Annotated in this window: 43 protein-coding genes and 1 CRISPR repeat array (1 of these 44 running past the window's edge); of the genes, 12 read left to right on the forward strand and 31 right to left on the reverse strand. The window is 55.5% G+C overall.

Annotation, left to right across the window (positions count from 1 at the left end; translation table 11 throughout):
* Window positions 1-162: 162 nt before the first annotated feature.
* Window positions 163-1,107: an ABC transporter permease gene (locus Q3Y58_RS17930; RefSeq protein ID WP_319623198.1), complete on the reverse strand. Its 945-nt coding sequence runs from the start codon at window positions 1,105-1,107 to the stop codon at window positions 163-165.
* Window positions 1,108-1,204: 97 nt separating this feature from the next.
* Window positions 1,205-2,764, reverse strand: a complete 1,560-nt coding sequence (locus Q3Y58_RS17935; protein WP_319623199.1) for an ABC transporter substrate-binding protein — start codon at window positions 2,762-2,764, stop codon at window positions 1,205-1,207.
* Between the two features lie 142 nt (window positions 2,765-2,906).
* Here Q3Y58_RS17935 and Q3Y58_RS17940 point away from each other — a divergent pair, with 142 nt between their 5' ends.
* Window positions 2,907-4,148 carry a Zn-dependent hydrolase gene (locus Q3Y58_RS17940; RefSeq protein WP_319623200.1) on the forward strand — a complete coding sequence of 414 codons (1,242 nt, stop codon included), beginning with the start codon at window positions 2,907-2,909 and terminating at the stop codon, window positions 4,146-4,148.
* A gap of 145 nt (window positions 4,149-4,293) precedes the next feature.
* Here the strand turns inward: Q3Y58_RS17940 and Q3Y58_RS17945 are convergent, their stop codons facing one another.
* From Q3Y58_RS17945 to Q3Y58_RS19530, 12 genes are all read right to left on the reverse strand, one after another.
* Entirely contained in the window at window positions 4,294-5,310 is a 1,017-nt protein-coding gene (locus Q3Y58_RS17945) for a LacI family DNA-binding transcriptional regulator (protein WP_319623201.1), read from the reverse strand.
* 3 nt (window positions 5,311-5,313) lie between these two features.
* The gene (locus Q3Y58_RS17950) at window positions 5,314-6,801 is read right to left on the reverse strand and encodes a glycerophosphodiester phosphodiesterase (protein ID WP_319623202.1); all 1,488 of its coding nucleotides are present in this window, start codon (window positions 6,799-6,801) and stop codon (window positions 5,314-5,316) included.
* Window positions 6,798-7,874: an ABC transporter ATP-binding protein gene (locus tag Q3Y58_RS17955; RefSeq protein WP_319623203.1), complete on the reverse strand. Its 1,077-nt coding sequence runs from the start codon at window positions 7,872-7,874 to the stop codon at window positions 6,798-6,800. The genes Q3Y58_RS17950 and Q3Y58_RS17955 overlap by 4 nt, the downstream gene beginning before the upstream one ends.
* Complete coding sequence (locus Q3Y58_RS17960; RefSeq protein WP_319623204.1) at window positions 7,874-8,701, reverse strand: carbohydrate ABC transporter permease; 828 nt, start codon at window positions 8,699-8,701, stop codon at window positions 7,874-7,876. Before Q3Y58_RS17960 ends, Q3Y58_RS17955 begins: the two co-directional genes overlap by 1 nt.
* Window positions 8,702-8,710: 9 nt before the next feature.
* Window positions 8,711-10,018 (reverse strand): carbohydrate ABC transporter permease, encoded by a 1,308-nt coding sequence (locus Q3Y58_RS17965; RefSeq protein WP_319623205.1) that lies wholly within the window; start codon window positions 10,016-10,018, stop codon window positions 8,711-8,713.
* A 63-nt stretch (window positions 10,019-10,081) separates the two neighbouring features.
* Entirely contained in the window at window positions 10,082-11,452 is a 1,371-nt protein-coding gene (locus Q3Y58_RS17970; protein ID WP_319623206.1) for an ABC transporter substrate-binding protein, read from the reverse strand.
* Window positions 11,453-11,831: 379 nt separating this feature from the next.
* Window positions 11,832-15,302: a VCBS domain-containing protein gene (locus tag Q3Y58_RS17975; RefSeq protein ID WP_319623207.1), complete on the reverse strand. Its 3,471-nt coding sequence runs from the start codon at window positions 15,300-15,302 to the stop codon at window positions 11,832-11,834.
* Between the two features lie 11 nt (window positions 15,303-15,313).
* Window positions 15,314-16,687, reverse strand: a complete 1,374-nt coding sequence (locus Q3Y58_RS17980) for an HlyD family type I secretion periplasmic adaptor subunit (protein ID WP_319623208.1) — start codon at window positions 16,685-16,687, stop codon at window positions 15,314-15,316.
* Complete coding sequence (locus tag Q3Y58_RS17985) at window positions 16,687-18,690, reverse strand: ATP-binding cassette domain-containing protein (RefSeq protein ID WP_319623209.1); 2,004 nt, start codon at window positions 18,688-18,690, stop codon at window positions 16,687-16,689. Before Q3Y58_RS17985 ends, Q3Y58_RS17980 begins: the two co-directional genes overlap by 1 nt.
* A complete protein-coding gene (locus tag Q3Y58_RS17990; protein ID WP_319623210.1) occupies window positions 18,687-20,048 on the reverse strand; it encodes an ATP-binding cassette domain-containing protein in 1,362 nt (453 codons plus the stop codon). The genes Q3Y58_RS17985 and Q3Y58_RS17990 overlap by 4 nt, the downstream gene beginning before the upstream one ends.
* A 54-nt stretch (window positions 20,049-20,102) precedes the next feature.
* On the reverse strand, window positions 20,103-20,282 hold the full coding sequence (locus tag Q3Y58_RS17995; protein ID WP_319623211.1) for a hypothetical protein: 180 nt from the start codon (window positions 20,280-20,282) through the stop codon (window positions 20,103-20,105).
* 344 nt (window positions 20,283-20,626) lie between these two features.
* A complete protein-coding gene (locus tag Q3Y58_RS19530; protein WP_413697842.1) occupies window positions 20,627-20,851 on the reverse strand; it encodes an integrase core domain-containing protein in 225 nt (74 codons plus the stop codon).
* Here Q3Y58_RS19530 and Q3Y58_RS18005 point away from each other — a divergent pair.
* The gene (locus Q3Y58_RS18005) at window positions 20,792-21,244 is read left to right on the forward strand and encodes a hypothetical protein (protein ID WP_319623245.1); all 453 of its coding nucleotides are present in this window, start codon (window positions 20,792-20,794) and stop codon (window positions 21,242-21,244) included. The genes Q3Y58_RS19530 and Q3Y58_RS18005 overlap by 60 nt on opposite strands.
* Before the next feature lie 441 nt (window positions 21,245-21,685).
* On the opposite strand, the gene Q3Y58_RS18010 is transcribed toward Q3Y58_RS18005, so the two are convergent.
* The gene (locus tag Q3Y58_RS18010; protein ID WP_319623212.1) at window positions 21,686-22,063 is read right to left on the reverse strand and encodes a hypothetical protein; all 378 of its coding nucleotides are present in this window, start codon (window positions 22,061-22,063) and stop codon (window positions 21,686-21,688) included.
* Between the two features lie 544 nt (window positions 22,064-22,607).
* Here Q3Y58_RS18010 and Q3Y58_RS18015 point away from each other — a divergent pair.
* The 3 genes from Q3Y58_RS18015 (at window position 22,608) to Q3Y58_RS18025 (ending at window position 26,012) form a co-directional block, all read left to right on the forward strand.
* Window positions 22,608-23,360: a tetratricopeptide repeat protein gene (locus tag Q3Y58_RS18015; RefSeq protein ID WP_319623213.1), complete on the forward strand. Its 753-nt coding sequence runs from the start codon at window positions 22,608-22,610 to the stop codon at window positions 23,358-23,360.
* A gap of 464 nt (window positions 23,361-23,824) precedes the next feature.
* Window positions 23,825-24,901 carry an SEL1-like repeat protein gene (locus Q3Y58_RS18020; protein WP_319623214.1) on the forward strand — a complete coding sequence of 359 codons (1,077 nt, stop codon included), beginning with the start codon at window positions 23,825-23,827 and terminating at the stop codon, window positions 24,899-24,901.
* Window positions 24,902-25,124: 223 nt separating this feature from the next.
* A complete protein-coding gene (locus tag Q3Y58_RS18025; protein ID WP_319623215.1) occupies window positions 25,125-26,012 on the forward strand; it encodes a homocysteine S-methyltransferase family protein in 888 nt (295 codons plus the stop codon).
* A 208-nt stretch (window positions 26,013-26,220) separates the two neighbouring features.
* On the opposite strand, the gene Q3Y58_RS18030 is transcribed toward Q3Y58_RS18025, so the two are convergent.
* Both Q3Y58_RS18030 and Q3Y58_RS18035 read right to left on the reverse strand, forming a co-directional pair.
* Complete coding sequence (locus Q3Y58_RS18030; RefSeq protein WP_319623216.1) at window positions 26,221-28,419, reverse strand: inverse autotransporter beta domain-containing protein; 2,199 nt, start codon at window positions 28,417-28,419, stop codon at window positions 26,221-26,223.
* Window positions 28,420-28,740: 321 nt separating this feature from the next.
* Window positions 28,741-30,873, reverse strand: coding sequence for a hypothetical protein (locus tag Q3Y58_RS18035; RefSeq protein WP_319623217.1), 2,133 nt, complete (start codon window positions 30,871-30,873; stop codon window positions 28,741-28,743).
* An 845-nt stretch (window positions 30,874-31,718) separates the two neighbouring features.
* Here Q3Y58_RS18035 and Q3Y58_RS18040 point away from each other — a divergent pair.
* The 4 genes from Q3Y58_RS18040 (at window position 31,719) to Q3Y58_RS18055 (ending at window position 37,143) form a co-directional block, all read left to right on the forward strand.
* A complete protein-coding gene (locus Q3Y58_RS18040) occupies window positions 31,719-33,101 on the forward strand; it encodes a basic amino acid/polyamine antiporter (RefSeq protein ID WP_413697843.1) in 1,383 nt (460 codons plus the stop codon).
* Between the two features lie 22 nt (window positions 33,102-33,123).
* On the forward strand, window positions 33,124-34,368 hold the full coding sequence (locus tag Q3Y58_RS18045) for an arginine deiminase (RefSeq protein WP_274220154.1): 1,245 nt from the start codon (window positions 33,124-33,126) through the stop codon (window positions 34,366-34,368).
* Between the two features lie 122 nt (window positions 34,369-34,490).
* A complete protein-coding gene (locus Q3Y58_RS18050) occupies window positions 34,491-35,003 on the forward strand; it encodes a DUF1269 domain-containing protein (RefSeq protein WP_274220153.1) in 513 nt (170 codons plus the stop codon).
* A gap of 391 nt (window positions 35,004-35,394) precedes the next feature.
* Window positions 35,395-37,143 carry a mechanosensitive ion channel family protein gene (locus Q3Y58_RS18055; protein WP_319623218.1) on the forward strand — a complete coding sequence of 583 codons (1,749 nt, stop codon included), beginning with the start codon at window positions 35,395-35,397 and terminating at the stop codon, window positions 37,141-37,143.
* Between the two features lie 6 nt (window positions 37,144-37,149).
* On the opposite strand, the gene Q3Y58_RS18060 is transcribed toward Q3Y58_RS18055, so the two are convergent.
* From Q3Y58_RS18060 to Q3Y58_RS18090, 7 genes are all read right to left on the reverse strand, one after another.
* Window positions 37,150-40,233, reverse strand: a complete 3,084-nt coding sequence (locus Q3Y58_RS18060; RefSeq protein WP_319623219.1) for an efflux RND transporter permease subunit — start codon at window positions 40,231-40,233, stop codon at window positions 37,150-37,152.
* Between the two features lies 1 nt (window position 40,234).
* On the reverse strand, window positions 40,235-41,323 hold the full coding sequence (locus tag Q3Y58_RS18065) for an efflux RND transporter periplasmic adaptor subunit (protein ID WP_319623220.1): 1,089 nt from the start codon (window positions 41,321-41,323) through the stop codon (window positions 40,235-40,237).
* A 146-nt stretch (window positions 41,324-41,469) separates the two neighbouring features.
* Complete coding sequence (locus tag Q3Y58_RS18070; protein WP_274220149.1) at window positions 41,470-42,936, reverse strand: GntP family permease; 1,467 nt, start codon at window positions 42,934-42,936, stop codon at window positions 41,470-41,472.
* A 1-nt stretch (window position 42,937) separates the two neighbouring features.
* On the reverse strand, window positions 42,938-43,990 hold the full coding sequence (locus tag Q3Y58_RS18075) for a patatin-like phospholipase family protein (protein ID WP_274220148.1): 1,053 nt from the start codon (window positions 43,988-43,990) through the stop codon (window positions 42,938-42,940).
* 65 nt (window positions 43,991-44,055) lie between these two features.
* Window positions 44,056-45,255, reverse strand: a complete 1,200-nt coding sequence (locus Q3Y58_RS18080) for an MFS transporter (RefSeq protein ID WP_319623221.1) — start codon at window positions 45,253-45,255, stop codon at window positions 44,056-44,058.
* Between the two features lie 177 nt (window positions 45,256-45,432).
* Window positions 45,433-46,554: a baeRF11 domain-containing protein gene (locus tag Q3Y58_RS18085; protein ID WP_274220146.1), complete on the reverse strand. Its 1,122-nt coding sequence runs from the start codon at window positions 46,552-46,554 to the stop codon at window positions 45,433-45,435.
* Window positions 46,555-46,740: 186 nt separating this feature from the next.
* Complete coding sequence (locus tag Q3Y58_RS18090; protein WP_319623222.1) at window positions 46,741-48,297, reverse strand: YfcC family protein; 1,557 nt, start codon at window positions 48,295-48,297, stop codon at window positions 46,741-46,743.
* Between the two features lie 907 nt (window positions 48,298-49,204).
* Here Q3Y58_RS18090 and Q3Y58_RS18095 point away from each other — a divergent pair.
* Window positions 49,205-49,756, forward strand: a complete 552-nt coding sequence (locus Q3Y58_RS18095; protein WP_319623223.1) for an endonuclease NucS domain-containing protein — start codon at window positions 49,205-49,207, stop codon at window positions 49,754-49,756.
* Between the two features lie 111 nt (window positions 49,757-49,867).
* Here Q3Y58_RS18095 and Q3Y58_RS18100 read toward each other — a convergent pair whose 3' ends face one another.
* The 4 genes from Q3Y58_RS18100 to Q3Y58_RS18115 all read right to left on the reverse strand — a co-directional run bounded on the left by Q3Y58_RS18100 (window position 49,868) and on the right by Q3Y58_RS18115 (window position 53,333).
* Window positions 49,868-50,077, reverse strand: a complete 210-nt coding sequence (locus Q3Y58_RS18100; RefSeq protein WP_319623224.1) for a hypothetical protein — start codon at window positions 50,075-50,077, stop codon at window positions 49,868-49,870.
* A 189-nt stretch (window positions 50,078-50,266) separates the two neighbouring features.
* Window positions 50,267-51,014: a CRISPR direct-repeat array (repeat unit 28 nt; unit sequence TCTCTCAGCCGCCTACCCGGCGGCGAAC).
* Window positions 51,015-51,399: 385 nt separating this feature from the next.
* Complete coding sequence (locus Q3Y58_RS18105; RefSeq protein ID WP_319623225.1) at window positions 51,400-52,620, reverse strand: type II toxin-antitoxin system HipA family toxin; 1,221 nt, start codon at window positions 52,618-52,620, stop codon at window positions 51,400-51,402.
* The gene (locus tag Q3Y58_RS18110) at window positions 52,613-52,915 is read right to left on the reverse strand and encodes a helix-turn-helix transcriptional regulator (protein WP_319623226.1); all 303 of its coding nucleotides are present in this window, start codon (window positions 52,913-52,915) and stop codon (window positions 52,613-52,615) included. Before Q3Y58_RS18110 ends, Q3Y58_RS18105 begins: the two co-directional genes overlap by 8 nt.
* Before the next feature lie 199 nt (window positions 52,916-53,114).
* Window positions 53,115-53,333, reverse strand: coding sequence for a DUF6500 family protein (locus tag Q3Y58_RS18115; protein ID WP_319623227.1), 219 nt, complete (start codon window positions 53,331-53,333; stop codon window positions 53,115-53,117).
* A 736-nt stretch (window positions 53,334-54,069) separates the two neighbouring features.
* Here Q3Y58_RS18115 and Q3Y58_RS18120 point away from each other — a divergent pair.
* Window positions 54,070-54,216: an LA2681 family HEPN domain-containing protein gene (locus Q3Y58_RS18120; RefSeq protein ID WP_319623228.1), complete on the forward strand. Its 147-nt coding sequence runs from the start codon at window positions 54,070-54,072 to the stop codon at window positions 54,214-54,216.
* Window positions 54,217-54,236: 20 nt separating this feature from the next.
* The gene (locus Q3Y58_RS19535; RefSeq protein ID WP_413697844.1) at window positions 54,237-54,377 is read left to right on the forward strand and encodes an LA2681 family HEPN domain-containing protein; all 141 of its coding nucleotides are present in this window, start codon (window positions 54,237-54,239) and stop codon (window positions 54,375-54,377) included.
* 37 nt (window positions 54,378-54,414) lie between these two features.
* On the opposite strand, the gene Q3Y58_RS18125 is transcribed toward Q3Y58_RS19535, so the two are convergent.
* The 3 genes in view from Q3Y58_RS18125 to Q3Y58_RS18135 are tightly spaced (at most 36 nt apart) and all read right to left on the reverse strand, a layout consistent with a single transcriptional unit that may run on beyond the window.
* The gene (locus tag Q3Y58_RS18125) at window positions 54,415-55,503 is read right to left on the reverse strand and encodes an ABC transporter ATP-binding protein (RefSeq protein WP_319623229.1); all 1,089 of its coding nucleotides are present in this window, start codon (window positions 55,501-55,503) and stop codon (window positions 54,415-54,417) included.
* Window positions 55,504-55,515: 12 nt separating this feature from the next.
* Window positions 55,516-56,802, reverse strand: a complete 1,287-nt coding sequence (locus Q3Y58_RS18130; RefSeq protein ID WP_319623230.1) for an MGH1-like glycoside hydrolase domain-containing protein — start codon at window positions 56,800-56,802, stop codon at window positions 55,516-55,518.
* 36 nt (window positions 56,803-56,838) lie between these two features.
* Window positions 56,839-57,671: the 3' portion of a carbohydrate ABC transporter permease gene (locus Q3Y58_RS18135; RefSeq protein ID WP_319623231.1), read on the reverse strand. 397 nt of this gene lie beyond the right edge of the window; the window shows 833 of its 1,230 coding nt (coding positions 398-1,230); its start codon lies off the right edge, out of view; its stop codon occupies window positions 56,839-56,841.

Below are 57,671 nucleotides of genomic sequence, written 5' to 3' on the forward strand. Positions count from 1 at the left end.
CGGGCAGGGGCAGGATCGGTGCGGCAAGGGCAATCAGGCAGATCGCCAAGAGAACGGCGAGACCACATGTCGCCAGCGTATTGTTAAGCAATAGTGCCGCCGTGCCGGGACGATTGGGTTTTGACGCCGGTTTCGCCGGCGCGGCAAGCGTTGTCTCAGACATCAGCGCAACCTCGGGTCCAAAAGCGTCTGCACAACATCGGCGAGCAGATTGAACAGGACATAGGCCGCCGCGACCACAAGAACGCCGCCTTGGACCAGCATGAGGTCCCGTGTGGAAATGGCCTTGACCAGCATCGAGCCGATGCCGGGCCACTGGAACACGGTTTCGATGTAAACCGCGCCGCCGATGACGAAACCGGCCTGAATGCCGATCACCGGAATGATGCTGACCAGGGCGGATTTGAAGGCGTGTTTGTAGATCACCTTCCGTTCACTCAGCCCCTTGGCGCGGGCTGTGCGGATGTAGTCCTGACGCAAGACCTCAAGCATGGCTGTCCGGGTCAGCCGTGCAATCACGCCGGTCGCGACAACCGACAGCGTGAAAGCGGGCAGCGCCAAATGGTGCAGAAGGTCTGGCAGATCGCCGCCACCATAGATTGCATACATGCCGGAGGCTGGGAACAAACGCAGATTGACCGCGAAGACGAAGATTAACAGCAATCCGAGCCAGAAGGACGGCGTGGAAATGCCGATGAGAACCAGCAGCGTGATCGCCTTGTCCGCCCAGCCGTATTGGCGAACGGCGGAGACGATACCGGCGATCAGCCCAAGGATCGAGCACAACACAAGCGCCGTTCCGGCCAGGATCAGCGTGGCCGAAAACCGTTCCAGAACCTCATCAAGAACCGGCCGGTTGAGCGTGTAAGAGCGGCCGAGATCACCTTCAAACAGGTTGCCGATCCAGATGATGTACTGCTCGAACAGGGTCTTATCGAGCCCAAGGTCCTTGTTGAGTTTGGCGACGTTTTCAGGCGTTGCGTAAGAGCCCAGGATGGCGGTCGCCGGATCGCCGGGGATCATAGCCATGATCAAAAAGACGATGATGGTCAGCCCGAACAGGACCGGGATGGCAGCCAGAAGACGTTTGGCGATATAGCTGGCCAATGCACTCTCCCCCATTGGCACGAATGAAAGGCGTTTTTTTCTGAAAGCGCCAAGAAATATCCCCGGCAGCGCCGCGAAGGCACCGCCGGGGCGTTGGTCACATCGGTTTTTTCACGTCCTGGAGCATCAGGAAGAAGGACGGTTGAAGCTTGAAGTCTTCAACGGACGCTTTGGTCACCGCGTTCTGCTTCCAGTTCGCTACGAAGACCCACGGTGCATCGTCCTGAACGATCTGCTGCATTTCCTTGTAGAGCGCGGCACGCTCGGCCTGCTCCGTGACCTGGCGGGCCTTTTCCAAAAGCTCGTCAACCTTCGGGTTGGAGTAGTAACCCGAGTTGAAGCCGCCATTTTCCGGCATGGCTTCGGTGCGCAGGGCCAGGAAGGGAAGGGTGTCCGGATCATTGGTCATCCAAGCCATTTCGGCCATGGCAGCCTTGCCCTCCAAACCCGGGTTGACCTTACCCAGGAAGGTGTTCCACTCGTAGGTCTCGATCTTCACGTTCATGCCGACCGCTTCCAGGTCGGCCTGAATGGCCGTTCCCATGGCGACCGGATCAAGCATGCCGGACCCGCCTTCAGTGACGAAAAAGGTGATCTCCTCACCATTGTATCCAGCCTCGGCAAGCAACGCTTTGGCTTTTTCTGGATCATACGGATAGGGCTCCAGCGTCTCATTGTAAGCCCAGGCAAAGGCAGGCGGTGTCGGTCCTGCCGCGACCTCAGCTGTGCCTTGCAGGATGTTGTCAACAAGCGCTGTCTTGTTGATGGCGTAGTTGGCAGCCTGACGGGCGGCCTTGTTGTCGAACGGGGCCTCCCGGGTGTTGAGGATCAAGAACCAGACATGGGGACCGGCCTGTTCCAACACCTTGAAATTCTCGTCCTGCTTGAACTGTTGCAGGCTGTCGGGCGGCACCTCGACCATCACGTCCAAACCGCCGGACAACATCTCCGCGATCCGTGTGTTGGCATCGGTAATCGGGCGATAGATGACGGCTTCCAAATCCGGCGCGCCGTCCCAATAGGCCTCGTTCTTCACGGCAACCATCTTGGCGTTGGCGTCCCATTCACCGAATTTGTAGGCCCCGGTGCCCGATGGGTTGCGGCCGAAATCCTTGCCATGCTGCTTGACCGCGTCCGGCGACACGATCAGGCCGGTCGGGTAGGCCAGGTTGGACAGGAACGGCGCATAGGGCGCGCTCAGCTTGAAGGTTACGGTCGTGGGGTCTTCGGCGATGACCTCTTCAACCGTTGAGAAGAAGAACGACAGAGGAAACGGCCCGGTGTCATGGTACGGGTGGTCTTCCTTCAACATGCGGTCGAAATTGAATTTAACCGCCTCCGCGTTGAAGTCAGATCCGTCGTGAAACTTCACGCCCTCACGCAGCTTGAATGTGTAGGTCTTTCCGTCCCCGGAAATCATCCAGCTTTCGGCCAGAGACGGCTCAACCTCAAGCGTTCCGTCCTTGTAGCGGACCAGCCCATCGTAAAGGTTCACGAGAATACGGAAGTCGTTCACGGCCGTGACCGCATGGGGATCCAGCGATTTCGGTTCCGCGATTTGCCCGACAATCAGCACATTGGGCGGCGTTTGCGCCTGCACCTGAGGTGCAAACGCAATGAAGGCCGAGGCAAGCGCCGTGGCCAGTAGCTTCTTCATGTTTATTCCCCTCGTTTTGGTTCTTAATAATTAATCATGTTTAATTGCGTAATCGCAATAATTATTTCATATTGATTTCAACTCTGACGATTGTCAGAAGCCTGCACGCCATTCAAACCTCTGAGACTTCGAAGGAAAACCCATGAGCCTGGCACCGGCGAAAATCGACCTTGAGCGTCTCCGGACCCTGCTTGCCGGGGTCAACAGCTTCGGTGCCAACCCGGCCACAGGTGGTGTCAACCGCCCGGGCTTTTCCGATGCGCATATGGCCTGCATTTCCTGGTTTGAAGACCAGATGCGGGCAGATGGCCTTGCCACAAGCCGGGATGGCGCGGCCAACCTGTTCGGACGGCTGGGCGATCAGGACGGTCCCGCCATCCTGATCGGGTCTCATCTGGACACGGTGATCGAGGGCGGTGCCTTCGACGGGGCGCTCGGCGCGTGTGTCGCGCTTGAATGCGTGCGCGCTCTCAACGAGGCTGGCATCACACCCAACGCGCCGATCGATGTTGTCGCGACCGCCGAAGAGGAAGGCCGGTTCGGCGGCATGCTCGGGTCGCAAACGATCACCGGACAGGTCAGCCCCGGCTGGCTCGAGACTGCGGCTGATGCCAACGGGCTCCTCCTGACGGAGGTGATGAAAACGCAGGCGTTGGACCCGCAAAAAATCCTGACCTCGGCGCGGGCACCGGGCAGCGTGAAAGCCTTTTTGGAGCTGCACATCGAACAAGGCCCTGTTCTGGCGGCAGAGGGTATCGCGGTCGGGGTCGCGGACCGCGTGTCAGGCGTGTGCAATCTGGAATGCGTTTTAAGCGGCGTCGCCAACCATTCCGGCACAACACCGATGGAGTTGCGCGCCGACGCTTTCGCCGGTCTGGCGGAGGTCGGCGCGGCCATTCCGGATTTGATCCGGCAGCACGGGACTGATCAAAGCCGGATTACCATCGGCAGGGTCGATCTGACCCCCAATCATCCGCACACCATCCCCGGAGAGGCGGCGTTCACGGTTATTTTGCGGGATGTCGACGAAGCGGTGATGCGGGTGCTGAGGCAGGAGCTGAGCGAAGTCATCAAGCGCACAGCGGACCAACACGGGCTGAAACACACCCTTTTCGAGCGCAGCTGGCTGCCGCCGGTTTCTCTGGATGGTACAATGGCCGATCGGGCCGAAGCGCTTGCCATAAAGATGGGATATTCGGTCAAGCGCATGCCGTCCGGCGCGGGCCACGATGCCCAGACCATGCAGTCCTTTTGCCCATCGCTGCTTGTGTTTGTCCCGAGCAAGAACGGGATCAGCCATGCGCCCGAAGAACACACCGACTGGGCCGACATCGAAAAAGGCGCCAACCTCATGCTGCAGATGCTGATTGACCTTGCCGGCTGACGGGAAAGACAGAGCCCCGTTGCGCGGTTACCCCGCACAACGGGGCCGCAGTTACCTAGTGTTGCGGAACAATCTCACCGGCGGTTGGTGTGAGTAAGGGCACTGGATCCCAATCCGTGATAGGGGTCTGCTCAACAGCAGGCCGTTACCCCGCTGTTGAGCCGCGCTGCACGAGCGTCACACCTGTGATGACCTCATGGGGCGGGGCCTCTGGCGTTTCCAACCGGTCAAGGAGCAGGCGCATGGTAACCGCGCTCAGCTCCTCTCGGCTCTGGGCGATGGTGGTCAGATCATAGGCCTTCCAGCTCGACTGCGGAATGTCGTCATACCCAACCACCTTCAAATCTTCTGGCACTTTCACATTGTGATCGAAGCGAAGGCCGTCGAGAAACCCCAGCGCCATGTAGTCCGCGACGCAGAAAACACCGTCAATGCCTGATGCTGCCTCCGCGAACGCATGCGCCGCTGCCAGCCCGCCAGCATAGGACTGTCCACCTGCTTCAAGCTTCAAAACGTCCCAGCCCTCGGCCTTTGCCAAAGTTTCAAAGGCAAGGGCTCTGCCCAGAACCGTGTAGGACGCGCGTTTTGGGACAACAACCGCCAGCCGGCTACAGCCGATTTCCCGCAGGTGCTTGAAGGCAAGGCGCCCACCCGCTGCAAAGTCGGTCAGTACGCGGTCAACAGGGGCACCCGTGTCCTGCTTGTTAACCACCACCAGTGGCACCCCATGGCTATGGCATTCCATGCAGATTTCCTTTGGCGGTGTATCCGAAGTCACGATCACACCAGCCACGCTGTATTGAAGCAGTGAACCGATCAGGTCGGCAACATCATCAGCCCGATCCCCCCGCAACAGAATTGGCCGAAAGCCTTTTTCCAAGAGCATCGAGGACAAAAAGTCGATCTGCTCGGCTCGAAAGGGGTTGTCCAGATTGGCGGCTACAATGCCTACCAAATCCGTGCGTTGCTTGTGAAGAGAACGGGCGAGAACGTTCACCCGGTACCCCAGTTCCCGGGCCGCCTTGATCACCTTTTCCCGGGTTTCCGCAGAAACACTCGCACCATCAGTAAACGTGCGGGAAACGGCAGAGCGGGAAACACCCGCCCTGCGGGCAACATCGTTTGAGGTCACATGGCGCCGCGACCCAGTGGTATCAGTCATTGCTCACTCAGCATCCAACAGCACCTGCGGCCGCTTTTCCAAGAGCCGCTGCGCCAGATAGGGGTAATTCAGGTTCAGTAGGTCCGGGGAAAGGTCCACCACGCGGCCCATCACTTCAATATCATTGCCCATGTAGGCGATCATCGCCTGCGCTCCAGCTCTCCGCACCTCTCGGATACTCTCTGGATCTGCATTGGTCGCATTGAACTCTACAATGTCGGGCTGAAGGTCTGCCAGACATTCCTCTACCGAGCCATAATCTTCTGCACGGGCCATAAGCCAAGACTGCGGAAACTTCGAGGCGATGGTCGCAAGGTAATCGCGGCAGAACGACCAGTAAAACACCTTTTCCGTTGGCAGGATCTTGGAGACCTCTTCAACCACGGCGATTGGATCTGCTTCCTTGAGCTCCACATAAAGACCTCCGCCATTGCGGTGGGCACAGTCCACAATTTCTCTCAGCAAGGGAACTTTTTGACCCTTGTGAAATGAAGAGAGCTTGATCCCGGCATCAGCCTTCCTGACTTCTTCCAGTGGCAACTCCCGAATGGCACCGGATCCCGTGGTGGTCCGATCCATCGTCACGTCATGGTGCACCACCAGATGACCGTCCGATGTTTGCTGCAGGTCAATCTCCACGATGTCATAGCCAGCGGAATAGGCGGCCTGCGCGGATGCCAGAGTATTTTCAGGTGTAAGCGTGCACAGACCGCGATGGCAGACGATCTGCGGACCATTTGGTACACGATCGCGATAACGGCGCATCAACTCGGGTTGGTCGGTGCAGATGCCCAAGACCGGCTTTGCCATAAGGGCACGCAGCACAGGCATGCGTTCTTCATGCCAAGTGACCACCGGCATGCCATGGCGTCGGGCTTCAGCGAAGAATTCCGGGGTTAACAGTTGGTCGGGACGTTCACCGACGTGCTCCCAGCACGGATGGACAATGTCGGCGCCACACGCAACCGCCCGGTCGATGAGAGGAACACCGGGACCGGCAAGCAGGGACAAGGGGTAGGGGCACCCTTCCGCGCGTAACTCGGCGATGGCCTCGGACTGGGCCGTGCCGAGTATCGCTCTTTCAAAACGAGCCGCCAACAGGCGCTTGACGGCAGCACGCATGACCTCTGGTTGCTTGGCGTCGAGGTAGAGTGCCGTCTCACATTGCTGTGCAAGCGCAATGACCTCATCCAGAAGCGGGGCAGGGCGACCAGCAGCTGCAGTAACCTTCGCGATTTGCGCATAGGACAGATCGGATAACCTGTCTTCGCGCCCCGTAATCGCCGCCATAGTCTCATCATGGAAGACAACTGGCTCCCCATCTGCAGAAAGCCTGAGATCTACTTCCCACATCTCCGCACCCAACGCATGTGCGATTTCAAAGGAGGTCAGAGTATTGTCGAATGCATAAGCACTGGCCCCGCGATGAGCGATTGCCAGGGGCGGTTGGTCCGATGCCCGGATCCAGTTACGATCAGGAACGAAGCTCATGCCAACGCTCCCATGTGCAGTCGTGCGCCCGAGGCATCGAACGCCAGAATCTGGTTCTCCGCAATGCCCCAGGAAACTTCATCACCCACGTGATACCCGCCCCCTTGGCGCTGTATAGACCTCAAAACCGAACCGTTGCTCAAGGTCACGTCGTAAAGCTCCTCTCGGCCTTGCGTTTCAACAAAACTGATCCTGCCGGTTACCTTCAACGGGTTCTCCGGCTGAAAATGCTCCGGGCGGATGCCCAGTCGAATAGGCATACCGGAAGACGGTAGGCCATGTTGACCCCGCAATGGCAGCAGTGCTTCCGATGAGGCAAGCTGAACGCCACCATCAGTGACAACTCCATCCAGGAACGCAATGGGTGGATTGCCAAGGAAACTAGCTACAAACTCGCTATTTGGGTTCTGATACATGTCTTGCGGAGAGCTCAACTGAACGATGTCGCCCTTGTTCATGATGGCAATGCGATCACACATGGACATGGCCTCCACCTGATCGTGGGTCACCAGAATGGCGGTGATGCCAGTTTGCTGCTGGATACGGCGGATTTCCGAGCGCATTTCAAGCCGCAGCTTGGCGTCCAGGTTCGCAAGAGGTTCGTCCAGAAGCAGGATATCTGGCTCCCGCACGAGTGCGCGCGCCAGCGCCACCCGCTGTTGCTGCCCGCCGGAAAGCTGAGCAGGTTTGCGCTCCATCAGCTCCCCAATATGCACCAGTGCGGCAATCTCGCTGACCTTCTTTTCGATGGTCTTCCTGTCCTCTTTGCGGATCATGAGTGGGAAGGCAATGTTCTCATAAGCATTCATGTGCGGGTAGAGTGCATAATTTTGGAACACAACACCCACATTGCGTTGCTGGGATGGCAGGAGCGTTACATCCCGATCTCCGAACAGAAGCTGGCCGCCTGTCATTCGGTGAATGCCACAGATGGCAAACAAGGTCGTGGATTTGCCGCAACCAGACGGCCCCAATAGGGCGAGCATCTCACCGCTTTCCAGTGACAAGGACATGTCCTCAATGACTGTGATGTCGCCGAAGGTCTTTTTGAAGTTCTTGAGTTCGATACGCATCAGCCCTTGGTGCCTCCGCCATAGATGTTCATCAGATGCTTGTTGAAGAGGATGTAGATGAGGATCACAGGGATCGCGTAGAACACACCAACGGATTTGAACTTGGCAAAGTCCATGCTGGTGTCGTCGGAAATAAGGCTCTGCAGGTAAACCCCAAGAACCTGTGCATCCGCACCGGGTGCCAGAACCTGTGGTAGAATGAACTCACTCCAACCGGACAGGAAGGCGAAAATTCCAAGCGCCGTAATTCCCGGCTGCACTTGAGGCAGCACAAGTTTGCGCCAAACCGTGAAGCGACTGGCCCCATCCGTGAGGCCCGCCATTTCGATTTCCCAGGGAACGGTGTCGTAAAACCCCTTCATGATCCAGACACCAAACGGGATCTCAAGCGCCGCCTTGACCAGAATGACGCCCGCGAGTGTGTCATAAAGACCTACCATCTGCAGGATGAGGAAGATAGCAATGATCAGCGTGATGGTCGGGAACGCGTGGAGCACGATCAGACCACCGAGAAAGAAGCCTCGGAACGGGAGATGAAGCCGTGAGAGGGCATAACCGCCAGTGAGAGAGACGGAGAGGGCCATCAGGGTTGAAACGCAGGCAAAAATGAAGGTGTTCAAGGTCACCGACCATATACTTGGTCTACCCGGCGCGGGCGCCTCCCACAGGAAGCTCCACGAGCCAAACGAGATCCCATTGGGGATGAATGATCCGGGAGGGCTCACCGTCACCGTATCGATGATCATGTAGGCATACATGGTGACCAATGGTACCGAGGTGAGGCCTAGAGCCAACAGGATCGGCCATGATTTGAAGTTGGTGTTCATGTCCTTCTCCTAGTGCTCGATCCGCGGTGAGGTGATCATGCTCTTGAAGTTGAAAAGGCGCAGATAGAAGAGCGAGGCTATGATGCCGATCACCACCAGCACCATGGCAAGTGCCGCTCCATAACCGTATTCCAGATTGCCCCCGTAGTTGTTAAGCGCGATCTTGAAGGCATAAAGCGCCCAGACGTTTGTTGCGCTGCCCGGTCCGCCATTGGTGGAGAGCAGGATGTACTCGAACGAGGTGAGCAGTGAGAGCGTCTGATAGGCGGTGGTGAACAAGATGGGCCAGCGCAACTGCGGCAGTATGATGTAGCGCACCTGCTGCCACCGGTTGGCGCCATCCACCTCACTTGCATGGAGCATGGATTGAGGAATGGAGCGTATGGCGCTTGAAAACAGGATCATTCCCATGGAAGCCCCCACAAAACCGTTGATCAGCACGACTACAACCCATGCATGGGTGGCGGTGTGTTTCATCAAGTTGTGGGGCGGCACACCGAAGTGACTTAGCAGTGTCGACAGGAAACCCGTATCCCAGGTGAGCCACTTCCACATGAGCACATAAAGAACCGGCGGCAGGATGCGCGGCAAGAACCATATGGTACGGAAGAAAGCGGCTTGGCCCGAAGGCAAATAGAATGTTGTAATTGCTAGGAACAGTCCGAAGCCGACGTTGAATGCCAGAGTGAAGGTCACATAGATCGCTGAGTTGGCTGCAGCTCGATACGTGGACGGAAGATTGACCGCCCTGTCATAGTTGGCGCTCGTCCAGATCCAACCGGTGTAGGCCGTCTCTGTCAGAAACACAGCCTCGGCAGGCGAAAGGTTCAGGTTCAGCGACGAAAGGGCACTTTGGAAATCTGCCTCGGTTTCAAAGCGCACATTGAGGACCGACTTCTGAAACAGTTCAGTTGCCTTTTTCAGGTCACGGATGGATCTGGGCCGATGGCTCAGGTCCTTGAGAGCTCTTTCAAAATCGCGACGCCCGGTGAAGGTGTCCCCCAGCAGGGTGCTACGAATTTCCCCGATAAACCTCGGCGTGTAGCCTGCGGCCTCTGCTGCTTCAAGGCCAGCCTCGTCGACCACGTAGCTTTCGGAGGACAGGCGCTCAATTGCATCCCCTTGGAACCCCTGTTCGGTAAGGCTGCGGATTGTGGCAGGTGAAATCAGATAGGCGCCACCGGAAATGCCGGTTGCTGTGCTCATGTTGGTGAAAGAATACACACCTGTCATAACAACCGGTGCCAAGAAAAACATGATCGTCAGGATCAGAGCCGGAGCCATGAACCCAAGGCCAAACAGGTCTGCGCGGCGCATCTTTTCCTCCGTAAAACCGGAGAGCGGCGAAAAACACCCGCCCTCCGGTCCTGAGAATTCTGATTAGCGGACGATCAGATCATCGCCGAGGGTGGCGCGCATTTCTGCTTCCACTTCTGCGACAGCCTGCTCGGGGGTGTTCACACCGGTCCAGGCGGTCTCCAGACCCTTGAACATCAGTTCAGCGAACTGACCATACTTGAGGTGGTTCGGCTGGGCATTCGCCTCGGATAGCAGCACGTCTGTCGCTTCGGTCAACCAGCGGTCGTTTGCATATAGGCCGATGTTGGACTGCTCCTTCGCGATCGCAAGGTGAGCCGACTTGACTGCATGCAGGGTGTTGATGCGAGGCTCTGAGGCGATTGATACCAACTGTGCTGCAATCTCAATGGTCTCTTCATCGTCCTGCGCCGTCAGAAGATAAGCGAGAGGATGTGTGATCGTGTTCGCACGACCGTTCTCGTTGCCAGCCGGGATGAGAGAGAACTGAACCTTACCAAAGAAGTCCTCAAGGCCTTCCTTGCCGGTGTAGCGGGCATAGTGCCAAGTACCACCGTGCCATGTGGCTGACTTACCAGTGGCCACCTCGGAATACCATTGATCCCAATCGGTGCCGAGGTGGTTTTTGCGCGTTACACCGGCTTCAACCGCATCCACGAAGAACTGATAGAACTCGGTCATGGCCTTTTTGTCGAGGACGAGCTTGCCGGTTTCCTTGTCCATCAATTCACCGCCGAAAGACTGGTAGAACTGGGCATAATCCGGTCCATTGGATACACGTGGGTAGAAGCCGTAGCCTTGTTCCACGATCTCCATCTCGACGGCCTTGCGGGCATCCGCCAAGACGTTGTCCAGCGTATATTCGCCAGCTGCGATCTTTGCAGGTAGCGCATCAATTTCTTCATCGGTGTATCCGATGGCACGCATGGTGTCCTTCCAGAAGAAGAATGGACGGGATTCTGCATCCTGCGGAATACCAAAGACCTGACCGTTGTATGAGGTGATTTCCATCAGGTTGGCGTAAATGTTATTTAGCGGCCAGGCATCCAGATCCACATAGTCCTCAATTGGAACGATGAGTCCCGCCTGACTCCATGGCGCGATATCAAGGTGGCTGGTCACCACGATATCCGGCGCAGTTCCGGCCTCAGCGGCCAGCGTGTAAGCTTGCTTGAAATCTGCCCAACCGCCGAAATCGCGCTTGCCTTCAACCGTGATGTTCAGCTCTTCACCCATGATTGCATATTCGCGCTTAAGGATGTCTGCTGCCATCTCGATTGCTTCGATGCGGTAAGAGTCCGCATCATTTGAGCCGCCAGCCCAAACCGTAATGGTCATGTCCTTTGCAAGGGCATTGCCAGCAAAGCCAACGGTTGCTGCTGCCAGTGCAATGGCCGCAGTTGAACGGCGCAATTTCGAAAGAAGAATAGTCATCTTAACCTGCCTGTCTTGATCGAAAACCAGTCCCATGCCCCCATGGGCGACCCCTCGCGGAGTACATTGCACTCGTGTGCAGACCTCGTTTACGGGAGGCTCATTGCGGTGAGATGACACTTTTTAGGAGATTTGATTACATCATACACGCGGCTGGATAGGCGCGCAGGACCGGTGCCTCCACTGCCTTGCGTAACTCAGTTCAGGTGTAGCAGCATGTTGCACGGTTATCGGGCCGCGCGCACTCCTTATGCTGAGCGCTCACTGGTGATCAGCCTTCCATCCGTGTTTCAAGGCCGACGCTCAGAGTGCAATACAGTGTCACTGCTGCGCTGCACCTGAGCGCCCGACGGCATTTCGCACCCCCAATTGAACCACCTTACCCATTATGCGATGGATCGTCCGATGGATCTGGCACACCCGGATCCGGTAAATCGTGTAGAGGCATATCATCTGGACCGGGCGCAGAGGGGCCTTGCATTCCGTCGTTATCGAGACCGTCAGGATCGTCAGCCACTAACACCGCTGGGTCCGGAGCATCAGGTGCCGGCACGGCCGCATCCGGGTCAGCACCTGCCGCATCAAGATAGCCGCTCAAATACGAGACTTGCGTGGAAGGGGTGGGGGCAGCGGCCGGATCATGGCCAATCGCGTCGAAATAGGGCGAAAGCGGCGCGGCGTCTTGGACCGGCTCTGCAGCGGGGTGTGAGAAACCGTCTTCCGTTGATGGCGGGCTGCTACCAGCAGGATCCTCAGCGGCGGGCATATCGAGCGAGGCAGTGTCCACGATATCTTCATCAGGCGCGTCATGCACGGTGGCGGGCGCTGCGCCGCCAGGCCTCACGCCTTCATCAGTGCCGTGCACCGTTACGCTGATTGGGAACCGAACGCCATCAGGAGCCACAAGAGTCATTTCTTCAGGCGGAAGGGTCTCACCCGCCTTCAAGGCTTGGACATCCGGGTCGTTGTTGTCGCCAATATAGTTCCAGTAATAGCCTTTTTGCAGAAAGCCGTGTCCGTCCTCGTGGACCAGCTGGAACTTGCCATGGGCCACTGGGATATCGATGGAAGAGTGCATGTCCCATGTGACGGTTTTACCGCCAACCTCGATCTGCAGGTGGTCAACAGACCCATCCGTATCGCTGACCGAAAACTTCTGCCAATTTGTCGCGTCGTGAATATAGCTGGAGCCCGTAATTAGCACATCATTTCCATCCTCATGGGCATCCCCGGTCTGAACACCCGTAAATACTGCTTTGTCGTTGCTGCCCGTCACCGTGATGACCAGGTTTTCCGTGTCCGTCGCCCCGGCGCTGTCCGTGACGGTGACCGGAATGGTGATCTGCTGGGTCTGACCCGCGGCCAGATGCTGATAGGCGGCGTGGCCCGGGTCGAATGACCAGGACCCATCCTGGTTCATGGTGAAGCCATCGACCGGCTGACCGGCCGCATAGGTCTGGCTATCGCCGTGATCGACGTCGGTTGCCGCCATCTGGCCGGTGACGGTCTTGCCGTCCTCCGTGGCAGACGCCGTCTGGGCCGTGAGAACCGGCGCGTCATTTGTGCCGTGGATATTGATCTGGATCCGATGCGTGGTGCCGTCGGCCGAATGCACCTCGTAGATCGCATGGCCCACCTCGCCCGCTGCGAGGGCCTGTACGGCCGGATGGGTGTTGTCTACCCCATAGCCCCACCACCCGTTGGGCAGAATGTGCAGGTTGCCGCCGAAGGGATCCGAGACCGCGTGTTCGCCCAGGCTGTTGGACTGGAAGTGGTCGAAGGACGTGCCATCCGGATCGTGGACGCTCAGGATTCCGGACGTGTAAATCGGGTGTGCGGACGAGGGACCGACATTTCGGTCCTCAGTCAGATCGCCCGTGTCGGTGCCGGTGATGATTGCGCCATCGTCTGTCCCGGTGACCGTGATGACCAGGTCTTCCGTGTCGGTCGCCCCGGCGTGGTCCGTGACGGTGACCGGAATGGTGATTTGCTGGGTCTGACCGGCTGCCAGATGCTCATAGGCCGCATGGCTCGGGTCGAAGCTCCAGGACCCGTCCTGTTTCAGGGTGAAGCCGTCGACGGGCTGGCTCGTGGCATAGGTCTGGCTGTCGCCAGCGTCGACATCCGTTGCCGCCATCTGGCCGGTGACGGACTTGCCATCTTCGGTGGCGGACGCCGTCGCCGCGCTCAGCACCGGGGCGTCGTTGGTGCCGTTGATGGTCACGGTCAGGCTGTGCTGTGTGCCGTCAACACTGGTGACGGTCAGGGTATCGGTAAGCGGCTGGCTTCCCACACCCAGTGCCTGGATTGCCTGCTGGCTGTTGTCGGCCGTATACGTCCAGGCGCCTTGGGCATCGATGGAGAATGTGCCGTAGCCTCCGCTGCCCGGCTGGCCCGTCACCGCGGTGAAGCTGTCCTGCCCCGTGTCGGCGTCGCTCACCTGCAAGCTGCCTTGCACGGTCAGGTTTCCGCCGGTCAGGTTTTGGTCCTCCACAACACTTGCGGTGTCGGTTCCGGTAAAGCGCGCGCCGTCGCCGGTCCCCGTCACGGTGATCACGAGGTTTTCCGTGTCGGTCGCCCCGGCACTGTCCGTGACGGTGACCGGAATGGTGATCTGCTGGGTCTGGCCATCTGCCAGATGCTGATAGGCGGCATGGGATGGATCGAAGCTCCAGGACCCGTCGGCATTCATGGTGAAGCCGTCGACAGCCTGGCTCGTGCCATAGGTCTGGCTGTCGCCGTGATCGACATCGGTTGCCGCCATCTGGCCGGTGACGGTCTTGCCGTCCTCAGTGGCCGAAGCCGTCGCCGCGCTCAGCACCGGGGCGTCGTTGGTGCCGTTGATGGTCACGGTCAGGCTGTGCTGTGTGCCATCAACGCTGGTGACGGTCAGGGTATCGGTGAGCGGCTGGCTTCCGGCACCCAGCGACTGGATCGCCTGCTGGCTGTTGTCGGCGGTATAGGTCCAGGAGCCGTCTGCCGCCAGCGTGAAGGTGCCGTATTGGCCCGCACCCGCGGTCACCGGCGTAAAGGCTGCCTCGCCCGCATCCGGGTCTGTCACCGTTAAAAGCCCGCCAGCGGTAAGTTTTCCGGCGTTCACATTCAGATCTTCTGTCGCCGTATCGGTGTCGAGCCCTGAAATCGTTGCGGATGTGGTCGTCGTGCCGATCGGTGTCGGCGTCGTATTCGTCCCACCCGGAGGCGGAGTCGTGCCCGTAGGTGTTGGCGGTGTGTTCGTGCCCCCCGGAGGCGGCGTTGTGCCGGTCGGCGTTGGCGTCATGTGCATTCCACCTGGAGGTGGAGTCGTACCCGTTTGGGGCGGCGGCGTGTGCGTTCCACTATAAGGCCCTGAACTGCCACTGTGGGACACTTGCGCAGATCCTGCACCAGAAGGAGGCGTTTGGTATCTATGTATTGGAGTGGGCGCACCTGAAACAGTCCCTCGGTGGAGTGCCAAAGACGCCGGGCCAGCATTCACATCTTGAGAGAGGCTTGAGGTATCTGCCACATTCGGCGCTGAACCGCCATATCTGCTGTCAGGCACGTCTTGTGATCCACCAGACGCGGTCTGCACAGGAGGTGACTGAGGGCTTCCGGGCGTCTGGGCATGGGGTAGGGAGCCGTTATCGTGGGTCGGTGTGGTTCCTGATAACAGCAGCTCATCATTATCATCACCAGAAGTGTCCCCTTTCTCGGATGGTGGCTTGGCGGGCAGGGCCTCCGTCTCTTCGGCTTCTGAAGCCCAGCCAAACAGCTCCTCAGATTGGATTTTCTTCGTATCCTTGGCTTCCTCGGGGATTGTTTCTTCTGCAAGATTGATTGTTTTCTTGTTGGTTTTTTGATCGGTCATTGCAAAAGCTCCTACCTTTCACTGAGGGCCAGATCCAGATTGGTGAAGATCGGTTTCCAGATGTATTCAAAGACGGTTTTCTTGCCGGTGAGGATGTCTGCCTCCCCAGTCATGCCGGGCAACAATGCAAACTGTTCAGGGTTGTTGCGGAAGTAGGTAACGGGCACCTCAACCAAGACCTCGTAGTAGGCAGCGCCGCGTTCATCCACGATTGTTGTCGGGGAAACCTCCAGTACGCTGCCCTGCAGCGCGCCGTATCGGCTGAAATCAAAAGCATCTATCTTCAGGTTGACATGTTGGCCAACAGAGACGAAACCCACATCACGAGGCTGAAGCTGCGCGGCGAAGCGAAGGCCTACATCGCGAGGTACGATTTCCGCTACAATGCCCCCGGGTTCGATCACACGCCCCACGACGGTATCCGGCACCGATTGAACGTAGCCATAAACCGGTGACTTCAACTCAGTCGCGAGGGCTCTTTGGCGCAGTCGTGCAATTTGCTCATCGACCACGCGCCGCTCACCGTTGATTTCGGCAATACGAGCCCGCGCATCTGAAGCCTCATTTAGGTCAATGCGTTCCAAACTCTCTTGTAGCTCTGCTATTTCTGCCTCGATCACGGCTTTGCGCCCGGAAAGGGTGGCGAGTTCATAGTCGAACTTTGCTTCTTCCTTGACCGCCTCAACCAGCCTCGGCCGTGATGCTAAGCCTCGGTCAACCAAACCATGGAGCGTCGTGGTCAGCTCCTTTGCGACAGCCAGCTGCCGTTCCACCGCAGGCCGTTCGCTGCCAATGGCTTCAAGGTCCGCTCTTTTTTCTGCAATCTGGCGCTGCACCACTTGCCGTTCATTTTCCAAAAATGCCTCTCTGGACTCCAATGCGGCGACCTCCCGCTCAATCAGCTCGTGGATCGCTCGCTTATCCGCCTGAGGGATTTCTTCTTCGCCCATCTGTTCTACAAAAATCTCGACAGGCTTGATCACTGCTTCTGTCACACTCTGGAAATCAGGTTGTCGGCCCTCAACAAGTGACAGAAGGCGCTCTCTTTCAAGCGCCAGTCCCAGTGCTTTGGCTTGCGCTTCGCGTAACTCAGAGTGAACATCGTAGTGGTCGAACACGGCTATGGTATCGCCAAGTGAAACAATGTCGCCTTTACGTACAAGAACCGATGCCAAAGCTCCGCCATGTTCTGTTTGCAGTTGCTGCACCTCACTAATAGGCTCCACGACCCCTCTGGCTTTCGCGACTTCATCGATGGGTGTCAGAACAGACCAAGCGACGAACAGCACGAGGCACACGCCAATGGCAGCCGCTGCAAAATTCATCAGGCGAACCGCCTTGCCGTCATTCAACTCAAACTGTTCATCAAAACGGGAAGGCTTCATCAGCTCATCTCCTTGGACTGTGAAAGGGGCTGTGAGGCTGGAAGCGTGACCGGGCCGAAATAGACTGGCGCGCCGTCATCCAAAACAAGAGCATTGTCAGCCAATTCGGCAAGGGAGGTGTCGTGGGTGGCAAGAAAAACGGTTGCCCGTCCTTTAAGTCTGGCCAAGGCCTCACGAAGCTCGGCCCGCGCGCTCGCGGAGACAGAGCCACTGCTGTCATCGAGTACCACCAACGGGCACTTTGGATCAGCACCAGCACCGTTCTCATCAAAGCCCGCGCTCAAAAGCTCGGAGAGCGCATCTGGCCCAGAGCCGTTGCCGAGGTCCTCAAGACGTAAGAAACAAGTGGCGCGGGCCAGTTCATCAGGATCATATTGGGTAACAGAACGACCATTGATAGACATGCGCCCCGCTTGCGGCAGGAGAAGCCCGGAGACTATCTTCAAAAAGGTGGTTTTCCCAGATCCGTTTGGCCCCATGACAACGGTCAAGGAGCCCGGAACACATTCAAACGAAACACCAGTAATCGCGGGACCAGCGTTCTGATCATACTTGAAGTAAAGGCCTTTACCGCTGATTTCCGGTGCCCCGTCGTCCAGCTGTTCCAGCGCTGTTGACTTGGTGGGAGGCAAGCCCCAGGAAAGGGTCTCATCGAGATGTGAGATTGACTTTCGAATGACCTTCAGCCGTGGCAGGGCAAGGGAAAAGGCCTGTGCGGGGCCGGTAACCCTCCAGGTCAACAGCATTGTGCCGATAAGTGCACCTGCAGTGATCGCTCCATTCATGGCGAGTGCAAGCCCGGCGCACAACGTGGTTAGCGCTGCGCCAGTTCCCAGCACATAGGCAATTGACTGCAGTGCTGCGGCTTTTGTTGCCTGACGATGCTTGGTAAAGGCGGCCTGTCGGGCGGTTGATGCAAAGCGCGCGAGCCACGAGATGCCGTGGTCCACATTTCGGATATCTGTGGCCTTCGCACTCAGTTCAGTCAGAGCTTCAAGCCGCTTTGTGTTGGCGTTTTCCAGCTGCGGATCAAGCCGCTGACGGGTCTCGCTCAACAGCCAGCTCAATGAAAAAAACAGGATTAAATAGACCGCAGGCACAAGAGCCATCCAGCCACCGATAAAGGCGATCGCAAAGATGGACAGCGGCACGAACGGCGCATCGAATATGGCCGACGAGTTCTGCGAGGCAAACACCTCAGCGCTTTGGGAGGTAGCTTGCAAGCGGGCCTGAAGCCTCTGAAAGCCGAGCCTTTGGCGCATATCATGCGGGAGCCTCAAACTGCGTGACAACGACATGAGGCGGGTCGTCGCGCACAAACGGGCGTATTCTGCAGCCAAGAGCCGTGACCGCAGCATTCTAAGGATAAGAAGGGCCAGCAGCACAACACCAGCCCCGGTCATTAATGGCACAAGGCTTTGAGAGGCCTGTGCACCCAGAACCCGATCAAAGATCGCCATCGAGAAAAAGGGTATGGCAAGTGCCAAGGCATTGAACACAAGAGATAGAAACAACGCAATGCCCGCGACCTTTCCTATCCGTGCCCGTATGGAGGATGCGTGTACTGCGGCGATGGGGTGTTCTGGACTGTGAATGAAGAGCCGTTTCTTCGCGCCCTCCAATCGCCGCCGTATCTGGTTTGGGGCGAGGTTCGACGATGAGATCCATGTTTCTTGAGAGTCCTCTCTCACAAGCGCATGAACACCATCCTTGTCTTGAACAACGAGCGCGCCATCCAGGCCACTATGCCAAGCGCCGGGTATCTTTGCCTCAACGCTGGCCCCAACATCAATCAGATCAAGCACCATTGCAGCTTCATCGAGGCCTTGAACGCTTTCCCCCGACGGCAAAGCCGCTTTGAGAACGCCAGCAGATCTGCGCCATCCAAGCTCAGAGAGTACGCGAAGCAAAGCGCCTTCAAGGCCCATTCCTTGTTTTTCAGGCGCTTGTTCTGACACCCTGACATCAGAGGATCCGGCACGCAGATTTGACTGAAAGTTCATGCGGCGACCTCTGTAGTGTAGGGCTGTTGATCATGAAGTTCGACCAGGGTTCCACCCCGCGTGCCTGCATCGGCTGTGTTGTCGAACACGATGACTGTGGTTTTGCCATCAAGGCTTTTTAACAGCTTGGTGAGTTGCGCTGTTCCATCTGCGTCCAGGTACAAGAAGGGCTTATGCAGAATAAGCAGCTGCGGGGCACCCGAAAGAGCGCGAACAAGCGCCAACCGCTTGAGATGGCCATGTGAAAGCGGAATCCCGAGACCAGGCGCAAGAGAAGTTTGCACCCCATCTTTCAACCGCCCAATTGCTTCTGAAAGCCCGAGTTCTTCCGAAAGAGCGATCGCACGTTCTCTCGCATCCACGTCGAAGGCAGTCATGTTTTCCAATAGGGTGCCGTTGAACACGGTCGGGTTGGCACTGCAGACAGCAATATGACAGTCTTTGAAGGAGACGGGGGCACCGGCTTCGGTGAAGAGCTCAAGGCCTTGAAGCCACTCATTTTCTCCAGTCTCCCCGCATTCCAGTGCTTGGGCGAGTTCGCGAAACAGGGCTGCCTCATGTTGACCACTTTGGGCGTTAACGAAGAGGCATTGCCCGGGTTGCGCTTCAAGCTGCTGGTCCTTGACGCCAAACCGGAGCCCAATCATCTGGTCGCTTTGCGCCAAAGGGGCTTGAACAGTTGAGGTTGGGGGCGTTGAAAGCAGGTCGCGGATATTGCGATATGCAGAGGCTGAAACTTGTCGGCGCGCCAACGCATTGACGAGCCCTAGAATCCCGGCGACACCTCTTTGCCCCAAAATAAGGCAGGCCGCCAAGCCGCCGGTAGTCATGTCTCCCTTCAGAACGACCAAGGAGCCTATGCCGAGGACAGCGATCGTTGTGGCCAACCCTCCGGTCTGGGTCAGGTTGAGTGCAGCAGACAGGTTCCTTTCAGCGACCTCTTGTGCTGCGGCCCGCCGCTTCTCGCAGGCTCTCACATCGCCCAGGAAGTTACCAATGGTTCCGTGCTGGATTAGCTGATCCAATTGATCTCGATGGGTCATCAGCAGGCTTGTTTGTTCGGCAGAAGCATCAAAGAGGTGCAATCCAGCTTTTGCCTGTGTTCTTGCTGACAAAAGAACGAGCGCGCCGAAGATCGCAAGCACCACTAAAGGCCCAACGACTGTGGGGCCACCCAGAAACCAGACGAGAACAAGGAAGGCTATCGCAAAAGGCGCATCGAAGAGGGCAAGTGTTGACTGCCCTACCAGCACATCGTTGGACTTGTTGATTGCCGTAAACAGCGTCCATATGCGGCCCGGACCATATTCAGCAAGCTTCTTAGGGTCGATGGCGAGGAGTTTCTCAGCTGTTCCCAAAGATAATTTGTACTCGGCTTGAGCTGCAAGTCGCCCTAAAATGGAGGCACGGGCTTACTTCACAAGACCATCAAACAGGATGGCTAGGCCTACTGCTGAAAAAATGACAATCGCCGTGCCTACGGCTTGATTTGCGAGTATCCGATCATAGACCTGTATCAGCGCGAGCGGCAGAGCCAATGCTAGAATGTTTGAAATCAATGAGAGGCAGATCAACCAAAGGCGCGTGGTCATTAACTCGACCTTTTTAAAGAGTTTTTATTGGGGCTGAACTCCTTAGCCTTGCTGGCCGCCAAGCTAACCCATGGTCACGTTTAGCTTGAAGACGTAAAACCTGCCTTAAGGGAAACCTAAAAATGCAAGCGTTCTGCCGAATGGGCTCTTGCTCCCTGTGACAATACTGTTTGCAGCTGCGGTCATGCTGACTCGACATAAAGGCTGACCTGCTCCTCAAAGAACCCGCGACTATAAGTTAGCGCTGTTCTGTTTTTGGTATTTCCAAGACCATCTAGGATGCGCCAACGGTGTCAGCCCGTCGAGACTAGTATGGGGCGTTCGTGATTGTTATCGTCGCGCCATCAGGGAATTAGGGAGCCAGCGTGAGGTAGGTTATTAAACAGATGCTCGTTAAAGCACTCATCCCGTAGGCGACCAATGAAGCATTCGATAAAACCGTTTTGCATAGGATTGCCGGAGCGATTGATGTTGTGTTTGGCGCGGCTGAAGTGGCTGGCGCTGTTTAGATGTGCTCCGCTTCTGCAGGAACGGCCTGTGCTACGGCATCTGTCTTGGTGGCAGCCCATGGAGCGGATACGGCCGGTGCTGGTTTTGCGCAATTGATCACCGGAGAGGAGGCATTGCCTTTCGGTGTCCAACTGGTGATGCGCGCCACCGGCCTCGATCAAACCCAAGCATCATTGGCCTATGATCTGATGGCAATCGGGTTTGAGTTGAACGCTGTCAGATCGATTGCTGCGCAAGGGTATTGGTCCCTTGCAGTTTGGCTTTGGTGGGATGACCGGACTGATCCCTGCGGGCAGCAGACTTTGGCGGACAGCTTTGCTTTTGGCCTTCCAAAACATGGTAAGCCAAATCCGAACGGCTACCATCGCCCTAACACGTTCAGTCAGGCTTATGAGCACTGCCAGAACCATTCAGGGCAGGCAGTCGAACTCATTGAGCTCTTGCCGATTTAGCCTTTCCAGGAGGCCCTCATGGGAGTTTCGGCAGGGTCTATTGTCGGCGCGAACGTTTGGTATCTTGACTTATTCTTCAGGGGTGTAGCGGGTCAAGGCAATATAGGGGCTACAGTTTTCCAGAATGCACTCATAGGCTGGTTATGATGCGTTCTGTCCTTGTTTGGTCAAGAAGAATACAGCTAATCTTCTTATGGAAGTTCATTTGTTCCGATTGTCGATTTCGGCGAGTCTTCTTGCTTCTTGCTCGATTTGAGATTTCTTGCTGCGACCAAAAGAAACTATGAAAAACGAGCAGCCGCCACACCGAGCCCGCCAATCATAAAATAGCTGTCAGCAACGATAGCCGGAACATCAACGTCTTCTATCGAGTATAAAACCCGAATAAAATGATAATAGCCCCGACTATTCTGCTCAATATGTGAATTTCTCCCTCAGAACTTAAAACAGTTCTGGCATGAAAAACTTGCTGCCTTCAGGAACATGGTCAAATGAACTTCTGTAGACTTCGTATTCGACGCACTCAATCTCATCTATGAAGTTCCTTCTAGTGCGAATGCACTCGGCCTGTACTTTTATCCCATTGTTGAATCTGAAGCCGATATCGGCTAACGGATCATCCATCTGGTATTGAGCTGTACCAAAGTAGTTTTTGCCTTCGATGATTAGAAGATCATCGAGTTTGTCTCCACCAGGGTAATATTTGAACTCCAATTTCTTACCGTTAGGACTAACACCCTCAATCAATGCTGGCATACAGCCTTGGAGTGATACAAAAGTGAATGCAAAAGCTAGAATGATGAAAATTTTTTTGCGCATTGTTTACCCCCAATAAGTAAACTCATAGTATGTAATCATCAAATGAATGCAATCTGAAATTGCAAAGAGATGCATAAGCTTTTGGGGATATGTTTCCTGCCGTAAGGTCGCAGCGGCGCGCAGAATATCCGGCCAATTCTTCGCGATCAGATTTTCATGGACCTTGCCACCAATCAGACCGCGCAACTCCCTGGAGGCTGATGAGATGTCGAACACATACGGGCGTTGGTATCATAGGTCCCGAATACGAGGAATGCAGCGCTATCCCAAGAGAGCCGGAACGGAAAAGACATAACCTGTGAACCACCGGTGTCGGTATGGAACTCTCTGATCCGCTTGCCGGTTTCTTTCATCAGCACACCATCGAGGATGACGATCAGTTAACTCGCCGTAGCCAGATTGTTTTGGATAGCGGATTGCCCGAACTTGTCAGATACGCGGGCACAACTCGCCGTCACAACCCTCCTTTATCTCCGATGCATCTTGTAGTAGAACCCACCTGATTTCAGGGAACTTTTTGGGGCCTATGGCTTAGGGGATGGGGATGCGTATTATTTTCAGTGCATTGGTGTGTGCGTTTGTATGGTTGGCTCCTGCTGTGGCTGGCACATTGGAAGAAAATGTCAAACAGGCAGATTCTGGGGATGCCGGTGCGCAGTACAACCTCGGCGTCATGTACGCCAAAGGCCAAGGCGTGCCACAGGACTACGCAGAAGCGGCGAAGTGGTACCGCCTTGCGGCTGAGCAGGGGAATGCCGATGGGCAGTTCAACCTCGGCTTCATGTACGCAAAAGGCGAAGGCGTGCCACAGGACGATGCAGAAGCGGCGAAGTGGTTCCGCCTTGCGGCTGAGCAGGGAAATGCCGATGGGCAGTACAGCCTCGGCGTCATGTACGCAAAAGGCGAAGGCGTGCCACAGGACGATGCAGAAGCGATGAAGTGGTTCCGCCTTGCGGCCGAGCAGGGACTTGCCCATGCTCAGCACAATCTTGGCGTCATATGCTTAGAAGGCCTCGGCGTGCCGAAGGACTATGCAGAAGCAATGAAATGGTTCTACCTTTCTGCTGAGCAGGGGCACGCCCCTGCTCAGCACAATCTTGGCGTCATGTACGCACAAGGCTACGGCGTGCCGAAGGACGATGCAGAAGCCTACATATGGTTTGTCTTGGCTGCCATCAGTGGGAATGACAGGAGCGTGGAAGCGCGGGATATCCAAGGCGAACAGCTAGACCCTTTGTCTCGTACTCAGGCCCAGAAGAGAGCTAAGGAGCTGCATAGGAAGATCAACAACCACTGAGGAGCGCGGCCCTAAACGCCAAAAACCAACGGCAAGGCAGGGCAGTTCATACAGTCACTACTGGGGGGGATGGGCCTATGCCATTCCCTTCAAATCACCCCTCACACGCGGCGCCGACTTGCCAAGATGGCTTGGTAATCATCCCATAGTTAGCGGGGTTTAGTGACTTTGGCGCGGCGATATCCGGTAGGTCGACTTTGCTCTGGCGTGTCTCTTCGGCCAGTGCTGTGACGGGGTGATCACGAACGCTCTGGTAAAGCGGAGGCCCCTCAGGCGAGGCAAATCAAGACCCGCCAACATCAGAGCAATCGACTAGAGCCAAACGTGGCCAACGAGTTGGCGATGCCGGTCAGATACGCGGGTAGCACTCGCCGTCACAACCTTCCTTTATCTCCGATGCATCTTGTAGTAGAACCCACCTGATTTCAGGGTACTTTTGGGGGCCTGTGGCTTAGGGGATGGGGATGCGTATTATTTTCAGTGCACTGGTGTGTGCGTTTGTATGGTTGGCTCCTGCTGTGGCTGGCACATTGGAAGAAAATGTCAAACAGGCACACTCTGGGGATGCCGTTGCGCAGTTCAACCTCGGCGTTATGTATGCCAAAGGCCAAGGCGTGCCGCAGGACTATGCAGAAGCGGCGAAGTGGTACCGCCTTGCTGCTGAGCAGGGAAATGCCCTCGCGCAGGACAGCATCGGCGTCATGTACGCCAAAGGCCACGGTGTGCTGCAGGACGACGCAGAAGCGATGAAGTGGTTCCACCTTGCGGCTGAGCAGAGAAATGCCGATGCGCAGACCAACATCGGCTTTATGTACGCACAAAGCGAAGGCGTGCCGCAGGACTATGCAGAAGCGGCGAAGTGGTTCCACCTTGCGGCTGAGCAGGGAAATGCCGATGCGCAGACCAACCTTGGCACCATGCACAAAAACGGCCAAGGCGTGGTGCAGGACGACACAGAAGCGGTAAAGTGGTTCCGCCTTGCTGCTGAGCAGGGGAATGCCGATGCGCAGACCAACATCGGTAACATGTACAAACGCGGCCGAGGCGTGCCGCAGGACTATGCAGAAGCGATGAAGTGGTACCGCCTTGCTGCTGAGCAGGGGAATGCCGATGCGCAGACCAACATCGGCTTTATGTACGCACAAAGCGAAGGCGTGCCGCAGGACTATGCAGAAGCGACGAAGTGGTTCCGCCTTGCGGCCGAGCAGGGGCATGCAATTGCGCAGCACAATCTTGGTGTCATGTACGAACACAGCTATGGCGTGCCACAAGACTATGCAGAAGCAATGAAATGGCACCGCCTTGCTGCTGAACAGGGAAATGCCGATGCGCAGGCCAACATCGGCGCAATGTACGCCCAAGGCCAAGGCGTGCCGCAGGACTTTACAGAAGCTTACCAATGGTTTGTCTTGGCTGCTATTGGTGGGGATGAAAGGTACGTGAAGGCGCGGGATATTCTAGGCGAACAGCTAGACCCTTTGTCTCTTACTCAGGCCCAGAAGAAGGCTAGGGAGCTGCATAGGAAGATCAACAGCCGCTGAGAACGTCGAGCAGATCATCGAGATGCATGCAGCAGGCAGGTGCGCCTCCTGTTGCACCGCTCACCATGTTCGCCAGCTTGACGCACATTTCTAGCGTTCGACCAGAAAAGGTCTTTGATGGCGCCGCGGTCGCCCCCCTGATGAAAAGCTGTTAACCGAAGGTGCAAGCAGCACCTTGAGGATGCCGCCAGCGCCTTCCAGTGTGTATAAAACGATACCACTAATGAAAAGAACCAAGGGGAATGTGGCGGGGATGATCACCATACTGGATGGCGGCATGGGGCAAGAGCTGATTGCCCGCACTTCGGCCGAACCGACGCCCCTCTGGGCGACACAGGTCATGCTTGATGAGCCGGCGCTCGTGCGCGCGGTGCACGACGACTTTTTCGCCGCCGGAGCAATGGTTGCGACCGCGAACACCTACGCCATTCACCATGACAGGCTGATGCCGGCGGGGATCGATGACAAGTTCGAAGCCTTGCACCGCACGGCCTGTGAAATCGCCTGCGCGGCCAGAGATGCCGCCGGGGCTGGCCGCGTTGCCGGGGCGCTCGGCCCGTTGATCGGCTCCTACAGGGTGGGCCCGTTGCCCGAAGATGCTGTTGAGCGCTTCAGGGAGATTTGCCGCCTGCAAGCGCCGCTGGTCGATCTGTTTCTCATTGAAACCGCGTCTTCACTGGAACAGGCCCGCGCGGCAGTGGCCGGGGCGACTGGCCATGACAAACCGATCTGGCTTGGTGTCTCCGTGGATGACCAGGACGGCACGAAGCTGCGCTCTGGCGAGCCGCTGGAAGAGGTGATGCGCACGACCTCAAAGATTGATGCCCTGCTCATCAATTGCTCCACGCCTGAAGCGGTGAGTGCCGGTCTTGATGTCATCAAGACCGCTGACAGACCCTTCGGCGCTTACGCCAACGGCTTTACCCGGATTACCAAGAGCTTCGTCCAAGAAGGTGCGACAGTCTCGGAACTCTCTGCACGCTCGGACCTTTCACCGGCCGCCTATGCCGACTTTGCAGAGCACTGGGCGAAAATGGGCGCAACCATCATCGGCGGCTGCTGTGAAGTTGGCCCCGCTCATATTGCAGAACTCGTGCGGCGTTTGACCTGAACGCCGGAGACGCAGCAGCAGGGGCCTTCGGGTAAAGCACTGTTCGGAGGGGCGCTTTAAAAATGCCTGACGTTGCCCCATGTAGCTAGCCCAGTTTGAAATAGACTCTGGCCCATCGAGAAGGACCAGAGATGAAGCGCACCAGGTTCAGCGAAGAACAAATCATTGGCATTCTTAAGGAGCCCGGGCAGTCCCGGGCTCATTTTTTTTACTGCGCACAAAGCTGATTGAACGCCTCGCGTGTCGCCATCATTTCAGGGGTGATGAGCTTGCCGTTCACCCGAAGCTCGTTTCCGGGTTCTTGCGTCAGGAAGTCTTCTCCTGAGAAGGCCATGGTTTGGCAGAGCGTGGGGGTGTTTCTGATCGTGAGATCCCCGCTGATATTCTTCATCTGGCCCATGGCATGATAGATCCCGGTTGTGCCGGTCCCATCAATGACAACATTCTCCAAAGAGACGTTGGACATGCCCTCCCACATGTTCAGGAACATGCCGTTCTGCCCGATATTGGTAATGGTGACGTCTTTGAGCGCAAGGTCATCGATGCCTTGAATATACAAGCCATGACCTTCGGCGCCATCAATGCTGATGTTTTCAAAACTGTAGTTCTTGTTGGCGCTCGCGCGTGTTGCCTCATCAACTTCCGGGTCCCCCGTGTAATCAGTAATGTTGATGCCACTGGACCAGCCATATTCCGGGTTTGGAAGGTGCTTGGTGGATGCGTTGCGCACTGTGATGTTGCCGGAAACGACAAACGCCATCGCATCCTGCCCGAGAGTTTCAATGGCGACATTTTCAATCACTGCGTTCTGCACATTGTGGAACACGAAGCCCTCATTCTGCGTGGAAGTGATTGAAAGACCATCTATGTTGGCGTTTCTGACCTTGTTGAACAGTGTGCCCATGGCCACTCGGTTCATATCTACCTGCGCGACATTCACATCGGTGACGTTGTAAAGCCGCAGACCAACGCCATTTTCCTTGCCATTGGGGTTGCTGTTCTGGAACTTGGAGTCATCGTCATAAGCAACTTCCCGCATGGCAATGTGCGAGATGGAAACCTCATCGCTGTTCATCACGTTGATGGCAGAGCCCGAGATATCATGGATGTGCAGGTTCGATATATGCACATTGTCTGCGCCGTCCGCGAACACCGCGTGTCGTCCGCCCGTGATTTCAAAACCGCTCAAACTGGTGTTGCTGGCCATGTGAACCATGTTTTGATCGTCATTCAACCCATGAAGCTGCAAGGCGCCCCCAAAAGACGCGGTGCGCTGGGTTTGTGGATGGATGACATTAAAACCCGATCCGACGGATTGGCCTGTTCGCAGTGAAATCGGGGAGGTCAAATCGATGCCGCCCGCAGGCCCCTGAACGAAAATGATGTCTCCGGTTTCTGCGCCTTCGATGCCAGCGCGCAAGGTGGTCTCGTCGCTGGCCGCAACAACCTTGACCTCTGACAGCTCGCGGCCCGTTGCGGCATCTACGCCAACCGATGTGCGTCCATAAGCACCAACGCTTGAAACGATATCAACGTCTCGTTGGATCGTATCGGTCATGCGCTGCTCAAGCGGGCTGAGTGTACCTGCCGGTTGGGCTGTTCCGTAAAGGGGCAGGCGCAGTTTGGCACCAAAGAATGTCTGGCTACCGCGTGGACTGTCGTGTTGATATTCCGCATTGATCGAGAGGCGGCTGCCAGGCGTTACAAGGTCAGCCAAAGTGTATTCAGCACGAAAGCGCGGACCGGAAATGGCGTCAACGCCGGTATCGTCAAAATGGTAGCCGCCTGCGTAAAGGCGCAGGGCATCGGTTCCGTCCTCGGTAAGACTGGTCCATGGAACTTTCACGCCTATTTCGGCATCAAATCCCTGAAGGGCGCGTTCCTGCCCCTCTGTAAACAGTATACTTGAACCGGAGAGGGCAACCGTATCGCCTGCAGCACTGCTGTATTCGGTCGTTCCAATGGGTAGATACACATTTCCGCGCAGCTCAAAGGCCTCAGTTAGGACTTCAGCTCCGAGCGTGATTTGTTGAAATTGGTGCCCATACTCTGAGTTGCGAAGATCGTAAAAACCGTAGCCGCCGATGATGAATTGATCATTGAACAGTTTTCGAACGCCTGCACCAACGTTGATTTCTTCAGAGCTATTGTTATCGAACCGGCCTCTTACGTCCCCAAACAACAGCGTTGTTTCGTTTTGGAAGAGCGGCACGAACACCGTCGTCTCGCCAATATTCCGGCTATTGCTGAATTTGCCGCCGACTTCCAGATGGGGATGCCATTTATGAGCATCGCCTGCCAGTGCCGTGCTGGCCAGCAGGCTCAGGGAGATGGCGAGGGAGGATGGTACGAGGAAATGAGCTTTTGAAAAATCTCTGAGTTGCATGGTTGGCTTTCGATTACGCATGACGTCGCCAGCGCGCCTTCCGTTGACGCGGGCGATAAAGGACGCGACCGCCTGGGATCGGGGCCTCGGGTGATCTGGGAGGGAGCTGCCTGATGCGTGGAAAAACACGTATTGGGTGGCGGTGCTGTCGCTTACCGCCAAGATTAACTTGAGTCAATAATTCATAATTATATTAAACAGTCTGGATACCCGGAAAAGCCGGTTTATTTGATGTCCAGATCAGGGCAGCGCACAAAAAACCCGGCTCCTTGCGGAACCGGGTTGAACCGTCGCAACGCGCGACTAGCCCCACGTGGTTGGGGCGGGCAGGGTGGTAGCCGTTTAAAACTCCATGTTGAGGCGCACGGAGTAGGCAAAGTCCACATTGTTCTTGCCGCTCTCTTGATAGTGCGGCGTGAACATGCGCGCCGACAGGTCCAGCGACCCCGCCTGTGTCACCGCATAGCTTAGTCCCGTTTCCAGATAGCCGCGCAAGGCGTTGCGGTCCCCGGAGAAGTCGATATCGACCGTCTCGAACCCCGGCAAGGTGGTGGTGCCTGTCAAGGTGTGGTCGTCCGACGCCAAATCCACGTCGAAACCTGTGTCAACGCGCAGGCTGATGCTGTCGGTCAGTTGGTGCGCCACCTCAACGCCCAAACCGCCGTAAAGCTCCGTCAGGTCCAGCGCGTCATAGTGGGCTGACGTATCCAGCCCCATGCTTTCGTCATAGGCCCCGCGATGGTGATGGGCCAGACCCAACGACGCGTGGGGACTGATCGTCAACCTGTCGAGGGCTTGATAGTTCAGGCGGGTGTCCAACCCCACATAAACGGAGTTGAAAGACGCATCTGCGTTGGTGGCCTGCACATTTGCATAGCCGTCGCCCCGCGAAATGGTGCCATCAAGCGCCGAATAGGCACCGGAGGCCCGCACGTCCCACGTCCAGTTTTCCCCCATGGCCGGGCGATAGCTGGCAAAGGCGGCCAGGCTGTAGCCAAGATCAGCGGAAACCGTGTCGCCAATGTCGCCCCGGCTGGATACCCCAACCGCACCGCCAAAGCCGAACCGCTCTGACAAGCGCATGCTGGCAGAAGCCATGAAGCTGTTTGACCGCGAGCCATCATCCAGAAGACCGTAGGTGCCGATGCCGATCTGCCGTTTGCCAGCTTGCGCGGGCAGGGCACCGCTGCGCGCCATCCATCTGGTCACCTCGGCCATGCGGTTGGTAGCAAGCCCCATGTCGGTGGCGACGTCCTGCATGGAAGCGGCCACGTTGTAGGTGTCCTGCAAGGAATTGCGATAGATGAACGGCCGGATGGATGCATCGAATTCCCCGGAGCTGTCGGGACCAAAACCATTGTCCGTATCCGACAAGCCCACAATTGTCTTGCCATCCTCGCTGATGCTGGTGGCATAGCTGGTGCCGCTGTTATCAGCCTTCAGCGTGCCCAGATTGGTTGCCACACCGTAGTTCCAAACAGTTGCCTTGAAGGCCCCGTCATCCGCCTGTGCGGCGCCAACAATGTGCTGTCCATCAGCGCTCACCGCCCGGGCAAGAGACTGGCCGCTCTGGTCGGCCCGCAGCGTGCCCAGATCCGTAATGCCGGTGCCATCCCAACGCACGGCGCGCAGCTCGTTGCTGTCATTGGACGCAAGGCCGACAATGACGGTGCCGTCTGAATTGACCGCCTGAGCAGAACTTTCCGCGCCAACGCCCGCGGACAGGTTGTCCAGCGCCGACATGGTGCCCGAACTCCAAACAAAAGCTTGCGATCCCGCCAAAGTGTAGGGTTGCCACTCATAAGGAAACAGCGTTGGTGCCATGGACGACAGCTGAGAGATGTCCGGCGCGCTATCGCCAACAACCGTGAGGCCATCGCTGCTGATCGCCCGGCCATAACTTGAGGCAAGCGGTGAGCCGGAGGAGAACAGGCCGCCGATATCGATCATCTGGCCCTTGTCCGCCAGATCATTGGTGGACCAGTAAACGGCCGTGTACCCTTCCCCCGCATTGAACTGCATGGACCCGGTCAGGGCCATGTCATCGGCACTCACCTGACCGATGATCAAATCTTCTGCTGAAGTGGACAGACTATCGTAAGTTGCAAGTGTCCATGTTAAGCTTTCATTCGGATCCACCCGGCTGAGACGCTTCAGCCTCCCCATAGAAAATGCCCATGAAGAGTTCCCCGTACTGCCGATGATCAGATTCTTGTTCCTGTAAGCATCCGTCAAGAAAATCTGGACCAAGAAGGGCGGCCCATCCCAAGTGGGCTCCTCTGCAAACACCCAGTCATCAATCGGATCATAATTGGGATACACCAGCAACCGGGTGCCGGATCGGTTGACCTGCGGCAACATCGGCGCATCGATCCGAACTCCGATATCAGAACGATCAAACCATGGGTGATCCACCTGTTCCATAGCGGTCGCCGGGCTCAAGACAGCCATGCTGATGGCAGTTGTCGTCAACAAAAAGTGCTTTTTAAAAAAACCTGTACTCACCTGACACCCGCAATACTAGTGTTTTTAGCCATTACTAAATAAAGGTAGTTTTAATACACGTATTTCGGGAAATAGGAAAGATTCTTCAACTTTGAAAAATTCGAATTTTCGTGAGTTCGACACCTACCATGCACCGGCCAGAAAAGCTGCCGATGTTCTCGCAACTTTTGCCGTAGACACTTGAAGCGGCACTCTTTTTTCCGAAGAAAAGGGGATCTAGTCTCACTATCTTGCAGGGAATTAAGGATCCGGCGCGGATGGGGTGCAGGACAGGGGCACATCATGCTCCTCCACTGATCGCGGGCTGGCTGACACCTGGTTCTCAGCAAGTTCACTGTCTCCAGAAGCTCATCGACTCCAGCATCGGGAGGGGCAAATGTATGACAGAACTTCACTGCGACGGGATATGAGCCAGAATAAGCGGGAAATGCTCTAGAAAGATATATCCTTCTACATGGCTTGCCAGCGCTTTACAGCAAAAACCTCAACTCCATCCGTTCGCCGCACCTATTTACCTGACGCCGGGCATCGTATTAAAACGGGCGGCGGCAAGTAACCCTTTCCTATAAATTTGCGCTTGATTTCATTTTAACTTGAGATTACCTTAAGTCACCAAATCCTATTCAAATTATTAATGGGGTATAAAACTAATTTCACTAGTATAATACAAGGTCCCTGAAATACATCGCAAACTCAGCAACTCTCCGGTTGATCTAAAGTAAAAATAAAAAAGAACTGTCGTCAAAAGACAGGAGTGAACAGTGCAGCCAGAACATCAACAAGCAAGTAAGATTTCACTTTTCGCGCTGACTGCAATGGTCATTGGCTCCATGGTAGGTGCCGGAATATTCAATCTTCCTGGGCGCTTCGGCATGGCGACAGGTCCATTTGGCGCAATCATTGCCTGGTTGATTGCAGGTACGGGTATGTACATGCTCGCACGAGTCTTCCAATTTCTAGCGGAGCGTAAACCGGAGATTGACGCCGGGGTCTTTGCCTACGCGAAAGCGGGTTTTGGGGACTACATGGGCTTCCTCTCAGCCTTTGGCTATTGGTTGGGATCATGCCTTGGGAATGTATTCTATTGGGTTTTGATCGGCTCAACGCTTGGCAAGTTTTTTCCGATGTTTGGAGAGGGCAATACACTCATCTCCATTTTGGTTTCACTCGCCGGGGTCTGGCTGTTTCATACCTTAATCCTGCGCGGTGTGGAGCAGGCCGCTGCCGTCAACTTCATTGTGACTATCGCCAAGATTGTGCCTATCCTGGTCGCCATCATTGCCATGATAATTGCCTTCAACTTTGACACTTTCCGGGAGAACTTTTGGGGTGGTGTTGGAATGCCCGAAAAACCCCTGATCTTTCAGGTGCGCGACACCATGTTGATTACCGTGTTCGTTTTTATAGGCATTGAAGGAGCAAGTGTTTATTCACGCTTTGCCAAGAAGCGCTCCGATGTTGGCACTGCGACCATTCTGGGGTTCGTTGCTGTAACCGGGTTGATGGTGGCGATCACCCTGCTGCCTTATGCGATTGAGCCGCGCGCCGAGATAGCGGCCCTTCGTCAGCCCTCACTAGCCGGGGCGCTTGAAGCAGCAGCCGGTCCATGGGGACGTTGGTTCATTTCCATTGGCGTACTCGTCTCGGTGCTGGGAGCCTACTTAGCCTGGTGTCTCATCTGCGCAGAAGTCATGTTTGCTGCAGCCAAGTCTGGAGACATGCCACGTATCTTTGCTAATGAAAACGCCAATAAGGTGCCTGCCGCAGCCTTGTGGGCAACCAACATCGTGATCTCAGCATTCATAATCTCCACCTATTGGTCAGCAGATGCCTTCAATTTCATGCTCAACATGACAAGCGTCACCACCTTGTTACCCTATCTCCTTGTGGCAGGCTTTGGCGCGTTGTTGGTAAGGGATGACGCACTATATGCAGGCACACCCAAAGCCCGCCGTTCCGATATGATCGTCAGCTGGATTGCTATCCTGTATGTGGTCTTCATGTTTATCGCCGCAGGTCTGAAATACGTGATCCTCGTAACCGTGTTGTTCGCACCTGGAACGCTTCTTTATGTTTGGTCTCGTCGCGAGAACAATGCATCTCTCTTTAACAAGCGGGAAACAATGATATTTGCCGCTATTGCCATTGGAGCCATCCTGGGCATGGCCGGGCTGATAACTGGCCGAATAACACCATAAAACAAAAAAGCAGGAGGGTCAGATGACCGCACAGGCCGCATTTGGAGTCCATTCCGAAGTTGGTAAACTGAATAAAGTAATGGTGTGTTCGCCGGGTAAGGCGCACGAACGGCTTACCCCATCCAACTGCGACAACCTTTTGTTTGATGATGTAATCTGGGTTGATGTTGCAAAAAGAGATCATCTTGATTTCCAGCAGAAACTGCGTGACCGAGGAGTCGACGTGGTGGAAATGCACGACCTGTTAACTCAAACACTTGCAATTCCGGAGGCCAAGGATTGGATCCTGAACACCCGCGTAACGGAATATGAGGTTGGCATTGGGCTTGTTGAGGATGTGCGCAGCTATTTGGAGGAGCTAAATGATCGGACTCTGGCCGAGATCCTGATCGGCGGCTTGTCGGTTGAAGAATTCCCCCAAAATCTGTCTGGGCAGTTTATGGATTTGATCCGACACAGCGGTGATTTAACTCAATACCTGATCTCCCCACTTCCAAACACACTCTACACACGAGACACAACTTGTTGGATATATGGTGGGTGTAGCGTCAATCCGCTCTACTGGCCACCACGAAAGGACGAGACGCTCCTTACTACGGCAATCTATCGTTTTCATCCAGACTTCCGTGACAAGACGAATATCTGGTGGGGAGATCCGCAAAAGAACTTCGGATTGGCTACTGTCGAAGGAGGGGATGTGATGCCTGCGGGAAACCGTACCCTCCTCATAGGAATGTCAGAACGAACGTCTCGACAAGGGATCGGGCTGCTAGCGAAATCTTTGTTCGAGCAGGATGTCGTTGATGTTGTGCTTGTGGCAGCCATGCCGAAGCTGCGTGCTGCAATGCATCTCGATACCGTGTTCACCTTCGCAGATCGCGATTGCGTCCTTTTGTATCCAGATATCGTTAACACAATTACGCCCTACTCCATTCGCCCGAAGGAAAACGGCGAACTTGATGTCAGAAGAGAAAACACAGACTGGGTGGGCGCGGTTTCAAAAGCACTCGGTGTCAAGAAAATGCGGGTCGTAGAAACTGGTGGCAATGCGTACGTTCGAGAGCGAACACAGTGGGATTCTGGCGCAAACCTCGTTTGTGTTTCACCCGGAGTCGTTTTTGCTTACGATCGCAATACCTACACGAATACGTTGCTCCGCAAACAAGGTATTGAAGTGATCACTATCTCTGGTTCCGAGCTTGGGCGCGGGCGGGGCGGCGGGCATTGCATGACCTGTCCGATCAGTCGCGACCCTGTCGATTTTTGAGCTTCGCGTCACCATGATCCAATAGCTTGGCTGTCGGTCACTTCGACAGCCAAGCCCCTATGCTGGCAAATAACAGCAGCGAAATCCGAAGATCCAAAAGAATAAGAAGAGGACGGATAAATATGTCAGATCTGATTGTAATGGACTTTGACGGCATTGAGACCGCGGACATCGTGTTGAGCAAGCTACGCGCCCTCGGCAAGGCTCATCTGATCGACCTAACCGACGCCGTCGTGGTCATCCGCCCGGAACAAGGCGATGTCCAGATTAAGCAATCGGTAAACCTTACGGCATTGGGAGCAAGTCACGGATTGAGCACAGGCGCATTGCTCGGAGGACTGGTCGGACTATTGCTTTTAAATCCTCTGGCGGGTTTCGCTGTCGGCGGAGCGGCTGGCGCGGCTGTCGGTGCACTTACAGGCCGCCTTTCTGATTTCGGTATTAATGATGACTTCATTCGAGACCTCGGCAAAACCATCAAACCCGGCACTTCTGCTCTTTTTGTCCTCGTTGCGAAGGCAACTCCCGACAAGGTTATTGCCGAAATAAAAGAGCATTCGCCCCGCATTCTGAAGACCTCCTTATCGTCATCCCAAGAAGAAAAACTTCGCACGGCACTAGAGAACGATACATAATTTACACGTCACTGGCGGGGAGAGACGCAGTTAAGTGACCTTCTTGGCGTTTTACTACTTCATTCAAAATGAAGGAAGCGCGAAAGTTAGGAGTTTGCGAGAAGTCTCCCCGCATAAACCCGGAGTTCTGTGAATGCTGCTTTGGAGTGTGCTCGAGCCTTTTCTCCACACGATAAATCTCCGGCAGTCGAGACCGTGTCAGACCTTGAAACAATTTTGGTGTTTTCGAGCAGTCATCGTATGCGTGCTTATTACCTCATTCACTCTTTCCGTGAACCCGGCACAGTCTCAACTTCCAGCTACCACTATTGAGGCTGAACGCGAGGTGCTGCCGATCCGCACCGACAGCCCAAGAGCAACCTTCGAGTCCTTTCGTTGGCTTTCCCGAATAATGGAAACAGAAATTTTGGAGTATTTAGAAAACCCAACATTCTCTGGGGCCACACGGATCGCATTGGTGTCCGACCAGCTTATCGCTTTGTTCGATTTGCAGGAGGTTTCTCCGACCTCACGCAGGGAAGTAGGCATTTTGACCGCAAGTCATGTGATGGATATTCTCGGACGTTTAACCTCGTCATCCGCTCTGGATTTCCCGAATGCTGAGGAAGTTGAAGCAAGCGGTATACAAAGCTTCAGAGTTCCAGAAACCCCAATACGGATCGTTGAGATAGCGGAAGGAGAAAGAAAAGGAGAATTTTTATTCTCCGGCCGGACAGTGCGAGATGCGCCGCGGTTTGCACGTGCAATAAGCCACCTACCACTTCAAACCCGCTTGCCGACCAACTCAATCGCCATATTCGGAAAACAACTCACCGGCCCACTTGTTCCTTCGTTTGTGGTTTCGAGTATTCCCAAACCCCTGACACTTCTTTGGCTGGACACTCCCATTTGGAAAACGCTGGTTCTGTTTATTGTTTTCGCTGTTCTAATCGTGCTGATCTTTTCTCTGAATAGCATCATATGGGCCGTTGACCCGCAAAAGCGTATGCTGGCGCTCATCCTGCAAAGTTTGCTGCCCTTGAGCCTACTATTCGCGGGCGAGATCCTACTTCCTTACTTAACCGGACAAATCAATATTTCAGGACGTTTTGCCGCGATTGTTCAAACTGCGGAGACTATCCTCGCCTATATTGGATACGCATGGCTCTTGTGGCTGGCCATCAGGATGGTATTCGAGTTGATTATTCGCTCGCCTCGCATCCCAGATGAAAGTCTGGATGCGGATATGCTGCGCTTGCTCTCTGCAACCCTCGGCATTATTGGTGTCATGACCGTGATGGCCTTCGGAGGACAAGCCATTGGCATCCCCATTTTGAGCATAATGGCGGGGCTCGGCATTGGCGGCATCGCAGTCGCCTTGGCCGTTCGTCCGACACTGGAGAACCTGATCGGTGGGGTTATCTTGTACATTGATCGCCCGGTAAAAATCGGCGACTTCTGCAGCTTCGGCGACCATACAGGAACAGTAGAACGAGTTGGCATCCGCTCCACAAAACTCAGAACATTGGATCGCACGCTCATCTCCATGCCCAATGCGCAATTTGCTGACATGCAGATCATCAACTGGGCAGAATGCGATCAAATGCTGATTGATGTTTCAATTGGCGTACGATACGAAACCACCCCGGATCAGCTGCGGTACCTCCTCGCTCAGCTGCGGAAAATGTGCCTTTCCCACCCTCGAATAGACAGAGAAACTGTACGCGTTCGCTTTTCTGGCTATGGTGACAGCTCTTTGAACATCAGCATTCGCGTTTATGCCCAAACGCGAGAGTGGAACGATTTCTTTGCCATTCGTGAAGACGTCCTACTCAGAGTTTATGATGTCGTAGGGCAAGCGGGCACAGGCTTCGCATTCCCATCACAAACCCTTTATGTTGCGCGTGATGAGGGGGTGAACACGGCTGAAAGCGAAGCAGCAGAGGCAGCTGTAGCCAGCTGGCGCAAATCCGGCAAGCTGCCATTCCCCAATCCCGCACGTGAAGAAGTAGACCAGTTGCAGGGCACGCTTGACTACCCGCCCACGGGAAGTGTGGAGGCGGGCCACCGCGAGGCTGAAACCAGCGCTAACATGGAACCCTTGTCAAACGCCGAACAGCAGTCACTGAATTCTGATCCAACAGAAGATGAGCGAAAGTAAATGTCCTTATACGAGTGGGGAAGGGGAGTTGCTGCGGTCGCTCCCAGAAGGCTCTTCGGCTAACTCACCGCGATTGAAGACGAGATCGTAAAGCACAGGCAAAACGAGAAGCGTGAGGAAAGAAGCCACTGCCAGCCCGCCCATGATGGCAAAGGCCATGGCTCCCCAGAACACAGTAAAGGCAATGGGAACGAGACCCAGAACGGTGGAGAGTGCTGTCAACAAGATGGGGCGGAGGCGGCTTGCGGCAGCCTCGATTACCGCCGCCCGCACGGGCTTTCCGGAACGACGCTCATCCTCGATCTGCTCGATAAGGATCACGGCATTCTTGGAAATCATACCCACAAGAGCAAGTACCCCAAGGATGGCCACAAAGCCAAGGGGTTGTCCGGAAAGCAATAGCGCACCTACTACGCCAATCATGCCAAGCGGTGCCATGAACAGCACCATTCCTACCAGACGAAAATCGCGAAGCTGGACCATAAGGATGGTTAGGACCAATAGGAGCATGAACGGTACGACTGCGAATACCGAGGCTTGCGACTCTGCGCTTTCCTCCACTAGCCCGCCGGTGTCTATAGTATATCCTTTGGGCAAGCCAGCCCGTAGCTCTGCGAGTTCTGGCTCGATCCGATCAACCACTGTGGCAGCCTGCAGACCGGGCTGGATATCCGCCTGCACCGTCAATGCGGCGACCCGATCCCGCCGGTGAACCAGCGGATCTGTGAGGTCGTAATCCAGCCGCGTAATCTGGGACAACGGAACCGTACGGCCACCGCCAATCGCGATTTGCAGATTGGCGAGCCGCTCAGGTGAGAGGGTTTGTCCTCCTTCAGCACGAGTGACTACAGGGATCAGGTAGATGTCATCACGGATTTGTGTGACCGGCGTTCCGGAGAGATACAGGTTTAACGCATCCGAGACCGCCGCCGCACTGATCCCAAGCCGGCGAGCTTCATCTTGGTCCAGCACGACCCGGATATCTCGTGAAGGCTCCATCCAGTTAAAGCTCAAGGACCGGACATCGCCCACACCGGCGATGATCTCTGCTACATCACGCGCAATGCTTCGTACCTCTTCAAGGTTGCTCCCCGTAACTCGATACTGGATCGGCCATCCAACTGGCGGGCCGAGCTCCAACGCATAGACACGGGAGATCGCCTCCGGAAATTCTTCGATTAGGGTTTCCTCCAACAAAGGTTGAAGGCGAAGGCGATCCTCAATGCTGTTGGTCACCACCACGAACTGGGCGAAGAATGGGTTGGGCGTCTGTACATCGAGCGGCAAATAAAACCTGATGGCACCGCGACCAATATAACTGCTCCAGTGTGAGATGCCCTCAAGTTGTTCCAGCTTGGCCTCGAACCGATCAACTGCCACTCGGGTGGTATGGATCGAAGCTCCTTGGGGCAGGGTCAAGTCCACAAGAAGCTCCACCCGGTCGGAAGGTGGAAAGAACTGACGAGGAACCAACGACAGCCCGAGCACAGACAAGACAAACAGGCCAATCGTAGCAACCACAACCAAAATTCTGGCTCGCATGGCAAGGGCCAGCAGTGCGCGATACCCTAGCATCAAGGCGCTCTCACGGGTTTTCGCATCCGGTTTGGGAGGGCGCAGAACGGCCACCCCTACGACCGGGACAAACAAGACGGCGATCAACCATGATGCAATCAAGGCGATGGCTACTACGGCAAAGATGGAAAACGTATATTCGCCCGCCGAACTCTCAGCAAAACCAATGGGAACAAACCCGGCAATTGTGACGAATGCGCCTGTGAGCATCGCAAAAGCCAGCTTGTCATAAGCATAAGACCCGGCACGAAAGGCATCATCACCCGCAGCTAAGCGCCGCGTCATGCTGTCTACCGTTGTCATGGCATCATCCACCAGAAGACCGAGTGCAATGATGAGTGCTCCAAGCGAAATGCGTTGCAGGTCAATACCAACCAGTTGCATGGTCACGAACACCGCAGCCATGGTCAATGGAATGGCCACCGCAACCACGATGCCAGCCCGCACGCCAAGCGCGATAAAGCTTATGACCAAAACAATGGCAATGGCCTGCCACAATGACTCCGTGAACTCGGCAATCGCCGTGTCCACAATCTCCGGCTGGTTTGCTACGAGAAAACTCTCGATACCGATGGGTAGGTCCCTACGAAGTTCAGTTATTCGGGCTTCGAGGTTTTCGCCCAAGGCAATCACATCACCGCCGTCCCGCATAGAAATGGCGATCCCGAGGGCGTCCTTGCCGTTAACCCGAAAGAGGGGTTGAGGTGGGTCGGCATAGCCGCGGCTGATACGGGCCACATCCCCCAGTCGCAACCGGGCGTCTCCTGCAGTCAGAACAATTTCGCGAAGATCATTTTCATCATTGAAGGCCCCAGAAACAGTGACGGTTATGGCATCCGTTCCTGTTCTCAAGGTTCCTGCTGGGGCAACCAGATTTTGCGCCCGCAAGGCATCGCGCACCGCACCAGGCGGCAACCCTAAAGCTGCGATCTCTGAGGGATCGAACTCCACGAATATGGTTTCTTCCTGGATGCCGAGGAGCTCGATCTTGGAAACATCTTCCACCCTCAGCAGTTCAGAGCGGATATGCTCGACATAATCCCGCAGTTCCCTCTGAGAAAAACCATCTGCGGTAAAGCCATAGATTACGCCGAATGTGTCGCCAAATTCATCGTTAAAGGCCGGGCCGATGACACCTTGAGGCAAGGTATGCGCCATATCTGCCACCCGGTTGCGCACATTCTGCCAGACCATTGGCACATCAGCTTTCGGGGTGCTGTCGAGCAAATGGACAAACAGCACGCTGTGACCCGGTCGGGTCTGGCTGTCTATTCGATCAAGCCCAGGCGTTTCCTGCAAAGCTCTCTCAAGCCGCTCGGTTACCTGAAGCAGGGTCTCATCGGTTGCAGCTCCAGGCCAGGCAGCCTGTACGAGCATGGTTCTGATGGTAAAAGGGGGGTCTTCATCGCGGCCAAGGTTCACAAAGGCTGTCACACCCGCCAAAATCACCAGTACCATGAAGTAGAGCGCTACCTTCTTGTTGCTCAGGGACCATGCAGACAAGTTGCCCTTCATGCTAGATCCCTCCACCAACGCGAACAGCTTGTCCGTTTCGCAAGGCTTGCGTACCCGCAGTCACGACAACTTCACCCTCAACTAGGCCAGAAATCACCATGACTTGTGACAAGTCAAATGTGCCTATTTCGACGGGACGCAGTTCCACACTTTCGGTCTCTGAATTAACGACAAATACGGCGGGTCTGCCTTCCACAGTTGTGAGCGCGGAAGCGGGCAAGGGGATCGCGGATGAACCCTGAAGCGTTACGTTGCCCGTAACTGCGGATCCCAGTCGAAATTCTTCAGGTACGGGAGCCAGCCCCACCCGCACCTGAAACGTACGAGTAATCGGATCTGCTTGAGGGGAGACCTCTCGCACACGTCCCGTTGTGGTGATGGAGGGGTCACTGACCAACGCCACGCGAATATCCGCGTTATACGGAACCGCACGGAGTACGCGTTCGGGTACATCGAATACTGCATCCCGACCTTCTTCCCTTGCAAGTTGCACTACCATTGTGCCGGCACCAACTACCTCCCCCGGTTCAGCCCCCACAGCGGTAACGACGCCGGGTGCATCCGCGTAAAGGGCAGTGAAAGCCAGGGACTCCCGTGCGTTCTCAAGCTGCGCTCGCGCGGCGTTTGCGCGGGCCTGTGCCTGGCGGTAGACCTGAAGGGCCGTGTCATAGCGTTGGCGGGTCGTGAAACCGCGTTCTAGCAACTCAGACTGCCGCGAATAGTCCACGCTCGTGCGATCTACATCGCCTTCAGCCGCAAACAGTTCGGCCTCTGCGCTGCGAACGTTATTCAGTTGCGTCACATCCTCAAGACGACCAATAAGATCGCCAGCCTCCACGCTCTCCCCTACACCAACGGATCGTGTGACGAGGCGACCACCTGTGCGAAAGCTAAGGACTGCCAGATCCTCCGCACGAATATCGCCCGTCAAGCGCAAGGTTTCACCGCTGGCCATGCTCTGGGCCAATATCACTCGAACCGGCCGCACTGGCTCGGATTGAGGGGCTACTTCGCCCTCACAAGCCGCCAAAATCAGCAGCAACAGAAATGACAATTTTTGGGTTACGCGACGAGTTTTAAGATCGAACATGAGGCCGTCCCGGGTGTCCGGAGGATCTGGGCCATCCGGCGGTTGTTATTGTTATTGCAGGGAAACGTTTCCCCTGAATGCTGGACCAATTAGCTGGTGCTTCCACGTATGCCACGGCTCTGTCACCTTGTGTCACATGCCAATCCCTAGAATGAGCCGAGAAGACTGCCCAATAGAATGACTGCAACCAGAGCCAGCATGGCGCCGAGCACAGCGACGACAACGATATCCGCATAACTCTCCTTGTGGCTGCATCCGCACACGGCAAGCATGGTGACCACAGCACCATTGTGAGGCAAACTGTCCAGCGTACCGGAGGAAATCACCGCAACACGGTGCATAATGGCCGGATCGAGGCCCGTTTGCGCAGAAATCTGCATAAAGGTGGGTCCCAGCGCGTCAAGCGCGATGGTCATGCCACCGGAGGCCGATCCCGTGAGAGCCGCGAGAATGTTTGTGGCTACGGCCAACGAGACGAGAGGCCCGCCCTCAATTCCCAACACCCATTCCTTCACCACAGAAAAGGCGGGGAGGGCTGCAACTACAGCGCCAAAGCCAACAAGGCTAGCCACGCTCATGATAGGCAGGACTGAGGCATTGCAACCCGCATCAACACTCTCGCGCAGACTTGGCAAGCGAGAGAACGAGGTTGCCAATAGCACTATGATACCTGCAAGAAGCGCCAATGCCACCGCCCAGACCCCGCCGATGGCGCCAAGGCTGGTAGAGCCCCATTCAGGAAGTGCGAGAAAGGCAAAGTCCATTCTCGGCAGCACGAACTGCGACGCAACCAAGTTGACGAGAACCACTACACCGAGAGGTAAAACCGCAAACACGATACCCGGCGTGGTATCTGCCTTTTTTCCAGCTTGCACTTCTATTGGATCAAACTCCCGCGCCGTCGTGGCAAGTTCGCGTAAGGTTACATCCTGAACGATATTTGACTTGCCTTCCTGGGTGTCTGCTGCAGTGTCGGAACCGAAGCCTTCGCCCGCTGCCTCGGCTCGACCCTGGCGCAAACGAAGCCACCAGAAACCAAAGCCAAACATGATAGCAGCCGCAATGACCCCCAAGCCCGGCGCAGCAAACGCCGTTGTCCCGAAGAACGGCATGGGGATGGCATTCTGGATGGCAGGTGTTCCAGGCAGAGCAGACATGGTGAAGGTTGATGTGCCAAGAGCGATGGCTGCAGGCAGCAGCCTGCGAGGAACATTGCTGGCACGGAACAGGGCAAGGCCCATGGGCGCAATCACGAAAAACGCCACGAACAGGCTCACGCCGCCATAGGTGACAAGCGCACCAGCCAGAATAACCGCAAGTACGGCACGTTCCGGCCCGAGTTTGTACGTCATGTAATCGGCAATGGCATTGACTGAACCGCTGTCGTCCATGAGTTTGCCAAAAAGGGCACCAAGCAGAAAGAGGGGAAAGAACTGCGCGACAAACCCGGCCGCTGCGCCCATGAAAGTCTGTGTCCAGTGAGCGAGTAAAGGCTCGGCTGAGAATGCTGCAGCGATAAGTGCAGCGAGAGGGGCAAGCAGCAAGATGGACCAACCACGATAGGCAAGCGCCATCAACAGGACTAATCCAACAAGGATGCCCAGAAGTCCCATTTTACACTCCTTCCAGCAACGCGTCGAAATCAAACGAAGACCGGACGCCCACATCTTTGCCGTGATCACGCGCAAAATTGTCGGCAGCACGCTGGCCTTCTTGCTTGAGCATTTTCAGGAAGGCCCATTCGGCATTCAGCTTGGAGGAAGCGCTCAGCTCCACCATCGCCTCGCTCGAAATCCGGTGAAGGCGCATTTCACCCCATAAGCGGCCTTCGGAATTGCCCGGGTCTGCCACTTTGCGCATCAGGGCAACCATCTTCAGTTCCTTCAAAAGCGTGGCATTAAAGGACACTTCATTCACTCTATTGAGAATATCTCGGGCAGTTATGGGCACGTCTGGGCGGTTGACCGGGTTGATTTGCACCAAAAACGTGTCGAAGGACTCGCATTCTCGCACCAAAGGAGCAATCGTCGGATTGCCGGAATATCCACCGTCCCAATAGGCCTCCCCGTCTATGACAACTGGTTGATACAAGGTAGGCAAGCATGCCGACGCCAGCAGTACATCTGGCGTCACTTCATCACGGCGGAACACCCTTCCTCGCCCCGTGCGCACGTTTGTCGCCGTGATGAATAACTTGATGGGGCCCTCGGCGAGCACCCGGAAATCAATCGTTTCTTCGAGGATCCGGCGCAATGGGTTTGTCTCGGACGCAAACGGGCCAAAAGCATAGGGTGAAACGAACCGCGCCATTGTGTCTGCCATGATGTATGCCGGCGAGTAGTCCAAGGTCCAGTTGCCCATCATCCAGTCCAATGGCGTACGCTGAAACGGACTGAACCGGGCTGCCTGCGACACACTCCGCCAAAAGGTTTCCAAAGCCTTCCTGGCCCCTTCTGGCCCGCCCTCTGTCATGCCATAGGCAAACACCGCTGCATTCATGGCGCCTGCTGAAGTTCCGGATATGGCCTCCACTTTCAACCAGGGGTAATCCAGCAGCCGGTCGAGCACTCCCCAAGCGAAAGCTCCATGTGAGCCTCCCCCTTGTAGGGCAAGATCTACAAGCAACGGCTCACGTTCGCTTTGGTCTGTGTTGCCTTCTTCGCTCATCTGCGGGATCCATCTTGATTGCATTAACCTAGCGTCGTCAGCCTATTGCTAGGCTAAAAGTGTCACTATTCCGTTTGACTGGAAGATTTCAGGGAGCCTTGAGATCGGTTGAGGTACCATGCCATGCCCATCCCAAAAGCCGACAAAACTGATAATATCCCAAAGGTAGGTTGCGTACCCCATTCACTTGCCAACCACCCAGCCAGCGAGTAGGCGACCACTAACACGGCATTTTGAATGGCAAGGCCCGCACCATAGACCTGCATCAGGCTAACATCTTGCGCCGCCCGCCTGATAACGCTGGCGGCGAGAGTCTGTATCAAGGCAACACCAACCCCAATCGCGAACCAGAGCACCAACAAGCTGTAATAGGCCTCGTGAAAGGGCCCTCCAAAGAGCCCTGCCACAATCAACACCGCGCCTGCGTTCATGATGTGGCGCTCCGTAGCAAGTGAACCAAGCCAAATGCCCGCTGTGGCGCCAACAACCACACCAGCTCCAAATGCACCAAAAGCAAATGCAATGTCGGCGCCTTGACGACTTTCATCAAGGCCGACCAACACCGGCGTGGTCGTCATAACCATTGCGATCCCCAATGCGATTGGAACCATGAGCCAAGGTAGCGGCCTGAGATTAGCCTCCCTGTAAAAGAGCTTCAGTCCCGCAAAGCTTCGCTGCGCATCAGATCTGGTAGTCTTGACCGCGATTGCAGGAAGTTGAGCTGTGAGAATACGCAACGCGGAGAGTAAGAAGGCTAAGGCGGTTGCCGCCAAAAACAGTGTCATGGGAAAGATGAACAGCAGCACACCCGCCATAAGAGGACTAATGAGGCTTTCTAGTTCATCAAGAATGCGGCTCTTCGAGATCGCCCGAGAAAAAGTCGCTTTGTCGGGTAGCATATAGGCGACATACTCAAGATAAATCACTTTAAATGAAGCTGTTGCCGCAAGAAATATACCCACCGCCAAGAGGAAACCGGCTTTTGTTTCAACGAAAATCAAAGATAAAACGGCAAGGGCACGTACCAAATCAAGCACGACCAACAAACGTCCACGCTTCAGTTGAACGACAACCAAAGACAAGACAAGCGGGGCAACAACAAAAGTCAGTGACTTGAGCGATAGCGCAGTCCCAAGCATCGCGCTTGAATCCTCACCCGCCAACTCAATGGCAACAACCGACAACTCAACCGTCGCCAATCCCGTAGCTAAAACCGTGAGCACTTTGGATTGAAAAAGCCTCACATATTGGGGGTTGCTGGGCATGGAGACTAAGCCCTCCAAAAGAGCTGGAGACGATCTCCAGAGCGCTTACACTGCACCGCACAATGCCCTTACGTCAACTATTTCGTTTTGCAAGATATGCTAAGCAAGGCCCACGCCATCTTTTCGATGAACCGTCAGTATCCAGATAGCAAACTGAGTTGCTGAATCCTGCTGATGCTAGATGGGCACGCGCAGGATAGCAGCCATGGGCGAAGACCCAGGCAAGTCCTCCTGACGAACACTGTACACCCTGCCACCCCGTTCCAACGTCCTGCAGGCAATTTCCGATAGGATATCATATGTTTCAGGCCCGGCGGCATCGGCCAGAACCACATCACCGGTGTCTTTATCGACGGTACCATGCAGTGTTGCATCCATATCGACCATCAGCATCTCGACCGCACCGAAGGTTGCTTTGCGGGAAATCTCGCTGACGCTGTCAGTTGCGCGGCGCGATCCGGCCCGAGCCGCGTAAGTCGCATGGAGCTCGCGCAGATAATCTTCATGAGAGGCATCAACCAAAGCCCGAGCAGCGGCTGTTATTTCATGGTTCGGGCTTTCTTCTGCGACCCCACTGGGTTGGTTGGGCAGTATATGGTGATAGCTGCAAATCTTCAAAAATATTGAGCGCAGCGGTTCATTTGCCACAAGAACAAGTGGTTCTTCACTGCCCGCCAGAAAGGGGCGCAACGCCGCATCCACCGCACGGGCATAAGCAACCAAATGCACCTTTTGGCCTTCACTGCCATGCAAGCGCCCTTTGGGTGAGCGCCCTAGAATACTGGCTTTTCGAGCCACACTGGCCGCATCCTCTGGCATGCGAGGAACATGGACTTCGCCAGCAGGAGTATCACCAGTCATTTCAATCACTCGCACGGCATTTTGCCCCAAAACCAAAACGATTGCGTGATGAGGGAACGTCAGGGCTCGCATGAGCGGTGTCAGGTGAAACCGGTCCGATACCTCAAACCCATCCACAAGGTGGTTTGGCAACCGAAAAGTTCTCACTTTTTTCGGCGTTGCAAACACAGCAAGGCTTTCTGCTTGATGGGCCCAGAACTCATCATCCTCAACGACATCTGCCAGATTTGCTTCTAAGTCAGCATACTCGGCCTTTGACAACTGGCCCCTATCTACCTGCTGCATGGCATCATGAGCAAGGTTTGACAGGCGCACCCGATCCTGTTGGGCCTTCTGGGTGAGGGGCGTGGTGCGCAAGAATAGGCTGATGCTCGCCGGATGACGATTATGAGCCAAGCTCTTGATATCGGCGATACTGGGTATGTCGTTGTACTGCATTAGGCCTCTCCGGCTTCTTGTGTTGTTTTAGGTAAATGCAAACACTTTATGACAATAAACAGGCATAACCGAAAAATTAAAGATCAATAAAAGCGACAATTTTCCAAATAATCTAATAGCTTTAATCGGCAAAAAGTTCTTTATCAACCTCTCGGAACTACTAATTAAAATCAATTGACCTGACACCTACAGAAGCAGGCTACCAATTAACAAAGAAAAAACAGCAATACCGATAAAAACAATGACCAATGGCAGGATAAACCGGATATATTGATCATATCCAACCTTCGCCAATGCCAATCCTGCCATGAGGATAGCATTTGTTGGCAATATAAGGCTCATCACTCCTCCCGCGGTGGACCACGCAGTGAGGACAAGAGATCTTTCGATGCCAGCGAAATCAGCAAGTGGGGCCAAGACTGGGATCACCAACGCAGTGCCCGCAGAGCCGCCTCCAACAAGAAATGCGAGGGGCATAGACACTAAGAAAATGACGAGGGTAAACACACTTGAAGATGCTCCTGCAGTCAGCCCCTCCATGGTATGCAGGACGGTATCAATTGTTTTCGTGTTTGTCATAAGGACTGATATTCCCCGTGCGACCACTATTAGGAACGCAGGGCCGACGAAGCTACCAACACCTCTTAGAAACGCACGAGCCGTTTCAGCTTGCCCCAGTCGTCCGACAGCACCAACCACGATTGCCATGACACAAAAAAGAGCTGTCAGTTCTGGTAGCCACCAACCCAGTTCCCATGCGAACGGGCTGTTAATGCTTTCATGCTCATAGGCGTCTATCTTGGCATTACCCAAAATAGCCCCCCAGGGAACAATGGAGAATGTCATGAGACTGAATGTTCCTGCCACGAGGGAAACAATTATCTTGTCTGTTCCCGATAGCTTGGGCGGAGGGAGCGCGTCTGCTTCCGCCAAGGCTTTATCTTCCTCGCTGATGCCAGAGATTGAGGTTTGAGGATTGTTTTTTACTCTCTTGGCATACCTTAAAACATAAAGGATCAAGACGGCCATTACACAACAAAACATGACCAACCGAAGAGGCAAACCGTCCACCAACGTTATTCCCGCTTTATCTGATCCGATGCCAATCACAAATGGATTGATTGTTGACGCCAATCGTCCAGCGAAGGGTGCAACAGTGACCACAGCCACAGTTGTCATACGATCGTATCCAAGGGCGATAATGAGCGGGATCATAAGAGCGTACAGGCCGAGAGATTCGTCACTCCAAAACATGACCGATCCCAAAACCCCAAATAGCAAACACAGAACAACGATCAGCCATTCCCCTTGCGATCGAAACGACCATGCAAGATGGTGAATGCCGCGATCCAAAGCGCCGGTAGCAAAGACAACAGTCATGAAGCCACCAATTGCGAGCACATAAAAGAAAACGGGCGCGGACCCAAACAACGGGCCAATATTAAACGGAGCAACTTGCCCCGTTTCTGGATCAACCGCCCCGTAGAGACCGTTTACGGGCGCGAGTGGCAACTCACCAAGGTGTTCTGGAAAGCTGAGTGGCTTGGGAACAGTACGAAAGCTTCCGGGTATTGGTGATCCAGTCTCATCAAGGATATATGCCCCTGAGGGGATAAAAAACGTTGCGATCCACACAACGCACAGCACTGAAACAAGGATTGTAAGCGGGGGCGGGAACTCTCGCATCCACCCATTTAAAAACCCGTTTCTTTTCAATGGTTTTGGGGAATTTGACTGATGCATATCAATTCCTTTGAAGCTTCTTTTCGGACAACGAGCGGCCGCGTCCTACATCTGCCGGAACCACACCACAATATGCCGCAATCTAATCATCGTTGGCGCAACAAGAGTTACGCTAGTAGACTTGGTTTTTATAAACTAATCATGCAGTCAGTTGCACCTACCCTATGTAAACCCATAGGATCTTTATACTTCTAAGATTAATTGGTAGTTTTCACAAAACTACAAACAAAAAATTAGCCTATTCCTGCCTTGACAGGATCGATCGTAGAATTCACGGAAATCCTAATAGTTGAAAACTGCAAATTATTTGTTTTTGCGATGCCTTCCTTTGGTGAATAGTTCGAAATCATAACTAAGTTGGTGGATCTTGGTATATGACAAGCTCAATGCAGAATAGTGCAGCGCTGCCCATCAACGTTCCATAATATGGATTATGGGGCAATTTCGTGTTGCAGGGTGTGCACGCAAAGTCAAAATGTCCCACACCTGCAAAGTAGACGTATCGCACCTCCCTGCCCAGCAAGCAGGATTGGAGTGTGCCAATGGGCGCTGGCAGGTTTGAACCTCAAGCCCCAGTCGCCGTGAAGTGCTAACACTTTACATATCCTGCCACACCCCCCTTTGCAAAAGCTTGCAAGGGTCTGCAAAAGTTTGCAAAAGTCTGCAAAAGTCTGCAAAAGTCTGCAAGAGGCCGATGAAGTTCCTCGCACCTTCCAGGACAGTGCGAAACAACTGCTCCGAATGAACAAAATCACCTCTATTGAACTTCGCTAAATGGGAACCAAGGAGTGTCGCAAGACGTGTGTGCGCGCTTTGTGAAGGCTGAGAATGCCTCAACAAAATTAGCGCGCCCAACTTCGGCCGTGGCACTCAAACTGGCCAGAAATACAAAGCCATCAATGACATTTTGCTGAACCTTGCCGAGGCACTGGAGACCGACCTGTGGACCCTTGATGTTCTTTGGTGGAGTGTTCTAGACGACGGGTTAGATCTCGATGAACCGCCTGTCACCGAGGAAGCAGCAATCGAGCGCAGGGGCTTTTCGCTGGAAAAGCAACTTCAGATTTTCCTGTTGGACAACTGGGCTCGAACCCAGATTGGCCAAGAGTGGGACCTTCTGGAAACGCCTGAAAACCCCGAGGCAGGCAGCCAGTACCACTGTCCTGCGGGCAGAATTGACTTCTTGGCCAAGCACAAAACAGATCCGCGCTGGCTGGTTATCGAGTTGAAAAAAGGCCAAACCTCCGATGAAGCAGTGGGTCAAGCCCTGCGCTACATGGGCTGGGTGAAGTCCGATCTGGCACAAGGCGAGGAGGTTGAGGGTCTCATCATCGCGCTCGCGGGTGACAAGAAGCTGGAATATGCCGCCAGTATGGTGCCGCAGCTTTCCTTCATGCGGTACGAGGTCAACTTCTCGCTCCGTAGCCCATCCGAGAGCAGCGTCCAGGCAGCAGCGTGAACGGCACGCGCCGCCGGGTTGGCAACACGGCTGAGGTCGGCACACAAAGGGGGGGGCGCCCGCCTGCCCCTCAGCTGGTTGTTCCGCATAAAAAACTCGTGCTAGGGTTCTTCAAGCGGCGAGACAGAAGAAGATTTCGTCTCTGTCTGGCAACCGCGATGGGACGTCGAATCTCCATCCGCGCGCCGCTGCGCCCGCCTGCGCCACCGCCACCAAACTGGCCCCTTGAGCGCCGCAGCCGCGAATAGACATCATGCAAGCTTCAGCGCTCAGCCGCCAGCCGCCGCCGCCGCCGCCGCCGCCGCCGCAAAGTGATATCACTTTGTCTATCTTGCCAGTCCTCGATGTGAGACCATATGAGAATATGTGAGACACAGAGAAGTCTCGGCCCGCTTTGCGCCAAAAAATATGAGAAAATAGGAGACGATGTGAGAAAGTGCGATCCGCAAAATAATGCGTTTCAGTTCCCTTAATCAAACATCAATACTGCCCGCCAAATCGGGGAAAGTCTCTCTCAGCCGCCTACCCGGCGGCGAACAGTTATCGATAGCGACAAAAACCATCTGAATTTCTCTCAGCCGCCTACCCGGCGGCGAACCCCTAGCCAAACGCGGCTGGATTGATGCGGACTCTCTCAGCCGCCTACCCGGCGGCGAACGTTTTTCAGAGCCCTGATCCGGTAAAGCTTATTCTCTCAGCCGCCTACCCGGCGGCGAACTTGTAGGCGGCGAAGGCGCTGGTTGCATGAAGTCTCTCAGCCGCCTACCCGGCGGCGAACTGTTGACGGGTCAACTTTCGTTACTTCTGTGCTCTCTCAGCCGCCTACCCGGCGGCGAACCGGGTTCCTCTCTCTGGTTGTCCATCGTAATGTCTCTCAGCCGCCTACCCGGCGGCGAACGCCACTCCAGGCGAACCGAGCGCCCCAGATTGTCTCTCAGCCGCCTACCCGGCGGCGAACTTTGGTCAATTCGTCTTTGCTTGCCTGCCAGATCTCTCAGCCGCCTACCCGGCGGCGAACTTATTCCAAGAACTGTTGTCTCTAACTGCACTTCTCTCAGCCGCCTACCCGGCGGCGAACGCGTATCGGCTGAGGCGTGATCTCATCACGGTTCTCTCAGCCGCCTACCCGGCGGCGAACGCTTGTGCGACTGCTGAAATGGAGGGCTGCTTTCTCTCAGCCGCCTACCCGGCGGCGAACAACGCGGGTTGAATGGGTCGCTTGGGCTATTTTCTCTCAGCCGCCTACCCGGCGGCGAACAGTTCCTCGAGCGCGGAAACCTTCGCAATATCAATGACCTGAAACGCGAGGCCTTGTCAAAGGATCTTTTTTGCCCCCCTCCGCAACCCATTGATAGGACTGAACAATTTTTTGACCTCAAAAATTATCCTTTTCACAACAAGACAAGATGGTCGACGATTTGCCTGATTTGATCTCGCATGCCGTAAAAAGCCGTGAAGAGAGGTTCTGATGGCGGTCACCATCCCCGGAACAGGTTTGGCGAAGCAGGTTTTAAGGTCCACGGCGCTGATAATTCCGGCCAGGCGAAGTTCAAATCCAGCGAAGTCGCTTTGCGCGCCACCGGGCCCGCTCTGTCGGTGCCGTCGGGCGCAACGCTCCAAACCAACGCGTGGGCTGCCCCAGATCACGCGCGCGCCAGATCCGCTTCCTCGTGCTCGAAGGCAGTCTCCATCTCCCTGATCTCCCTTTCTGGCGCGCCCAAGGCACGGGCAACATCGCGCCAAGCCTTAGTCGCCTCAGCCACCTCTGCAATGATGCGATCGGCATCCCCGCGTTCCAGAAGGTAGGCTTCATGTTGCGCGCGGTGCAGGGTGATGCTGGCATCCGGATTGTCATCGTCCACATAGCTTTTGAGCACACGCGGCTGGTTCGGCACCGGGTTGATGTCATAGGCCGGAGAGAGGTGCCAGCCGCCCTGCCCCCGCAGAAATCCGTGGTTGCGCATGTGGTCATCAAGGTTCGTCACGAGAATGGAAAAGGCGACCCGCCGATAGAGTTCCTCTCGGTCCTGGTCGGGCGTGACGCTTTCTGAGGTGATGATGTCCGCCAGGTCCAAATAGCTGTAGCTTTCACCATCCTTGCCGCCCAGCATCGCCATGGCTGAGAGGAACGGGATCCGGCCGTCATCGTTCCGGTCAAACCGATGGGACAAGAACACCGGCTTGTTGCCCGCCATCTCAAGCGTGTGATCCGAAACCGCAATGCCTGCGCGCCTTGCGAGCGCCAATGCAATGGCTTCCCAGCGTTCCACACAATAGGTGTCCGTCTCTTTCGGGAACTTCGCAACAGAAAGGCGGCCGTGTTGGTCTAAGATGCTGGCCTTTGGCCGAGCACCGCCCAGAGAACTTCCCGGTGCAAACAGCATTTGAAGATCCTCAGCCGTCTCGTCCCCGCGCAGAACCCGTTGCGAGGCATCCAGCAAATCCCCCAGGCTCACGAGCGCAGGCACACCAATGCCCTTGGGCGCTTGAAACGCGCCATCAACCTTGAAGCGCAGCGCCCCCAAACGGGTCTCGTCATTCACGCCAAGCAGGTAGTCTGTTTCCTGCAGCGTTGTCGGGCGTCGCCCCTCGGCCTCCGCCATGCGCCCCTCGAAACGCCGCATCACCGTTCTGCCCCAGGTATCAGGGGCAGAATCCCCAAGCGGTGCAAGCATGTCCTGCCCCGCCTCAGGCACGAACTGGCCTTTCCCAAGAGGCATGCCGGGCGAAAGTCCAAAGGCATTTTCGTCGGCAAGCCAATCCTCATGATAGGTAAAGGACACCCGCTCTCGGCCGCGCCCCGCTGTGCGGTGGAGCGTGCCAACCCGTTTCAGCCCCTTCCAGTCGATCCAGACTTCAACCATTTTTCAGCCTCGCACGCTGCGGAAGGTCATCTAGGGCCATCTGCTCGCCAACCGGGTCATCGAGATCCCCCCAGCCCTTCAAAAGACCAAGCGCCTGCAGAACGGCCACATAAGTGCCGATCTTAACGGCGGGGTTCCCGCTTTCGATCTTGGCGATGGTCTGCCGCGTTGTTCCCGCGCGCTGCGCAACAATCTCGGCGGTCAGTTTGCGGCGCAGCCGCGCAACGCGAATGTTTTCTCCAAGCGTCACAAGCTCCTTACGCGCCGCCCTGGGCATTTTGATCGCAACAGCCATAATGACACCTCCACGCAACACAAAGCCCCATAATGTTACATTGAGAAACCATTATTTTCAATGCTTGCCCATGCGGACGACACCCCAACGCCCGCAATCATGTTTTTATGTTATCTCAACATAACATTAAGCTGGTTAATGTTGCCGTGAAGAAACGTAAATTGGGCGCGACACCGGCTGAGTGCAGAAATGCCTTTGCTCAAACGCCAGAGCTGATCATATCTCGGATTTTCACGGCTTTTTCGAAGTGATCAAGCTCATGCGTTTTTATCCACCATTCCGCCGCTTCCATGAGAAGGTCCGGATCATCATTCCGATTGGCAAAAAATGCATAGAATGAAAGGCCAACCGCTTCGCCCTTCTTGGCAATTTTCTCGTTGCAGATGGCAACGGCTTTGTCTCTCAATGTTTGTCTCATGGTGATTTCTGCTTTTTATCTCGAGCTGCAATCATGAGAACATATAGTGAACTTGCAAGTGCCGCAATGCTAGTTCTACGATGGCAATGGGCTCTTTTGACACATGAAACTTCATGGGTTTTCCGTCGTCATCTGCCGCCTGCATTCGCCAGTGAGAATGACATGTGCCCAGCCGAGGGGTGAGATTTGGGACAGGAGATAATCCGGCGCGTCCAACCCGGCCTGTTTGCGCTTTGCGACGGCGAGGCCGAGCTGCCGGTCGTGGGCCCGAAAGCCGCCCAAAAGAACACTCGCCTGCCCTGACCTGAACCAAGGACCTACCAAGTCCAAGCGGGATCGGACGGTTTAAGCTGAAAACCATAGGTCCCATTTGCGTGTATCACACACTCGGCATAGGGCCGACGCCTATCGCCACCATGCCCCTAACGCGCCGGGGATGGACGCCGTATGGCCGAGACTACAGGCTCGGTTCACGACAGCCCGCTCCCATTAATGGGGTGAACCTAAAACTCAAGAAGACCTTATTTCGGGCAGTATTTGGATTTGAAATCGCATTGCAATCAAAATTAGAATATTTGAGTATTTTCCGTCATCTAATTGCAGTCGCCAACTTTAAATAGATGGGCGCAATTGAAAAGCGCGACCTGACACCGAAGCAGACGGTATTGCTCCATTATTTCCGTTCTAATGCCTGGGCAAACAAACTTCGTGAAAACGGCAAAAAGCAAAGCTGGAATTGGGTTCGGGATTCGACACCGCGCATTTTTCCGACAAGGATGTCGCGCTCTACAACACACTAGACTATCCGTCCTATGCCCTGGCTGTTGAGAAGGCCCGACTTGCCTACCGAATGGAATATTCGCTGTTCGACAAGATCGCTTAGAAGGCTGTCCCGGCTATCACATCTCGCAAAATGAATTCGAGGTTAAAACCCTACGCGTTCTCAAACTGGCTCGCTCGGCGTTGATCTATCTGTCTCTAGCCGTTTATCGAGAGGAGCAGATGCGGCATACAGACGAACAAGGCCCCTTCCACCTTTTTTAGGGCTACTGGAGGCCTTGATTGTCGGTCATGGTCTGGCTCAAGCAGGCTCTGCAACCTTCAAGCGCTCATTGCGCAAAGCGTTGCCATTGGCGTCGAAAAAGTGCAGCAGGTTTTCATCAAACCGCAGTCCAATGCGCTCGCCCACCTTGGCAACCTTGAGACCGGACAGGCGCACCAACAATGTGCCAAGCTCCCCCGCATCCACGTAGAGGAACTGGTCCGCGCCCAGATACTCCACCACATCGATTGTGCCCGTCACGTGCCCCTCACCGACCGCACACACGTCAATATGCTCGGGCCGAATGCCAAGCTTCACCGGCGTTCCCTTGGCAGGGTCAACCGGATAGGCCCCACACCCCTGTCCCGGCAGTACGAACGTGCCGTCCTCGTAGCCCACTGGCATCACGTTCATTTTCGGCGATCCAATGAACTGGGCAACAAACAGGTTTTGCGGGCGTTCATAAAGCTCCCGAGAGGACCCCACCTGCTCGATGCGGCCCGCCTGCAACACCACAATCTTGTCGGCAAGCGTCATCGCCTCCACCTGATCATGTGTCACGTAGATCATGGTGGCATCCAGTTGCTCGTGCAGTTTGGCGATTTCAAAACGCATCTCCACGCGCAACGCGGCGTCCAGATTGGACAGCGGCTCATCAAAGAGAAACGCGCTGGGTTCTCGAACGATGGACCGACCAATGGCCACCCGCTGACGCTGGCCGCCGGACAGCGCCTTGGGTCGTCGGTCGAGATACTCTTCCAGTTTCAAAATGGCCGCCGCATCATTGACCTTGTTGTCAATTTCGGCCTTTGGCACGCCGGCCGTCTTCAGCGGGAAACCCATGTTCTCGCGCACCGTCATGTGCGGGTAAAGCGCATAGCTTTGAAACACCATAGCCAGCCCGCGGCCCGAGGGAGGCAGCGGCGTCACGTCCTTGCCGTCGATAAAGATGGAGCCTCGACTGGTTTCCTCCAGACCGGCAATCAAGCGCAGCAAGGTGGACTTACCGCAGCCCGACGGCCCAACAAAAATCACCAGTTCGCCGTCCTCGATCTCCAGATCAACCCCCTTGATCACCTGAAGATCGCCAAACCATTTTTCCACGTTGTTGAGGCGGATGGTACCCATGGTGCGTTCTCCTTACGCGGCTTGTTGGTGGCGGCTGGGAGACGCCCAGTTCAGCCAGATGGCAGAAGTCCAGGAAAAGGAGTTTCCGCCCGCCCCCTGCCCGGAAATCGGGTCGAAGTACTCGGCAAAGCCGCTCTTTTCAATCAGGGCAACCGTGTCCTTGCGAATGCGCTCTGCCCGCTCGGTCTCGCCAATCTCGGCAAAGCCGGTGGCGATCATGTAGTTCAAGATGCCCCAGACCGGTCCGCGCCAGTACCTCATGCTTTCAAAAGCCGGATGGTCCGGATCGTAGCTTGGTACGCCGTAGGTTACCTTGGACATGATGCGATCAAAGTGCGCCAGCGTCGGCTCCAGATACTTGGCCGTGGTAATGCCAGCATAAGGAGCCAGGAACGAGGCGCTGGAAACACCCTCACCGTGAGCCCCGCTGCGCAGATCCAGCGTGGTAAAGGCACCCAGATCAGGATTCCAGAGCAGATCGATGCCCTGTTCCGCGCGGGCAATCCACTCTTCAATTTCAGGCAGTGCCGCGGTTTCCGCCAGTGCGTGGGCGAGCGCCAGAAGGTCCCGATCCGCACGCAACTGAATGAACGTCACACCTGGATCAGCCACATAAAACGGCGCGTCTCGCGCAATCTTTTCCGCATCCCAGTTGCACTCCCGGCCAAACTGAAGGATCGCCAAATAGCGGTCATAGTCCGTCTTGCGCGGCCGCATGTCCGCATTAACGAACGAGGTATCCTTGCGCACGTAGTCGCCAACACCGCTGGTGTCCACGCGGGCCGCCGGGCCATCCCAGTCCGGCAGGTTGTCTCGGCCGGACTCCCAAGGGTGCATCACGGCGATCACGCCCCGGCCATCAAAATCACGCGCGGTGTGATACCAGCGGTGCCACGCAAGCAGCTTGGGAAACACGACGCGCAGGCGCTCCACGGAAGTGGCGGATTGATCCTTTTCGAAAAGGAGACGCACCGTGCTGGCGGCCACAGGCGGCTGCGAATGCCCGGAAGACGGCAGTGCCCGGTTCTGCGTACCCCAAACGCTTGGCCCAGGGAAATAGGTCGGGTCGTCCTTGCGAAACAGAATGTGTGGCACCATGCCGTCATCCCACTGGCCTTGCAGCAGTGTTTCGATCTCCTGCCAGCCCCGGTTGACGTCAAAGGTGGCAAACCCTTGCGCCACAAAGGCACTGTCCCAGTTCCACTGATAGGGATAAAGCCCCTTGGTTGGAATGGTGTAGCCACCCAGATCGTTGGCCTGCAGGATGTCGATGGCGATTTTGTCCAGATCAGCAGACATGCTGTATCTCCATATTACATGTGGGGCACAACGGTCTCAGCCTTTCACGCTGCCAGCCGTAAGCCCTTGAACCAAGAAGCGTTCGAACCAAAGAAAGATGAAGAGAACCGGCACAGTGGCGATCACCGCGCCCGCCATCAGGTGTTGTCGGGGAACCTCGGAGGAGTTCAGGGCCACAACCCCGCGCGACAGGGTGAAGATCTCCGGGTCGTCCAGAAACATGAAGGCGAACAAAAACTCGTTCCAAGCGATCATGAACACGTACAGTGAGACCGACGCCAGCGCGGGCAAGGACAGCGGCAGCGTAATCTTCAAGATCACGCCAATGCGGGACAGCCCATCCATCAGCCCCGCTTCCTCAAGCTCGGCGGGAAGACCCTTGAAGTAGCCCTGCAGCATGTAAAGCGCTACCGGAATGGTTGTCGCCGGATAGACGATCAACAGCCCCACTAGAGAATTGCGCAGGCCGAGCTGAGAGAACACGGCATACAGCGGGATCACCAACACGATGGCGGGCACCATGTAAATCAACAGTACAGAGCGGGAAAACCAGTCGCGCCCCGGAAACTTCAGCCGCGATACCGCATAGGCTCCTGGCACGGAAAACAGTAGCGTCAGGCATACCGTCGCCACAGACACGATGGCGGAGGTCAAAAGGTAGTCACCAAAATTGAACAGAGTAAACAGCTCGATGTAGGAGCGAAACAGCCCATAAAAACCGCCGGCAAAATCGATGGAAAGATCCAGCGGGTTGGCGAGCAACGATTGCTGGCTCTTCAAGCTGGTCATCACCATCACGTAAAACGGCAGGGCCACCATAATGGTGAACACCACAAAGCCGATGCCTTTGGCCACTCGCAGATACAGCA

Origin of the sequence: Nesiotobacter zosterae (assembly GCF_033843645.1) — a bacterium.
GTDB classification, from domain to species: Bacteria; Pseudomonadota; Alphaproteobacteria; order Rhizobiales; family Stappiaceae; genus Pseudovibrio; species Pseudovibrio zosterae.

Coding starts and splice junctions, on each gene's coding strand:
- Q3Y58_RS19530 (WP_413697842.1), bottom strand. CDS start 20,851: ATGGGCTGCCACCAAGACAGATGCCGTAGCACAGGCCGTTCCTGCAGA.
- Q3Y58_RS18060 (WP_319623219.1), bottom strand. CDS start 40,233: ATGAAGGGCAACTTGTCTGCATGGTCCCTGAGCAACAAGAAGGTAGCG.
- Q3Y58_RS18010 (WP_319623212.1), bottom strand. CDS start 22,063: ATGCGCAAAAAAATTTTCATCATTCTAGCTTTTGCATTCACTTTTGTA.
- Q3Y58_RS18130 (WP_319623230.1), bottom strand. CDS start 56,802: ATGTCTGCTGATCTGGACAAAATCGCCATCGACATCCTGCAGGCCAAC.
- Q3Y58_RS18015 (WP_319623213.1), top strand. CDS start 22,608: ATGCGTATTATTTTCAGTGCATTGGTGTGTGCGTTTGTATGGTTGGCT.
- Q3Y58_RS18065 (WP_319623220.1), bottom strand. CDS start 41,323: ATGTTCGATCTTAAAACTCGTCGCGTAACCCAAAAATTGTCATTTCTG.
- Q3Y58_RS17965 (WP_319623205.1), bottom strand. CDS start 10,018: ATGCGCCGCGCAGACCTGTTTGGCCTTGGGTTCATGGCTCCGGCTCTG.
- Q3Y58_RS18090 (WP_319623222.1), bottom strand. CDS start 48,297: ATGCATCAGTCAAATTCCCCAAAACCATTGAAAAGAAACGGGTTTTTA.
- Q3Y58_RS18115 (WP_319623227.1), bottom strand. CDS start 53,333: ATGAGACAAACATTGAGAGACAAAGCCGTTGCCATCTGCAACGAGAAA.
- Q3Y58_RS18070 (WP_274220149.1), bottom strand. CDS start 42,936: ATGGGACTTCTGGGCATCCTTGTTGGATTAGTCCTGTTGATGGCGCTT.
- Q3Y58_RS18055 (WP_319623218.1), top strand. CDS start 35,395: ATGGAAACAGAAATTTTGGAGTATTTAGAAAACCCAACATTCTCTGGG.
- Q3Y58_RS17995 (WP_319623211.1), bottom strand. CDS start 20,282: ATGACCACGCGCCTTTGGTTGATCTGCCTCTCATTGATTTCAAACATT.
- Q3Y58_RS17935 (WP_319623199.1), bottom strand. CDS start 2,764: ATGAAGAAGCTACTGGCCACGGCGCTTGCCTCGGCCTTCATTGCGTTT.
- Q3Y58_RS18075 (WP_274220148.1), bottom strand. CDS start 43,990: ATGAGCGAAGAAGGCAACACAGACCAAAGCGAACGTGAGCCGTTGCTT.
- Q3Y58_RS18105 (WP_319623225.1), bottom strand. CDS start 52,620: ATGGTTGAAGTCTGGATCGACTGGAAGGGGCTGAAACGGGTTGGCACG.
- Q3Y58_RS18020 (WP_319623214.1), top strand. CDS start 23,825: ATGCGTATTATTTTCAGTGCACTGGTGTGTGCGTTTGTATGGTTGGCT.
- Q3Y58_RS17955 (WP_319623203.1), bottom strand. CDS start 7,874: ATGCGTATCGAACTCAAGAACTTCAAAAAGACCTTCGGCGACATCACA.
- Q3Y58_RS18030 (WP_319623216.1), bottom strand. CDS start 28,419: ATGCGTAATCGAAAGCCAACCATGCAACTCAGAGATTTTTCAAAAGCT.
- Q3Y58_RS18050 (WP_274220153.1), top strand. CDS start 34,491: ATGTCAGATCTGATTGTAATGGACTTTGACGGCATTGAGACCGCGGAC.
- Q3Y58_RS17970 (WP_319623206.1), bottom strand. CDS start 11,452: ATGACTATTCTTCTTTCGAAATTGCGCCGTTCAACTGCGGCCATTGCA.
- Q3Y58_RS17975 (WP_319623207.1), bottom strand. CDS start 15,302: ATGACCGATCAAAAAACCAACAAGAAAACAATCAATCTTGCAGAAGAA.
- Q3Y58_RS17960 (WP_319623204.1), bottom strand. CDS start 8,701: ATGAACACCAACTTCAAATCATGGCCGATCCTGTTGGCTCTAGGCCTC.
- Q3Y58_RS18080 (WP_319623221.1), bottom strand. CDS start 45,255: ATGCCCAGCAACCCCCAATATGTGAGGCTTTTTCAATCCAAAGTGCTC.
- Q3Y58_RS17985 (WP_319623209.1), bottom strand. CDS start 18,690: ATGAACTTTCAGTCAAATCTGCGTGCCGGATCCTCTGATGTCAGGGTG.
- Q3Y58_RS17980 (WP_319623208.1), bottom strand. CDS start 16,687: ATGAAGCCTTCCCGTTTTGATGAACAGTTTGAGTTGAATGACGGCAAG.
- Q3Y58_RS18005 (WP_319623245.1), top strand. CDS start 20,792: ATGTGCTCCGCTTCTGCAGGAACGGCCTGTGCTACGGCATCTGTCTTG.
- Q3Y58_RS18110 (WP_319623226.1), bottom strand. CDS start 52,915: ATGGCTGTTGCGATCAAAATGCCCAGGGCGGCGCGTAAGGAGCTTGTG.
- Q3Y58_RS18040 (WP_413697843.1), top strand. CDS start 31,719: ATGGTCATTGGCTCCATGGTAGGTGCCGGAATATTCAATCTTCCTGGG.
- Q3Y58_RS17945 (WP_319623201.1), bottom strand. CDS start 5,310: ATGACTGATACCACTGGGTCGCGGCGCCATGTGACCTCAAACGATGTT.
- Q3Y58_RS18125 (WP_319623229.1), bottom strand. CDS start 55,503: ATGGGTACCATCCGCCTCAACAACGTGGAAAAATGGTTTGGCGATCTT.
- Q3Y58_RS18025 (WP_319623215.1), top strand. CDS start 25,125: ATGAAAAGAACCAAGGGGAATGTGGCGGGGATGATCACCATACTGGAT.
- Q3Y58_RS17940 (WP_319623200.1), top strand. CDS start 2,907: ATGAGCCTGGCACCGGCGAAAATCGACCTTGAGCGTCTCCGGACCCTG.
- Q3Y58_RS18085 (WP_274220146.1), bottom strand. CDS start 46,554: ATGCAGTACAACGACATACCCAGTATCGCCGATATCAAGAGCTTGGCT.
- Q3Y58_RS18045 (WP_274220154.1), top strand. CDS start 33,124: ATGACCGCACAGGCCGCATTTGGAGTCCATTCCGAAGTTGGTAAACTG.
- Q3Y58_RS17950 (WP_319623202.1), bottom strand. CDS start 6,801: ATGAGCTTCGTTCCTGATCGTAACTGGATCCGGGCATCGGACCAACCG.